The organism is Marinobacter sp. NP-4(2019) (genome assembly GCF_003994855.1).
In the GTDB taxonomy this organism is placed as follows: Bacteria; Pseudomonadota; Gammaproteobacteria; order Pseudomonadales; family Oleiphilaceae; genus Marinobacter.
Genome location: NZ_CP034142.1, coordinates 2,825,057 through 2,881,420, shown reverse-complemented (window position 1 = coordinate 2,881,420; position 56,364 = coordinate 2,825,057). Strand labels below are relative to the sequence as shown.

Genomic DNA, 56,364 nt, shown 5'->3' with positions numbered 1-56,364 from the left:
CTCCCGCGTTGTTCCAGATCTGGGGCCCTGATGTCTGAGCCGTTACTACAGGCTGTCAATCTGCAGTGTGAGCGCGACGACCGGATGCTGTTCCGGGATCTCTCTTTTTCCATACTGCCCGGTACTCTGACCCGTGTCGAGGGGCCCAACGGTTCCGGTAAGACCACATTGCTCAGAATCCTGGCCGGCCTGAACGACGCCTGGTCCGGCGACCTGTTGTGGGCAGGGCGGCCCCGCTCGCACCAGCGCGAAGAGTTCGTGCGCAATATGCTGTACATCGGCCATCGACCCGGTATCAAACCCCTGCTGACTCCGATGGAGAATCTGCGTGCCCTGATGGCGGGCAGGAAAGCAGTGAGCAACGATCTGCTGGGGCAGGCCCTGGCCGGCACGGGACTGGCCGGCTTTGAGGACGTTCCCTGTCGCCGTCTGTCGGCGGGCCAGCAACGCCGGGTGGCGTTGGCACGTCTACTGATTGCCGATGAACCCTTGTGGATTCTTGATGAAGTGTTCACGGCAATCGACATTGATGGCGTGGCAGCGCTGGAATCCCTGTTGGTTCAGCGGGCCCGGGATGGCGGCGCCATCGTCGTAACGACACACCATGATCTGCAGTTACCATCGATGCAGCGCATTACCCTGGGAGCCGGCGATGACCTCTGATACCAGGGCCGGGTGGCGTCCTGTCACCGAAACCGTCGGCAGCGTTGGTGCCATGAAAGCCGTTTTCCTGAGGGATCTTAAGGCAGCATTTCGGCAACGGCAGGACCTGCTCAACCCCCTGCTGTTCTTTATCATGGTGGTGACTCTGTTCCCCCTTGGTGTTAGCCCGGAAGTGTCATTTCTGCAACAGGCCGGTAGCGGTATCCTGTGGGTAGCGGCGTTGTTATCCGTGTTGTTGTCTCTGGATCACCTGTTCCGCCATGACTACGATGACGGCACTCTTGAACAATTGGTGCTACAGCCCCAGCCGTTATTCCTGCTGGTACTGGCCAAAGTTGCCGCGCACTGGGTGCTGACCGGCCTGCCGCTGGTTCTGCTGGCACCGCTTTTGGGCGTAATGGTGCATCTGGAGGGGAACTCTATAGCGGTTTTGTGTCTAACGCTGCTGATTGGAACGCCTGTGCTCAGTTTGATCGGAGCCATTGGGGCGGCATTGACTCTTGGGCTGAGATCGGCAGGTGTGCTCTTGTCGCTGTTGATTATTCCACTGTACATTCCGGTGCTTATCTTTGGCACCGGTACGGTAGCGGCTGCGGGGGAGGGTGCCCCGGTGAGTGGTTATGTGGCGTTAATGGGCGCATTCCTGGTGCTGGCGGTAACACTGGCGCCGTTTGCGTCAGCGGCAGCACTGAGAATCAGCCTGTCAAACGCTTAACAACGTAAAAGCAAAGGTAAAAGGTAGCAACCTGATGTGGCAATTCTTTCATAAGCTGGGGTCGCCGAAATGGTTCTTCGGCATTGCCAACCGGCTGATGCCCTGGCTGTTGTGGAGCGGGGTGGCTCTGCTGGGCGCCGGATTGGTCTGGGGGCTGGCGTTTGCTCCACAGGATTACCTTCAGGGCAACAGTTACCGGATCATCTTCATCCATGTGCCGTCGGCGTTCCTGGCCCAGTCTGTGTACATCATGATGGCGGTAGCGGCAGTGGTGACCCTGGTGTGGCGCATGAAGCTGGCGGATGTGTTCGTCAAATCGGTGGCGCCGGTGGGGGCGGTGTTAACCTTCCTGGCGCTGTTCACCGGTGCGGTGTGGGGTAAACCCACCTGGGGCACCTGGTGGATCTGGGATGCCCGCCTGACATCCATGCTGATTCTGCTGTTCCTGTACTTTGGTGTGATTGCCCTGGGCGCGGCGATTTCCGACGAAAAGTCTTCGGCACGGGCGGTCGCCGTGCTGGTGCTGGTCGGGGTGGTGAATATACCCATTATCAAATACTCCGTGGAATGGTGGAATACGCTGCACCAGCCCGCGACGTTCAAGCTCACGGAAAAGCCCTCGATGCCCGCGGAAATGTGGGTGCCCTTACTGTTGTCAGTGTTGGGTCTTTACCTGATCTTTGGCTGGTTTGCATGCCTGCGCATGCAGACGGAAATCCTGATTCGTGAACGCCGTACCCGCTGGGTAAAAGAGCTGGTACTGGCAACAAGGAGCTGACGACATGGCATTTGATTCACTGGCCGCATTTATTGCCATGGAAGGGCATGGCCCTTATGTCTGGACCTGTTACGGGGTGTTTGTCCTGCTCCTGGGCGGGCTGATGGTCTGGTCATTTCGCCAGCGCCGTCAGGTAATTGCCGCGCAACGACGGGAACTGAGCCGGGCAACGGTCAGCGGGATGGCCGCGGGCCAGAGTGCGCAGGCCGCCAGCTTTACCCGTGTGAAAGTTTCTCAAGACTGAATGGCAGAAAAACGATGCACCCGACCCGAAAAAAACGACTGACGATAGTACTCTTTTTGCTGGCAGGGATTGCCGTTGCCGTGGGGCTGACAACCTATGCCTTGCGCCAGAACATCAACCTGTTTTACGACCCCAGTCAGATTGCTGCGGGTGACGCCCCCCTGGACGTGAGAATACGGGCCGGGGGCATGGTGGAAGAAGGTTCGGTGCAGCGGGATCCGGAAAGCCTGAAGGTGGAGTTCCGGGTGACCGACTTCAACTCGTCAGTGTTGGTTGAATACACCGGGATCCTGCCGGACCTGTTTGCCGAAGGGCAGGGCGTGGTTGCCATGGGGCGGCTGAATGAGAGTGGGCGGTTCGTGGCGGACCAGGTGCTGGCCAAGCACGATGAGAATTACATGCCGCCTGAGGTGGCAGAAGCCCTTGAGAAGGCGTCTGCCGGCAAACATAAAGCCGGTGACAGCAGTGGCGCTGAACCAGCCTACTGACACGATGACACATTTTTGAAGTTTGGAGAGGTCTGATGTACCCGGAACTCGGACAGTTTGCACTGATACTGGCGCTGCTGCTTGCAGTGCTCCTTTCCGTAGTCCCGCTGGTGGGCTCGGTTACCGGTCGTGATACCTTACAGGCATACGCCCGCCCATTGTCCGCCGGACTGTTCGTGTTCATCGCCATTGCGTTCGGGATTCTCACCCATGCCTTTGTGACCGATGACTTTTCCGTGGCCTATGTCGCCAATAACAGTAACAGCATGTTGCCCTGGTACTACAAATTCAGTGCTGTGTGGGGTGGGCATGAGGGCTCGTTGCTTTTGTGGATCCTGATGCTGGCGGGGTGGACCCTGGCAGTTGCCATCTTCAGCCGCCGGCTGCCGTCGATAATGATCGCCCAGGTATTGTCGGTTATGGGTATCGTCTGTGTCGGTTTCCTGCTCTTCATTATCGTGACCTCGAATCCGTTTGAGCGAATGCTGCCAAACGTGCCAGCGGACGGGGCTGACCTGAACCCGTTGTTGCAGGATTTTGGTCTGATTGTCCACCCGCCCATGCTGTACATGGGGTATGTGGGTTTCTCAGTGGCGTTCGCCTTTGCTATCGCCGCGCTGATCAACGGTCGCCTGGATGCTGCATGGGCCCGCTGGTCACGTCCGTGGACCACCGTGGCCTGGGCGTTCCTGTCGTTGGGCATTGCCCTGGGGAGCTGGTGGGCGTATTACGAACTTGGCTGGGGCGGCTGGTGGTTCTGGGACCCGGTTGAAAACGCCTCCCTGCTGCCCTGGTTGTCCGGTACCGCGCTGATGCATTCGTTGGCGGTCACCGAAAAGCGGGGCGTGTTCAAGAGCTGGACGGTATTGCTGGCCATCGTTACCTTTTCTCTCAGCCTGCTGGGTACCTTCCTGGTCCGCTCGGGCGTTCTGACATCAGTCCACGCCTTCGCTTCCGATCCGGAGCGGGGGACCTTCCTGCTGGCATTATTGGCTATCACCATTGTTTCCAGCCTGGCTCTGTACGCATTCCGTGCCCCGGTGGTGCATGTGCGAGCCCGCTATGGCTCCCTGTCCCGTGAGATCTTCCTGCTGCTTAACAATGTGTTGCTGGTCGCCGCGACGTTGCTGGTCATGGTGGGCACGCTGTACCCGTTGGTACTGGACTATCTCGATATGGGGCGTCTGTCCATCGGCGAGCCGTTCTTTAATCTGACCTTCAGCCCGCTGGCCCTGGCCGCCGGTTTGTTGCTGGGTGCCGGGATCTTCTCACGCTGGAAGAAAACCGATGGTGGCTGGCTCGGGCGCAAGTTGTTATGGCCACTGACTATCAGCGTTGTGGCGACAGCGGCGGTGATGGTGACCTACGGCGGATTCAAACCCTGGGCGTTTGCCGGCTGTTTTGTCGCTATCTGGGTGACGGTCGCCACGCTCTGGGATCTATGGGACAAGTCGTCGTCCAAAAAGGGGCGGCTGCAGGGTCTGAAGCGTCAATCCCGCAGTTATTACGGCATGGTGCTTGGACACCTCGGGTTGGCGATCACCATGGCCGGCGCCACCGTGGTTTCGAACTACGGTATCGAACGGGACGTGCGAATGACGCCGGGAGACACCGCGATGGTGGGAGATTATCAGATTCGGTTCACGGATATTGGCGAGCGTCGTGGGCAGAACTTTACCGCCCAGTATGGATCGTTTGACGTCTCGCTTGATGGGGACCACGTGGCCACCTTGCATCCGGAAAAACGCCAGTATCAGGTACAGCGGAACGTGATGACCGAGGCGGCCATAGATGCTGGGCTGTTCCGGGATGTATTTGTTGCGATTGGCGAACGTATCACCGACGACGCCTGGGCTATCCGCATACAGTACAAACCGCTGGTACGCTGGTTGTGGCTGGGGGCATTGTTCATGGCAGCCGGTGGCTTCCTCGCCATTGCCGATCGCCGCTACCGTATTCGGGAACGGGCGTCTGACAGACAGGGTGTAGAATCGGGCCGGCGTGGCGATGTAGCAGAGGCGATGTCATGAGGCGTGTTTTTCTGTTTGTTCCGTTAATTCTGGTCGTCGTTCTCGGTATCGTGTTGTTTGCAGGGATCGGGAAGGACCCGACTCACCTGGAGTCGGCGCTCATCGGGAAAACGGTACCGACGTTTACTCTGGATGACCTGGAGCGACCCGGGACGAAGCTGGATGCCGGGGTATTCCGGGGGCAGGTGTCGCTGTTGAATGTCTGGGGTACCTGGTGCCCGGCCTGTCGGGATGAGCACGAAGACCTGATGTGGCTGGCACAGGAGCAGGGTGTCCGCATTATCGGCCTGAACTATAAGGACAATCGCGAGGATGCCCTGGTATGGCTGGAGCGTCTTGGCAATCCCTACGAACGGACCATCTATGACCCGAAAGGCACCCTGGGATTCGACCTGGGGGTATACGGGGCCCCGGAAACCTATGTCATTGATACCGACGGCGTGGTTCGTTACCGGCATGTGGGTGTGGTCAATGAGAAGGTCTGGAAGGAGGATCTGGCACCCCTGGTCAATCAGTATCGGGAGGACGCGTCATGAGGCCGCTGATTGCCCTGATAGTGCTCGCCGCGCTGCTCCCGCTCCAGGTGAGCGCTGATGAAGCCAACGTTGAGGGCTTTGATTCACTGCAGGAAGAGCAGCGGTACCGGGATCTCACTGCGGAACTGCGTTGCCCGAAGTGCCAGAACCAGAACATTGCCGACTCCAACGCGCCCATTGCCAAGGATATGCGCGACAGGGTGTACCAGATGATGCAGGATGGCGCCAGCAATGAAGAAATTGTCGGGGACCTGGTAGGCCGCTTTGGCGAGTTTGTCCGCTACAAGCCCGAGGTGGATCGTCGTACCCTACTGCTATGGGCAACGCCGGCGATCGCAGTGGGTATAGGTTTGCTGGCCGTTGCCAGTATTATTGTCCGGTCCCGTTGCCGCAATGGCCAGAAGACAGTCCTGACCCCTGAAGAGCAGGCCCGGGTCGACCGGCTGCTGGCCGACAAAGAGCGGGAATAGACTCGCCTGAACTGATCCTCCAACTCCCCATGGAAACACCACGATCTTCTTATGACTAACCTTTTCTGGATTATCGCCGCCGCGCTTATCATTCTGGCTCTGGCGTTTATCATTTGGCCCCTGTTCTTCCACCGGTCGGAAAAGCAACAGCAGACTGACCTGAGAAACCAGAATCTGATGGCCTACCGGTCACGGATGGCGGAGCTGGAGAACGAGTATCAGGCCGGTATCCTTGATCAGGAAAACTACCAGCAGCTCAGGGATGAACTGGCCGGTAGCATGCTGGATGATGTGCCCGACGCCAGTCAGCAGGAGGGCGGACCCGCCACCGGAGTGCGCGGTCGCAAAAGCTCCATGGCCATTGCCATTGTCAGTATTGCCCTGATCCCGGCTGCTGCGGTCTTCCTGTACCAGCAGTGGGGGGCGATGGACGATCTTGAACAATACCTTGCGATGCAGGAAATGATTGCCTCGGATGGAGACCGAGTGCAGCAAATGAACCAGCTGACCGCCCAGCTAAGGGAGCGCCTGGAAGCCAATCCGGATAACGCCGACGGTTGGGCCATGCTGGGGCGCAGTTATATGCGTCTGGAACGATATGAAGACGCGGCCTGGGCGTTTGAACGACTGGCGGAACAGGTCGGGGATGATGACCGGGCCGAAGCCACGGCGTGGGGCTTGTCCGCACAGGCTCTGTTCTTTAATAGTCAGGGTGCACTCGACGCCGGGGTAACACGGGCGATTGAGAAAGCGCGGGCACTGAACCCTGACGAAGTGAACGCCCTGGGTCTGTTGGGTATATCTGCGTTCAGCCAGCAGAATTACGAGGATGCGATTGGCTACTGGGAACGTATTGTTGAAGCGGCGCCGGATCATCCCCAGATAGGTTCTATCCGTCAGGGTATCAGTGAGGCTTATCAGCGTCTGGGGCGGGAGGCGCCGAAGGATCAGCGGGCGCCTGTCTCCGGACCGGGTGTGACGGTCCGGATCGAATTGTCGGAGGCTTTTGCGGGCGAGGTACCCGGGGACACAACCCTGTTTGTATTTGCCCGTAAAGCCGGTAGTCAGGGGGCTGCGCCCCTCGCGGTTGCGCGGTTGAGTGCCGGCGACCTGCCAGCGGAAATACGGCTCGATGACCGTAACGCCATGTCACCGGACAACCGGCTGTCAGATGCCTCGGAGGTGTTGCTGGTGGCGCGGCTGTCCCGGTCGGGTAATGCCATGCCCCAGGCGGGTGACTGGCAGGGTGAACTGAACGATCCGGTTACCGTGAGTGACGACCAGAGCGTGGCGGCTACCCTGGTCATTGACCACCAGCTGCGTAATTGAAATAGGCTCCAAGCGGGGCCTTTCGTGTCACTGGCTCTGGCTGGCCAGTCCCTCCGGGTACAGGGGAGGCAGGCTATCCTCAGTCCGGTGCCGGGTATCCTTTCCCCTCAGATTCCTCAGGACTGCGACCAGAGGTTTGCCATCCCAGTCTCCGGTATGGTCGTGTTTGCCAAATAAATGTCTCTGTAAGGCCTCCAGCTCACGGTTCAGGGCATCATCCGCGGCGTAGCGGCAAACGTCGGCAACGCTGTCGAAACGCTGGCTGTGGAAATATCGCGCGGCCCACCTCGGTAGTAACTCCAGGGTTCGTGGGTCACCTTCCTCGGCGGCCTGGCACAATTCCCGGAACAGCGCCCTTTCACCGGTATCCCGGGCCTGTGGTCCAGGAGGTGAAGCCGGGTGTTTCCTGCCGTACCACCAGGCAATGGCTGTCGCCAGCCAACCCATGGCCAGTATCAGGCTGACAACCGGCCAGAACCAGGAGGTTGATGTCTGCCCGGTATTTTCATCGGTTTCGACAGGAGTCGTTTCCATGTCTTTTTCCGGCGCACCGGTGTTTTGTCCGGAGGTGGTCGTCAGGTCTGGCGATGCGCTTACTGACAGGGTTCTCGCCGGTATCACGGCGATCTTCTCTTCATCCGCATCGGTATCCCACCAGGGAATCCGTATCTCCGGTAACACCAGATTACCTGGCTCAACGGGCACCAGTGCCGTGGTCTGTGTCAGGCTCGACGTAATTCCGTCCCTGTCACTGGTTGCTGAACGTTCGGGGTGCTCCGGATAGGTACGAATACCGGGAACGGTCTGATCCGGGAACGGTGGCAGGGCTTCCGCCGGCAATCCCTGGGCAGTCAGTGACAAGGTTCGGGTCAGGTTCTGCCCGGTGGACAGGTTCTGGTTGTCCGGCAGTCCGGCCTCGGAAAGCTGCAGGTCACTGGCAGGCAGCCAGGTGTCACCGGTGAAGCTGTCAGGAATGCCCTTGACCGGGATGTCGAACAGCTGCTCGCTGTCGCGGAGGAATTTCAGTTGTCCTTCCGGGGTCCGGGCACGGCCTTCGAAGTGAATGGCGTTCAGGCGGAATTCACCCGGCTGCTGAGGGTAAATGGCGTAGCGTCTCTCGACCACCCGAAAGCGCACACCGTTGCGGTAACGGCTGTATTCCCTTTGCTTGCCAAGATTTTCGATGATGGCGTCGGGGTGTTCGGGTTCCGACAACTCCCCACGAATCAGGTTGCCGCTGAAGAACAGCTTGATGGTCAGAACCAACTGCTCCTGGACATAGACTTCGTCCTTGTCGGTGGACAACTCGATAAAGCTGTCCCGGGATTCGGGGTCCTGGTCCGGAGAGGTGCCGGCCACGACGTTAATGGTGATCGGCTCGGAGCTGGCGTCCTGGAAAGTGAGAGAGGGGATGGTCAGTTCGCCGGTTTTTCTGGGAGCCAGTTGATAGGTCCAGGTGATTTCACCGACCATGTCGTTGTTGATGGTGCGGATGCTGTAACGCTGGTTACGGCCGACGATTTCGAAATCGTCCTCGACTTTTCCAATATCCGGTGAGGGCAGGTTGGAGATATCCAGGTCGAACAGGTTGCCGAGGTTGATGTCGATTTTCATGCTGCCCCGGACGGTGAGTGTCAGCACTTCACCTTCGTAGAGTCTGGTACGGTCGGGCTCTACCGTCAGCTCGCTTTCGGCGTGCGCTGGCCACGCCAGGGTGAATAGCATGGTGATCAGAATAAAGGGGATTGCGAGCCGCTTTACCATGGCGTGTCGCCCTCATCGGGTTGTGTATCTCGTTGCTGGTACTGCTGCAGGAACTTGCGTCTCAGCAGGCCTCCGGGGTCATCCGGGATTCGTCTCAACCATTGTTCCTGCCCCTGGGTGAGCGGCTGTTCCGAAACCTCTGCCGGTGCCTCTCGCTTTTGTTCGGCAGCCTCGCTGGAACCGTCAGCCTGGTTGTTGCCCTGTTGTTGCTGGTCTTGTTGCGTGGATGACTCCTGGTCCTTATTGCCGCTCTGCTCGCCCTGTTGGCGCTGCTGGTTCTCTTCCTGCTCGCCGGATTGTTCACCCGGTTGATTGTCCTGGCTTTGTTCGCCGGAGCCACCATCGGATTCCGGTTGTTGCTGTTGATCCTGTTGCTCACTGTTTTGCTGATCGGAATCGTTGCCTTCCCCGGAATCACTTTGCTGCTGTTGCTGCTCCAGCAATCGCTGAACGATGTCGCGGTTGAAGCGGGCATCTTCCAGGTCTGGTTGAGCCGAAAGAGCCTGATCATACGCGTCGATCGCCTCCTTCAGTTTACCCGCCCTTGCCAGCGCATTGCCCCGGTTATAGTGGGCGCGGGGGCTGTCGCCAATAGCGAAAGAACTGGCGGCCGCTTCATAGTCTCCGGCACGGTATTGGGCACTGCCGCGCCATTGCGGATCCCGCAGTTGCTGGGCCGCGGTTTCGGCATCCCTGGCGATCATCTCGGGTGCCCGCTGGTCTTCCCGTAACCAGAGTTCGGACCATTCCAGAGCCATTGCCGGCCGGGGTGTGAGGGGCAGTAACGTCAGCAGGACCAGGGCAAGCGCTCCCCGGCGCCACCCAATGAGAATCAGAGGGAGCGCGAGCCAGAGCAGCCAGTAGCCGTCGTCCTGCCAACGATCCACCGTCAGGTCCCGTTCGCTTTCCTGCCAGTCATCAGCGTCTTCGGCAAGCAACCCGAGGTTGTTGATATCGGTATCGTCGATGGTCAGATGCTGACTCCTGCCGCCATTGCTCTGGGCCAGTTGCTGTAGCGCCGAGGGGCTTGCCCTGGCGATGACGATTTCCCCGTTATCGCGGATGAAGCCCCGTTTTGGCAGCGGAATCGGGCCACCCTCCGCGGTACCGACGACCAGGGTATTCAGCGCGAATCGGCTGCCCCTGAGTGCCTGAGTGATGCGATCCTGATAGCGATCACTGACATCATCTGTAATCAGCAGCATCCGGCCCTTGCCAGGGGCACCGTGCTCCAGCAGTTCCAGGCCCCGCACGACTCCAAGATCGGCACGATTACCTGTCGCCGGCATGATCACCGGGTCCAGCACCTCCAGCATACCGGTAATGGTATTGCGGTCATCGGTCAGGGGGCTGACCGCATGGGCGTCGGCGGCATAAACCACCAGTCCGGTCAGGCTGCCTTCCCGTTGCCTGAGGATATCGCGAATTTTACGTTTGGCCAGGGTCAGGCGATCCGGCTCCACATCGGTCGCCAGCATGGACAGCGACAGATCCAGAATAATCACCAGGCTGTCGTTTTGTTGTTGCAGTGGTGTGGGCGCCTGGCGCCAGGCCGGGCCGGCCAGGGCGATGGAGAGAATCAGCACGGCCATCGTCGCAGGCAACAGTGGCGAGCGGGGTTGGGCACCCGATTGCCCAAACCGGCTGATGACGGGGCGGAGCAGGGGCTCCGGAATGATGCGGGCCCAGCCGCTGTCGCTTTGACGTGCCTTGCGGTAGATCAGGGGCATCATCGGGATCACGAGCAACAGTAGCAGCCACAGTGGGCGGAGGAAATGAAAATCACCCATGGCGCTTCCTCCGTGCAATGCTTGGGAAATTCAATAGCTTGATCAGTTGTAGCAACAACCACAGTAGCACCGCGAGCGCGGCCGGCCAGACAAACAGATCGGTGACCGGGCGATAGTGTTTGCCCTCAAGCTCAATGGGTTCCAGTTGATCAATGTTTTCATAGATCAGCTCCAGCTCCGGCAGACTGCGGGCGCGGAAGTATTTGCCTCCGGTCTGCTCCGCCATCCGCTGCAGCAGGGCTTCGTCCAGATCCCGCGAGGGATTGACCTGTCGGGAGCCGAGCAAACCGCGCTGGACCATGGTTTCAGCCCCGATTCCGATGGTGTAGATACGCACGCCGGTGGCCTTGGCAATTTCGGTGGCCTTGTCGGGAGTAATTTCACCCGCGGTATTGGCGCCATCGGTCAACAGGATCACCACGCGTTGTTCCTGTGGACGATCCCTCAGGCGTTTGACGGCCAGGCCGATGGCATCACCAATGGCGGTGGCGCGACCAGCCATGCCAATACCGGATTCGTGCAGCAGGGTTCTCACCGTCGCCAGATCAAAGGTCAGGGGAGCCTGGATGTAGGGTTCGGTGCCAAACAGCAAGAGTCCCAGTCGATCCCCTTCGCGCCGCAGGATAAAGTCGTCTACAACCCGTTTCACCGCCTGCAGACGATTGATGCCGCGCCCCTGGAGGATCATGTCCTGTTCATCCATGCTGGGGGATATATCCACGGCCAGCAGCAGATCCCGACCGCTGACCGGTAGCTGGACCGGATCGCCGACATGCTGAGGTCTTGCCGCTGCAACGACCAGCAATAGCCACATCGCCAGCAGCATCACAACCTGCCACCAGGGCAGGCGGTTACCGTCGCGGCTGACGCCCGGAAGATCGGACAACCAGTGGCCGACAGGGAGGACCGGTGCTTCAACGGCTTGCCCGGTACGTTTTCCCAGCCGCACCAGCAACGGTACAAGGATAAGTACCAGTACCCAGGGGTACGCGAGGCTCAGCATTTCTGCCCCTCCAGCCAGGTACGGGCGAACGCCAGCGCCTGCTCCGGGTCGGCATCTGCTTCTGGCCGCCAACTGCTCCTGATCATGGCTTCAACTATGGGGCGTGACACCGACTGCTCATCCGGGCTGGTTTGCAGCAGGAAGTCTACCCATCGTGAACCACTCATCGCCTCGGGACGTTCCCCGGGGTAGCGTTCCCGGGCGCACTGTTTCAGTAAGGCATTGAGCTGGGCAAACCATTGCGGTTCCTGCGAGACATGCCGGGCCAACTGATTCATTTCCCGACGGGCGATCCTGAGCCAGCGGTTTTTCCGCCGCTTGCCACGGATGAGCAGGGCAACGACGATCAACAGCGCGACAATCAGCACGAGGAGGATCCACCATCCCGGGGCCGGCGGCCAGAAGCCCCCGGGTTCCGGCAAATGAATGTCCCTGAGCTGGCTTAAGGGGTCCTGATCCATCATCCGATTCGTCCTCGTGGCCCCAGTTGGGACTGGAGGATTACTGCCGGCTCGTCATCGGTCATCACGGTAGCCGGGACAATACCGGAGGTACGAAAGCAATCAGCCAGCTCGGTCTCGTGGCGTTCCACTTTCTGGTGCCAGGCTTGCTGGAATCGAGGGTTGCCGGCGTCGAACCACACCGGGCCATCCTCGCCGGCAACGGCAAAGCGCCCGCTCTCCGGCAGATGAAGTTCCAGAGGATCCGCGATTCGCAGCGCACTGACGGAGTTATGTCTGGCAAGGGTGCCGAGCAGGCGCGAGGTGTCCGCACTGATGGAGAGAAAATCACTGAGCACGAAGATTCGGCTGCCGGTGTGGGCGACCCGCCGCGCTTCCCGCAGAGCGGTATCGAGGTTGGCCGTTAACGACGAAACCTGAAGATCCCGGGGGCTGGTTGCTCCCGGCGTTTTTTGCAGCTTCGCCAGGGTGTCGAGCAATTGAAGCACGGATTTCTTACGGCGGGCGGGGCGTTGCACGGTCAGTGCCCGGCCATTGAATACGATCCCGCCCACCTGATCACCTGACCAAAGTGCCAGCCACGACAGAATGCCGGCAAGTTGTGCGCTACGCACCTGCTTGTAGGCGCCGGTACTGGCAAAGAACAGACTGGGGCCGAGGTCGCACAACAGCAGTACCGGGCGCTCCCGCTCTTCCTCATAGAGCTTGGTGTGCGGAGATTGGCGCCGGGCGGTGACTCGCCAGTCGATACTGCGAATATCGTCGCCTGGCTGGTATTGCCGTACTTCAGCAAAGGCCATGCCCCGGCCCCGCCTGGGTGACCGCTGCAGTCCGGCCTGCTTGCTCCGCACGGGACGTGCAGCCGGCAGCTTGAGGGCCCGGGCATCGGCCTGGAGACGGATCAGGCCGGGGAGGTCGATATGTGTGGCGTCTTGCGCTCGCATCATTGGGTATGGTCAGGCAATAACAGGAACATGATCAATCAGTCTTTGAATCACGGCGTCGGCAGTCATGCCTTCGGCTTCCGCCTCGAAGGTCAGCAAAATCCGGTGGCGGAGTACATCGAATACAATATTGCGGACATCATCGGGGCTGACATAGTCGCGGCCTTCCAGCCAGGCCAGGGCGCGGGCACAGCGATCCAGGGCGATCGTGCCCCGTGGGCTGGCGCCGAAAGCGGTCCAGCGCGCAAGTTCCGGGTCCAGCTTCTGTGGGTCGCGGGTGGCAAGGACCAGGGCGAGCAAATACTGTTCTACGGGGTCCGCCATGTAGATATCCGCTATATCCCGGCGTGCCTGGAATACCTGATCCGCACTCAGGCGGATGGCGGCGGCCGGCTGACCCTGACGGTAATCGTTGCGCGCCAGGTGGAGGATGGCTTTTTCGGCTTCGGCGGACGGATAGTCAATCACCACGTGCATCAGGAAACGGTCAAGTTGGGCTTCCGGGAGCGGGTAGGTGCCTTCCTGTTCAATGGGGTTCTGGGTGGCCATCACCATGAACAGCGGATCGAGGGGGAAGGTGCGCATACCCACACTGACCTGCCGTTCGCCCATGGCTTCCAGCAGGGCGGATTGTACTTTGGCCGGTGCCCGGTTGATTTCATCGGCAAGTACCAGGTTATGGAAGATCGGGCCATGCTGGAACTCAAACTGGCCGGTCTCGGCGCGATAGATCTCGCTGCCGGTAACGTCCGAGGGCAACAGGTCTGGAGTAAACTGGATACGATGGAAGTCTCCTTCCAGGTGCTCTGCCAGGGCCTTGATTGCCGTGGTCTTGGCAAGACCGGGGGCGCCTTCGACCAACAGGTGTCCGTCTGCCAGCAAGGCAATCAGTAGCCGGTCCACCAGTTTTTCCTGGCCAATAATCCTTTTCGCTAACTGAGACCGAAGTTCCCCGAACGTATGCTGTAGTGACATGGGCAGTACTTGTTCCTGTGTGGAGGCTCTTTACTTAAGTATTTGCCGCAGTTTTCGCATCTGGTCGGCAAAAATCAAGGGCTTGACTATGCTTATGTGACGATACCCTGATTACGTTTATTTCACACTAAACTGAGGTCGACTATGAATGCGCTGACGGTTGCCAGCAAGGATCAGTTTTTTGAGCAGCTGGCCGATGCTTTCCTGCAAAAAATCGCAAAGACGGAAGCAAAGAAAATCAGTGAGTTTGCCAGGCAGCATTACGCTCATATTCCCCTTGAAGAGCTTGTGAGTCGACGATTCTCGGATACCTACGGCGCGATATTGGCAGCCTGGCAGTTCCTGCAGAAGCGCAGTGCGGACGAGACACCGGTTGCGGTCTTCAACCCGGATCTGGAGAGTGATGGCTGGCAGTCGACCCATACCGTCATATTCATTCTGCATCCGAACATGCCATTTCTCATTGATTCCCTCCGCATCGCGATCAATCAGCGGGAAATAGGCACCCATTCCATCCAGCATTCCGTCCTGCGGGTGGATCGTGACGAGAATGGCAAGCTCAAGAAACTGCATTCTACCAAGAAGTCGAGTGCTGGTTCGGAGTACGAGGCATTTATCGTTCTGGAAATTGATCGACACAGTGATCCGTCTGATCTCCGGGATCTGGAAAACGTCTTTCAGACGATTCTCCATGAAGTGAGGATTGCGGTTGAAGATTTCCCGGTGGTGACGGGTAAGGTGAATGAGCTCATTACCGAACTGGATGTTACCACCGCCGGCATCAGTGACGAGGACAAGGAAGAAGCCCAGGCATTTCTCAACTGGCTGGTATCGGACCGGTTTACCTTCCTCGGGTACGATGAATACGATTTCGTCAGGGACAAAAGCGGCATGGTGGTCCGGCGTGTGGAGAATTCCGAGTTGGGGATTCTGAGGGTCAACAATGAGCGCCCGGACAAGGTCCGTCTGAACGAGCTGCCTCAGCGTACCCGCCACGAAATGACCCGTACAGACGACGTTTTTATTTTCGCCAAGTCGGCGCAACGGTCGCGGGTGCATCGCCCTGCCTACCCGGATTATATCGCTGTCAAAAAATTCAACAGCAAGGGTGAAGTGGTGGGAGAGCGCCGCTTCCTGGGTCTGTATACCTCCCGTGCCTACAACGAACCCCCGGAAGACATCCCGCTGCTGCGAAGAAAATTCCATTCGGTGATGAAAAAGTCCGGTTTTCTGCGGGATGATTATGCCGGCAAGGAGCTTGAGCAGATCCTGACTCTCTACCCGCGGGATGAACTGTTCCAGATTGAGCCTCAGGAATTGCTCCGCGTTGCCAAGAATATTCTCTATATCCAGGAGCGGCGGCGTATTGAACTATTCATGCGGGAGGATGTTTATGGCCAGTTTGTGACCTGTCTGGCGTTCTTCCCGAGGGATATCTACAACACCGAGTTGCGCCTGAAGGTAGAGCAGGTGTTGTTGGACCGCCTGGAAGCTGAAGACATTGAGTTTGTGACACACTTTTCCGAGTCGGTGCTGGCACGGGTGCAGTTCACCATCCGTGTGCCCCAGGTTGAGAATCGTCAGCTTCCTATTGCCGAAATCCGTGAGAAGGTGATTGAACTGGCACAGTCATGGCGCGACGGCCTGGCGGAAGCACTCAACGAGGTCTACGGCGAAGAACAGGGCAATGAATTTTACCGGTTGTACTCCGGAGGGTTCCCGCCGAGTTACACCGACATGTTTTCACCCCGGCGGGCTGCGATAGATCTGGAGCATATTTCCGATGCTGCGGATGGCAAACTCACCATGAGTTTCTACCGGGCCCTGGAGGAGGAGGAGAATACCCTCCATTTCAAGCTGTTCCACGCAAACGAGCCGTTGCCCCTGTCAGATGTCATGCCGATATTCGACAACCTTGGCTTTCGGGTGATTGGGGAGCATCCCTTCGAGGTGAATGACCGGCACGGTAAGGTCGTCTGGATTCACGACTTCACCCTGCAGGCCTATAGTGGCGATGTGGTGGACATCCATCGGATTCGCCCGATCTTCGAGGATCTGTTCCGACGGGTCTGGTACGGCGATGCGGAAAACGATGCCTTTAACCGGTTGCTGTTAGCCTCTTACATGAGCTGGCGGCAGATTGCGCTGTTGCGGACCTATGCCCGCTATATGCGGCAGATCCGTATCTCCAACAGTCAGACTTTTATCTCCAATTCCCTGGTCAATCATGTCGATCTGGCTCAGTCGTTATTGGAGTTCTTTGAGGTTCGTTTCAACCCGGATCGCTATCAGAGCGAGGGGAAAAGCAATGCGGCCCAGCAAAAGCTGGAGATCGAGTTCAATGCCGGCCTGGATGCCGTTGAAAATCTGAGTGAAGACCGGGTGTTGAGGTTGTATCTGGAGCTGATGCAGGCAACCCTGCGCACCAACTATTTCCAGTTCGACGGCGAAGGCAGGAACAAGTCCTACATCAGCGTCAAGTTTGATCCCACCCAGATCCCCGACATGCCGCTGCCGATGCCGATGTTTGAAATATTTGTTTATTCCCCTCGGGTGGAAGGTGTGCACTTGCGCGGTGGCAAGGTAGCTCGCGGCGGCTTGCGCTGGTCGGACCGGTTCGAGGACTACCGCACGGAAATCCTGGGGCTGGTGAAAGCGCAGCAGGTCAAAAATGCGGTGATTGTGCCCGTGGGGGCGAAGGGGGGCTTCGTTGCCAAGCGTCTGCCGGATCCGTCTGACAGGGAAGCGTTTCAGGCAGAAGGCGTTGATGCCTACAAGACCTTTATCCGTGGTTTGTTGGATATCACCGATAACCTGCTGGACGGGGAGATCCATGCACCGGAACGGGTCATCCGACATGATGACGACGACCACTATCTGGTAGTGGCGGCGGACAAGGGGACGGCCACGTTCTCGGACATCGCCAACGAGTTGTCTGCCGAGTACGGCTTCTGGATGGGGGATGCCTTTGCCTCCGGTGGCAGTAATGGATATGACCACAAAAAAATGGGGATTACTGCCCGTGGTGCCTGGGTGTCCGTTGAGCGCCATTTCCGCGAAATGGGCATTAACCCGGCGCTGGACGAATTTACCGCCATTGGTATCGGCGATATGGGGGGGGATGTATTCGGTAACGGGTTATTGTGCTCCGAGAAAACCCGTTTGGTGGCGGCGTTCAATCACGTCCATATCTTTATCGATCCAACCCCGGATGCTGCAAAGAGCTATCAGGAACGCAAGCGGCTGTTCGCGTTACCCCGTTCTGCCTGGACGGACTACGACAGCAAGCTGATTTCCAAGGGGGGCGGTGTGTTCAGTCGCAGTGCCAAGTCGATTCCGGTGAGCCCGGAAATGAAAAAACTGCTTGGTATCAAGTCGGACCGCGTACCGCCCAACATGCTGATCACCCATATTCTCAAGGCACAGGTAGACCTGTTGTGGATTGGCGGTATTGGCACCTATGTGAAAGGGAAAAATGAAACCCATGGTGATGTAGGGGATAAGGCCAACGACGGGTTGCGAATTAACGGTACCGAACTGCGCTGCAAAGTGGTAGGTGAGGGCGGCAACCTGGGGATGACCCAGCTTGGTCGTATTGAGTTTGCCCTTAACGGCGGGCGCCTGAATACGGATTTCATCGACAACTCCGGTGGTGTCGATTGCTCCGACCACGAAGTCAACATGAAAATTCTGCTCAATCAGGCGGTGGCCATGGGCGATCTCACGTCCAAGCAACGCAACATCATGCTGGAAGACATGACCGACGACGTGGCCGCTCTGGTGTTGAAGAATAACTACCGACAGACCCAAGCCATCAGTATCGCCAGTGAGGAAGCCAGTACCCGGATGGAAGAGTACCGTCGGTTACTGAACACCCTGGAAAGCGAGGGCAAGCTCAATCGTGCCCTTGAGTTTCTCCCGGACGATGAAACACTGTCCGAGCGCAAACTCGACAAGAAGGGGCTGACCCGACCAGAGTTGTCGGTGTTGATTTCGTACGTCAAGGGGGATCTGAAGCAGACGCTGATTGACAGCACCCTGCCGGACGAGCCACTACTGGCGGGCGAGATGTACAAGGTGTTCCCCCAGGCGATGACCCGCAAGTTCTCAAAGGAGTTGAGTGAGCATCAGCTGCGGCGGGAAATCATTGCCACCCAGATCGCCAACGACATGGTCAACCACATGGGCATCACGTTTGTGGAACGTCTGTCGCAATCAACCGGTGCCGACCCTGCGTCCATTGCCCTGGCATGGATCATCGCGCGGGACGTGTTCCGGTTGGATACCTGGTGGGACAAGATAGAATCCCTGGATTTCCACATTCCCGCATCGTTGCAGATGGAATTGATGAATGACCTGATGCGTCTGATTCGCCGGGCGGTGCGTTGGTTACTGCGAAACCGCCGTGCCGAACTCAGTATCCAGAGTCATATGGAGCGGTTTGCCGACGGTGTCTGGAAGATCACATCCGACCTGCCGGACTACCTGGGAGAACAAGCCAGGGCTAACTGGGACAAGCGCTTCAATCAGCTGAAGGAAGCCGGGTTGCCCAAAGAGCTGGCATCGGTACTGTCCGGCACCAGCTATCTGTATTCGTCCCTGGGTATTATTGAGGGCCGGGAAGCGACAGGTATGCCGCTGAAAACCGTTGCCAACCTATATTATGATCTGGGCGAAAAACTGGACCTGAGCTGGTTTGCCAATGCGATTGCGGCCCTGGTTCCGGTGTCTCACTGGCAGGCTCTGGCCCGGGAGAGTTTCCGGGAAGACCTGGACTGGCAGCAACGCGCGTTGACGACCGGGGTGCTCAAACTGGCTGGCAAGCCGGAGGAGGTGCCAGGTTGTGTCGACCGCTGGATGGCTCGTCACGACGCTATGATCAGTCGCTGGAAAACCATGCTGACGGAGCTCAAAGGGGTTCGTGAACCGGAATACGCCATGTTTTCGGTGGCCTTGCGGGAATTGCTGGATCTGGCGCAGGCGACCATGCACAGTGCTCACGAGGAGGATGAAGTGGTGACCGCTTGAATGTGGCGCCCGGGGTTACGGTTCGTGACGGTTGCCAGAAAAGCGAGCCTGAAAACTGTCAATTTGTGTCAAAAAATCGTGACGAGGGTCACTTGTTGACCCTCGTTGTCATCACAGATAGCCTGCTGCGGTTTCGGTACACTTGTACCGTAGTCAGTCAGGAGGTGAGCAATGCGAATTTTGGTGCAAAAAGCTCTGGATGCATTGAATCAGCGCAAAAGCGCTGAGGGCTCTGTGGAACATGATCGCAGGAGCGACCAATCCCGTCAGCCCACGCAACGGGAGGACTGGGGGATGTCTCCGGAAGATGCCCTGCGGGTTGGTACCGTCGCCCGGTACAAGTAGAGGCAACCCTTTTTGCCTATCCCCGGCCCCGGAGTCAGTGGACCGAGACTCCGGGCCAGATTCCGGTTAGAGTATCCCGCCTGTATACCAGCTCGGGATGTCCCAAACCAATGTCTGCATTACCCAATGCCCATGAGGCCCTGCTTAGAAATCGCGACCTGATCAAGGGTCGCCTGGCCCTGATCGGTCTCTCCGACGCCACTCTGTTATCCCGGTTACCCAGCGGTGGAATAGCGATGACAGAACATGCCGGCGTGTTTTCACGGATGCCGGCAATAAAAGACTGGCAGCCTGCGTTTGGCTATGACGACGATGCACTGAAAGCCGCGTGCGCCGACACCCTGGTGGTTTTCCTGCCCAAGGCCCGTGCAGAGTTGACGTTCCGGCTGGAGTTGGCGCGCTGGCTTGCTGCCGATGGCGCAAGGTTGTTGCTGATTGGAGAGAAGCGCGAAGGAATTGCGGGGGCGGTCAAGCAGTTAAAGCTGGTGGCGCCGGAAGCCGCCAAAGTGGATAGCGCCCGCCACTGCCAGGTATGGCTCGCGGAAGCATTTGTGCCGGTGACTACCTTTGATCTTGAAGCCTGGATGCAATGGCACCCTGTCGAGTGTGCGGGAGTGCGAATAGATGTGGCCGGCTTGCCCGGTATCTTCAGCGATGGTCAACTGGATGACGGTACGGCGATGTTGCTGCAAAGTCTTGCTGAGCAGCCCCTTCCCCGTGGATATGCGCTGGATTTTGCTTGCGGTGCCGGTGTCATTGGCAGTTGGATGCAGTGCTGGCAGCGGGAGCAAGGCATCGAGCCTTCTCCAGTTGATGCCGTGGACGTGCAGTCCCAGGCGGTGATCTGCGCCAAGGCGACCTACACCCGTGCCCAGGCCCTGGGGGACGTGATGGCATCCGATGGCTTGGCGGGTGTCACCCGGAAATATCGTGCCATTGTGACCAACCCGCCATTTCACACCGGAGTGCGGACAGATACCTCAATGACTGAGCGATTCCTGCAGCAGGTCGCGGTTCATTTGCAGCCCGGAGGTGAGTTGCGGCTGGTTGCCAACAGCTTCCTGCCCTACGAGGCGCTGATGACCAAATGCATTGGTCCGGTTACAAGGCTGCAGTGCGACAAGCGTTTTACCGTGTATTCCGCGAAACGTCGATAACCGCCGGAACTGTTATCCAGACAAAAAAAAGCCCCTGGGGTGAGGGGCAAAAAGGTTGTGTCCAAAAGAAAGGGAGACAACCTGAAATCATTCTTTCCCGGAAGTGTCTTCCTGATTGCGGGCATTGCGGCCGGGTGCCAGCTCGCGTACCTGCTCAATCAGGCGACGGGCTTCCGATTCGGCACGGCTGCGGGCTTCAGTCAGCTTGGGTTTGACCTCGGCCTCGTAAGTTTTGCCCGCCTTGTCAGTGAAGTAGGCGGTCATCATGTTGGCGTCCCACCACAGCTTTTTACGCAGGTCGTAGGTGGCAACGTCCAGGCGCAGTGTGAGTTCACGGAACGTCGGGTTCTTGCTGCGAATCTGGCTGACCACTTCAGACAGGCTGCGTGGCTCCGAGACGTCTGCACCCATGTTGGCCAGAACCTTTTTCAGTTCGGCAGAGGCCTTGTCGAGCTGGGGGCGAAGCTGGTCTTCAAAGCGCTTGCCTGCAGCCTGAACGGACTCAAAGCGGTTCTTGATGGAATCGCGGATCATATCGGGTCTCTCATCTGGATCGGTTTCAATTCAACTTGGAAGCCACTTTAGGGTTAATTTCTAGAGTAATCAGCCTAGAATGGTCGCCGATGTTCAACCTGCCTGATTTGGTGCCTGAAATGACAAGTGACACCCTGAAAACGCCTGAAGACACGCTGACTCTCAAGCGTCCCGGTAACACTGATCGCACCCTGAGAGCCTGGGATGCCGCCGATGAGTTGTTGCTGGAGCAGGCCTTTATCCGCGTACCAGAAAGCGCAGGCAAGAAAGTGCTGGTGGTGGATGACCAGTTCGGTGCGCTGACCCTGGGGCTCCGTCGATTCGACCCGGTATCGCTGGCAGACAGTGCCACTCTGTCAGAAGCCCTGATACAGAATGGTCGCGCCAACGGGGCGGACAATGTGGCTGCCCCCAAGAGCTGGCTCGCGCCGCCTCAGGGGCCTTTTGATGTCATTGTCATGCGGATTCCCCGACAGTTGGACTACCTGTGCTGGCTGCTGCGCTGGTCAAACGATGTGCTGGTGCCGGATGGTGTCCTGATTGCCGGCGGTATGATCAAACACCTGCCGGACCGGAGTGTTGAGGTGTTCAATGATCTGGTCCGGACGAAGCAGGTCTGTCCTGCCCGCAAAAAGGCCCGGGTGGTGGTGTGTCAACGAGGTGATCACGGTCTGGAAGGCTGGCAGGGGCAGTGGAAGGGCTACCCTCTGGATGGTGGCCACAGTGTCAACGCTCTTCCCGCTGTATTTGCGCGGGAGCGCCTGGATATCGGGACCCGGCTGTTACTGCCGGAGGTTCGTCGGGTGGCTGCCACACTGGCATCTGGAGCAAGAGTGCTGGACCTGGCCTGCGGTAACGGTGTGCTGGGGCTGGAGGCATTGGGTGCCCAGCCAGCACTCAACATGGTGTTCAGTGATGTGTCCAGTCAGGCGATCGTCAGCGCGAAGCGCAATGTCGAGACGACGGCGTCAGCCGCTGACGCCCATTTCTGTCATGGGGATGGCGTTCCGGAGGATACGGGAAAGTTCGATCTTATCCTGCTTAACCCACCATTCCATGAGGGTGGCGTGGTGGGTGACCACATAGCGCTACGTTTGTTCCGACAGGCTGCCCGGCACCTGGAAAACAGCGGGCAGCTGCTGATGGTTGGCAACCGGCATCTCGGTTACCACCGCAGCCTGAAGCGGTACTTTCCAGTGGTTACCCAGTTGCAGGCCGATCCAAAGTTCGTGGTGTTCTCGGCCCGCCTTCAGCCCCTTGGGGCAGGGCGGTCATAACCCAGCCTGCCGAGGGTATCCACAATGGTTTGGGTCTGGCTATCGATTTCAATATTGACCACATCGCCTTCCCGGATCTCACCAAAGGTGGTGGCTCTGAGGGTTTCCGGTATCAGGTGGACGTTAAAACGGTTGCCGGTCACCTCGCCAATGGTCAGGCTGGCGCCGTTGATGGCGATATAACCCTTGGGAAAAATGTACTTTGCCCACGCCTCCGGCACTTCAAACTCAATAGTGACGTTGTTCTCAGGCCGCTTAATGGAGGTCACGGTCGCGGTGGTATGGACATGTCCTGAAAGCAGGTGGCCGCCGATTTCATCGCCGATGCGTGCTGCCCGTTCAAAGTTCACCCGGTCGCCCTGGTTCAGCTTCCCTAGTGTGGTCAATTTCAGGGTTTCCTGCATGGCATCGAAATACAGGCAGTCACCCTCTTGGCGGGTGACGGTGAGACAGGCTCCGTTAATTGAGACGGAAGCACCGATGGCGACGCCTTCGGTCCGGTCTGCCGGGAGCTGGATGGCGTAGGTATTCAGGCCAGGAGCCGTGGACACTTCCTGAATGGTGGCAACGCCTTGAACAATGCCTGTGAACATGGACTACCCTCATAGTGGGGTCGGCCAATCCTGGCCGACGAAATACCGCCAAAGCATAGCGACCTGATCTCATGATGCCAAGGGGTTAAAGTTCCCGGCAAACAGTCGATACACAAGTAAAGGATTATCCTACGTGGCCTGCCTGGCGGGCTGCCGGCTCACGGTATCTTTGGTAGAGAGCTCATGGCTGACAACAGACAAACAACGCAGGCAGAAGGGAAGCTGGCTCCGGGTGAGCCTGTTCTGCGGCAAGGGCGCGCGGCGGACCCTGTCCCTGCGGCCGGATCCTCAAGTGTTCCCTCCCGGTCGACAGGGGCCTCCGGCAGTGTCGGAAAGAAGGCCTCCGAAGCCGACAGTGAAAGCGGGCCCACGCCCGAAATGGACAGCCGGGTAGCCAGCGCCGAGGAGCCTCCGGTGGAAGATAGCCCCGACAATGGCAGCCGGGAGGCAGAGAGTCCAGCGGCTATTGAGCAGGCGATGGCAGAGTCCCTTCAGCGTAAGTTGCGGTTGATGTTGAAGCAGTGCGACCGTGTTCTGTTAATGGACTTTGATATCCTGGCAATGTCGCGCTGGCCGGATAATTACTCCCTTGCCACGGCCAGGCGCAGTCGGGACCTGTGGTTATTCAGTGCCCTGGTAGCCGCGCTGGTTTTTCTCAGCGGTCTCACGGGCTTTATCCCCGCCTGGGTTGCCGGTGGCGGCTTCGGTGCATTTGTGATCATTCTGATGCTGGGGGTGCCTGCCATTCGCCGCATCTATACGTCCCGCCCTTCCTATCTTGATCTTATTGTCACGCGGCAGCGGTTGCTTCGGGATGCCCGTAAACATATTGAACACCTGGAAGGTAAAGAAGGTCTGGTATGGCAGTGTGCCCGTATGGCGGAATTCAATCCGGCCTTGCGTGCCTCGCGTTTTAGTGAACTGCTGGCCTTGTCGGAGCACCGGACTCTGGCCCGGAATATGACACGCCGTGAATACGTTCGCTTGTATCTGATCTATCTGCTGGAGGCGGAAAAAGCGTACGATCGGGTTCAAAAAGCATTTTTCGAGGGTAATCAGCAGGCCATTGATCGGGGTTGGGCCTCCGTGGCGGCTTCTCCCGGGCAGAGAGCTTGACATGATAGTGTCTCAAACGTATGTTTCAAACAGACGTTTGCTAGAGGCACTGATAAAAATATGGCTCAGTCTGATACCGTTGACCGCATCCTGGATGCAGCTGAGGAACTGTTTGCGGACCGGGGGTTCTCCGAAACTTCGCTGCGGATGATTACCAGTAAGGCTAAAGTAAATCTTGCCGCTGTCAATTATCATTTCGGCTCAAAGAACGCTTTGATCCACGCAGTGTTTGCCCGGTTCCTGACCCCGTTTTCCGCCACCCTGGAAACCGCGTTTGACGAGCTGGAGGAGCGCTGTGACGGGAAGCCGCCGACTCTGAATCAGACCCTGTGGGCGTTGACGGAAAGTGCGGTGCGCATGCCTCAGCGCACCGACAAAGGTATTTCCATCTTCATGCGATTGCTCGGTCTCGCCTACACCCAGTCTCAGGGGCATCTGCGCAAGTTCCTGGAGCAGGAGTATAGTGAGCCTTTCAGCCGATTTATGAGGCTGTTGAAGGAGGCCACACCGCAATTGTCGGCGGTGGACCGTTACTGGCGGATCCAGTTCATGCTCGGGGCCACCGCATTCACCATGTCCAGCAGCGACGCGTTACGGGATATCCTGGAAAACAAACTGGGCGTGGAAACCTCAGTGCAGGAAATTGCCGCGCGACTGGTGCCATTCCTAGCGGCTGGCATGCAGGCGGAGGATACCATGCTGGTGCCTTCATCGGGTCAGGCACCGGTTGCCTGAGCTGTCCCCTCTCGGTTAGGCTTCCGCACTGGCATTGTCAGTCGGGAGCTTAACTGTATGAACTCGCCAGAGGGGACATTCCCCCACCTCCATATCAGTATCGGTTCCCAGTCACTGACACTGGTGGCTGCTGACGGGGCCCCCCTGTTTCGATCCCCGGTATCTACCGCCCTGAACGGTCCCGGAGAGCAAAATGGCAGCGGCTGCACACCGCGGGGCAGGCATTATGTTCGCGCCATGGTGGGCAAGGGGCAACCGGAAGGTACCGTGTTCGTCGCCCGACGACCAACCGGTGAAGTCTACACCCCGGAACTCGCGGCCCGCTATCCTGAGCGGGACTGGATTCTCTCCAGAATACTCTGGTTGTGTGGTTGTGAATCGGGTATAAACCGTGGCCCGGGGGTCGATAGTTTTCGACGCTTCATATACATTCACGGCACACCGGACACCGAGCCCATGGGGGAGCCCAGATCCCATGGCTGTATCCGTATGCGTAATGCCGATGTGATCAGACTGTATGATCTGGTTACCCCGGGAACAGCCGTTATTGTCGAAGAATCCTGAACGTCGCGCCTGGTTGCGGCGCTGCTGGCATTGATTTTTTACGATTGAGGACGTCCATGATCAGGGAGCTGCATACCACCATTGATGGTTGGATTGAGAATTGGGAGTTGCTTTCCGAAGGCTGGCGGGTCGGTATCGTTGTTTTCGCTCTGGTGTTCGGAACCGCTGCCGTGGCCTATGTTGCCAGCCATGTTGTGGCCGCACTGGAAAGGCGTTTCAGTAAAACCAGGAACCTGTGGGACGACGCTTTTCTCCATGCGGCCCGTAAGCCGGTGGTGGCCTTTGTCTGGATTCAGGGTGTCTACTGGGCTGCGGAAGTTGCCTACCGCTACTCCGAAGCCGAGATTTTCTCGGCCAACGAACACCTGCTCAGGATCGGTTTTGTCTGGGTGCTGGTTTGGGCCATTCTTCGTTTCGTGAAGGAAGGTGAGAGCATTCTTACCTCCCCAATGAAAATGAAGAAACCGATGGATTACACCACGGTCAACGCCATCAGCAAGCTGGCCCGTGCGGTGGTGATCATTACAGCGGTCCTGATTGTCATGCAGTCCCTGGGCTACAGTCTTTCCGGTGTGCTGGCGTTCGGTGGTGTGGGTGGCATTGCCGTCGGCTTCGCCGCCAAAGACCTGCTGGCCAACTTCTTTGGTGGCGTGATCATTCATCTGGACAGGCCGTTCAAGGTTGGCGACTGGGTACGTTCGCCGGATCGCAACATTGAGGGTACGGTAGAGCACATCGGTTGGAGGTTGACCACCGTCCGGACATTCGATAAACGCCCTCTGTATGTGCCGAACGCAGCCTTCACCACGATTGCGGTGGAAAACCCCTCCCGCATGAGCCATCGCCGAATCTCGGAAACCATCGGGATCCGTTACGCAGATGTTCGTGAGATGGCGGTGATTGTCTCTGAGATCCGCACCATGCTGGAAAATCACGATGAAATTGCGAGCAATGAAACCCTGATCGTGAATTTCCTGGCGTTCAATTCATCCTCCCTCGATATCATGGTTTACACCTTCACCAAAACCACCGAGTGGGTGAAGTTCCATGAGGTGAAACAGGATGTATTGCTGAAGATCAGTCAAATCATCGAGAGTCACGGTGCCGAGGTCGCGTTCCCGACGCGCACCTTGCACGTGGCCGATAGCCTGCGGCTGGAAAGTGCGAACGCGAAAGGTCCGGATGATGAGGAGCTCGGTCCCATCGAGAATGAGGATCAGGGTTCCGACAAGTCGCGCCCGGCCCAGCGCACTCATTCAGGTTCGTCTGCGGAGGCGACCGGCGGAGGGGAAGGATCGTCATGAATCAGACAAATACAATGGCACCGGTTGGCATCATTGGTGGGACCGGGCTGACAACTCTGTCAGGCCTTGAAATTGCCGGAAAACGTGAAATGGATACGCCATGGGGGGCTCCCTCTGCGGAGCTGGTAGAAGGGCGCCTGGGCAATCAGCCGGTAATCTTCCTGTCCCGTCACGGTAATCCCCACCGTATTCCGCCCCATCAGGTTAATTACCGGGCGAATCTCTGGGCCCTGCATCAGGCCGGCGTTAAAACCGTGGTTGGCGTCAACGCTGTAGGCGGTATCCATGAGGCCATGGGACCTGCCCATATCGTCATCCCCGATCAGGTTATTGATTATACCTGGGGGCGGGGAAGCACGTTTTTTGAGGGCGACCTTGAAGAAGTGACCCACATAGATTTCACCTACCCTTATGCGGAAAAAGCCAGAGCCGTGATGATTGAGGCAGCGAATTCGCTGGGCCTGCCTTTCTCGGATTTCGGCGTCTATGGGGCAACCCAGGGCCCCCGTCTGGAAACGGCTGCGGAGATTGTCCGCCTGGAGCGGGATGGCTGTGATCTGGTGGGCATGACGGGCATGCCGGAAGCCGCCCTGGCAGCAGAACTCAAGCTGAACTACGTGTGCCTGGGGCTGGTGGTTAACTGGGCGGCCGGGAAATCCGATCACATCATCACGATGGAAGAGATTGAGGCCGCCATTGCGCAGGGCATGTCCGGAGTGAAGCGGATTCTCGAGGAATCCATGGACGGGCTGGGGGCGCTTTAGCCCTCTACCGGCCTGAAGAACACAAGCACGCCGATGGTGGGGGAGTCGAGATAGTGGACTTCCTCACTGCGCATCCGCCGGGTTTCCCGAATCCAGGTAACAAGTTCGGCCCTGGCGTTTGTGCTGGCAGGTTGCAACTCGTTGCCCGTGGCGTCGCCCTGGACAGGGTAAGCGGGTGAGCCGCCCGGACTCCAGTGGTTGAGGTGTACGCCCACGTGGAGGTAGCGCTTGCGGTCGATCGTGATGTGGCCCTCGACCTCACGGTGGCCGGCGTCTGCCAGCCAGTCCCCGACAGCAACCTGCATTGGCTCACCTTCGAAGTTCGGTGGGAACGACTGGTACCAGCCGGCAGTCATCAGCACGCGGTAACGCCCGCTGTTTTCAAGGCGTTGCGCCACAGAACGTAACCTCAGGTCAGTCTCTGGCGCCAGCCTGAGAGAGGTCGCCAGGCTGCCATCCCCGCGAAACACCTTCATCTGTTTGGCCAGATTGTCGACGGGCTCAGGCATCCGGCTGGCCATGTGTTCCTCAACGTTCTGGGGATCAACGAGGCGTTCAATGATGACAATTTCGGCCCGGTAGAGGTTGTCACCACTCTCCTGGGCGCTGGCAAACAGTGGGGCCATCGCCAGCAGGGCTGCGGTGAAGGTGATCAATGCCTTTCCGGGCAGGGCATAACCGGGCGTTCGCAAGGGCTGTACTCCACAATATCAATGGCTGTCGTATGGCGGGCAGTGCCTGTGTTTCAGGAGGCCAACTGCCCGAGCATGTCGGAAATGCCGTCGAGTTTACCACTGGTTGAGTCATCCTTCAGCCGGAACCGGAAACTGTTGGCCCCTTCGAGCCGGTACTGGTCCGGAGCGGATTGCACTTTCTTAACCAGTACGAGAGGATCAACCGGTGTCGAGGCACCGAATTCCAGCCGGGCCCATTCCTTGCCAGCATCGATTTTCACGATACCGAGGGCTTCAGCCTTGAGCCTCAGCTCGGTCTGACGAATCAGGTTTCTGGCCGGATCCGGTAATAATCCGAAGCGATCAATCATCTCAACCTGAAGTTCTTTTAATTCGTCTTTTTTGCTGACACTGGCAATTCGCTTGTACAGCATCAGACGGTTGTGCACATCCGGCAGGTAATCATCCGGGATCAGCGCGGGAATGCGCAGATTCATCTCGGTGCCGTGGCTCATGGGGAGTTCGGCGTTGGGGGTGCGTCCTTCGCGGATGGCCGTCACTGCCTCATCCAGCAGTTGCATGTACAGACTGAAGCCGATGGTTTCGATCTGGCCACTTTGTTCCTCGCCCAACAGCTCGCCGGCACCCCGGATTTCCAGGTCGTGGGTGGCCAGCATGAACCCGGCACCCAGATCCTGGGCCTCGGATATCGCTTCCAGGCGCTTTTTCGCGTCGGTGGTGATCGATCGGGGGGGTGGTGTCAGCAGGTAGGCGTAGGCCTGGTGATGTGACCGGCCGACCCGGCCCCGCAACTGGTGCAACTGGGCCAGACCGAACTTGTCCGCTCGTTCGATGATGATGGTGTTGGCGCTGGGGATGTCGATGCCGGTTTCCACGATGGTGGTACACACCAGCACGTTGAAACGCTTGTGGTAGAAATCCGACATGATCTGTTCCAGTTCCCGTTCCCGCATCTGGCCATGGGCCACGCCCACCCGCGCTTCCGGAATCAGTGTTCTCAAGTCTTCGGCGGTTTTCTGGATGGTGGCCACATCGTTATGGAGAAAGTACACCTGACCACCCCGCAGGATTTCCCGCAGGATGGCTTCCTTGACCATGGCATCGTCGCGCTGGCGCACGAAGGTTTTCACCGACAGTCGCCGCGCCGGCGGCGTGGCAATGATGGACAGGTCCCGCAGGTGGCCCATGGCCATGTTCAGGGTGCGGGGAATCGGCGTGGCGGTGAGCGTCAGCATATCCACCTCGGCCCGCAGTGCCTTGAGTTTTTCCTTCTGCTGAACCCCGAAGCGGTGTTCCTCGTCGATGATCACCAACCCCAGGTTCTTGAATTTCAGGCCACCCTGAAGCAGTTTGTGGGTGCCGATCACGATGTCCGCCTTGCCGGTTTCGATCGCCTCCATGGCCTTGCTGGTCTGGGCGCCGCTACGAAAACGGCTGAGCAGTTCGACGTTGACCGCCGTATCGGAAAAGCGATCGCGAAAGGACTCGTAATGCTGCTGTGCCAGCAGGGTGGTGGGCACCAGTACGGCTACCTGCTTGCCAGAGAAGGTTGCCATAAAGGCCGCGCGCATGGCGACTTCGGTTTTGCCGAAGCCAACGTCACCACAGACCAGCCGGTCCATGGGGCGTTCACTGATCATGTCCTCGAAGACGGACTCGATGGCCACCTGCTGGTCCGGTGTTTCCTCAAACGGGAAACCGGCGGCGAAGGCGCGATAGGCTTCCTTCGGATCTTCGAAGGAGAACCCCTTGCGGGCCTCGCGGCGGGCGTAAACGTCCAGCAACTCGGCGGCGGTATCGCGGATTTTCTCAAGGGCCTTCTGCTTGGCACTGCTCCAGCGTTCGGTGCCGAGTTTGTGCAGCGGCGCGTGTTCGGTGTCCGACCCGGTGTAGCGGGAAATCAGGTGGAGGCTGGAAACGGGGACGTACAGTTTCGAGCCTCCGGCGTATTCAAGCATCAGGAATTCGCTGGCGTCTCCGTCAACCGTGATGGTTTCCAGGCCCTGGTAGCGACCGACACCGTGGTCAATATGAACCACGGGCGCGCCGATGCGAAGCTCGGACAGGTCGCGATAGCCGGAATCGTCCACTTCCGTCGGCTTTTCCCGGCGACGGCGCTGCAATACCCGCTCGCCGAACAAGGCGGTTTCGGTGACCAGTGCCAGGTGCTCGTCTGGCAGTACCAGCCCCAGCTCCATGGGAGCAATGGTGATGCCCAGGGTGCAGTCCCGGTCCTCAAGGAACGCCTGCCAGCTGTCCAGGGTGGTCGGTTTCACATGGTGATCGGCGAGGTTGTCGATCAGGGCCTCCCGACGCCCGGAGGATTCGGCGCACAGCAGGACCCGCCCGCCAAATGTCTGGATGAACTGTTTCAGGCGAGCGGCAGGGTCCGCCGCGCGACCGTCCATGGCGACATCGGGCAGCTCATCGGTCCGGCAGTTTTCAGCGCCGGCGGTGCTTGCGGTGTTAACGGTAAAGGTAACGCGGGGAAAGCGCTTGAGCTGTCCGAACAGTTCGTCCTGCTGCAGGAACAGTTCGGCTGGCGGCAGAATGGGGCGCAAACGGTCGTGACGCCGGTCTTCGTATCGCGCCCGGGTCTCAGCGTCGAAGTGGGCGACGGAATCGTTCAGCCCGTCGGCGGTGAAAACGTGAGTGCCATCGGGCAGGTAGTCGAACAGTGTCGCTGTTTCATCGAAGAACAATGGCAGGTAGTACTCGATGCCCGGAGGTGTAATGCCGTGGCTGACATCCTGGTAAATCGGAGCGTCCTTGTCGGCGTTGGGGAAGTGCTCGAACCAGCGGTTGCGAAAGCCGGAGCGGGCTTCCTTGTTCCACGGGAATTCGTTGGCCGGCAGCAGTTCGATCTTGTCGATGCGATCGATGGAGCGCTGGGTCTCCGGGTCAAAGGTCCGCAGGGTTTCGATTTCGTCATCGAAAAGGTCGATCCGGTACGGTTGTGTCGCGCCCATCGGGAAAATATCCAGAATGGCGCCGCGAACGGCGTATTCACCGTGTTCGTAGACATTTTCGGCGTGGCGGTAGCCGGCGGATTCCAGTTGCAGGCGCCAGTCGTCAATGTCCAGTGTTTGTCCCACCTCAAGCAGCAAGGTGTTGCCCTGCAGGTAATGAGCCGGGGGCAGGCGGTGCATCAGGGTGCGTGCCGGGACAACCAGCACGCCATGCCGGGTGGAGGGTAACCGGTGCAGGGTACGGATTCGACGGGACGTAATATCCTGGTGCGGCGAAAACAGGTCGTAGGGGAGCGTCTCCCAGTCCGGCAACGATAGCAGTTCAAGCCCGGTTCTGGTGACAGTGGTGCCGTCCTCTTCCGCTGGCAGGCCGAGGTAGAAGCGCATGGCCTGTTCCAGGCGAATGGCTTCATCGGTGCTGCGGGTAATGACCAGGGTCAGGCCCTTGTGTCGGTTTGCGCTCTCACAGATGGCCAGCGCATCGCTGCTGCCGTGCAATTGGCCCCATGTGCGATGATCGGCGGCCTTTTCCGGAAAATCCGGTGCCACCAGGGCAGGGCGGGAGCGTAGTGAGGATGCACCGTCAGTCATGGGCGTTTGTCTTCTCCTGCAGTGTGAAGTCCGGGGCGGCGAGGCGCGTATTCTACCGGTCGCAAGGGTGACTGTCATGGTGGAGGTGCCGGCAGTATTTGCGGTCTGGCATTTTAAATTGGATAATATGCGCCCAACTTTTCCAAGTGCCAATTGCAGAGGTTCAAGCGTGAGTCACGATCAGATTAACCAGCACCTGTCTAACTGGACCGAGAGAGAATCCACAGCGGAAGCCATGATCCCGCTGATCGGCCGCCTTTACCGCAAGAATAATGTGGTCACTTCCGTATACGGCCGCGCCATTATCAATCAGTCAGTTATCGGTATTATTCGTGCTCACCGCTTCGTTCGCCAGGTGGAAGACAGCGAGCTCTCTGTTCACGATACGCTGCCGATTCTCAAGGCCATGGACAGCATGGACCTGGGGCGTGCTCATGTGGACATTGGCAAGCTGGCGGTTAAATTCAAATCCGAGGGCGGGTCTCTGGAAGATTTCCTGAACCGCGAGATTGGCCCGATTGTCGGTCAGTATGCTGCCCAGTCCGAGGAAGACGCCGGGAATGGCACTAAGGATGTGGTCCTGTATGGTTTCGGTCGCATCGGCCGACTGCTGGCCCGTATCCTGATCGAGAAAGCCGGTGGCGGTAACAACCTGCGCCTGCGGGCGATTGTGGTTCGTCAGGGTGGTGCCGAGAACGATCTGGAGAAGCGTGCCAGCCTGCTGCGTCGCGACTCCGTGCACGGTCCCTTCGATGGCACCATTACTGTCGACGAAAAAGAGTCGGCCCTGATTGCCAACGGCAACTACATCAAGGTGATCTATTCGGATGGTCCGGACAAGGTGGACTACACCCAGTACGGCATCAATAATGCCATCGTCGTGGACAACACCGGCAAGTGGCGTGATGAAGAGGGGCTGGGCCTGCACCTGAAATCCAAGGGCGTGAGCCGTGTCATTCTGACCGCTCCGGGCAAGGGTGACATCAAGAACATCGTGTATGGCATTAACAACGATTGGATTACCGACGAGGACAAGATCCTGTCGGCGGCGTCCTGTACCACCAACGCCATTACTCCGGTTCTGAAGGCGATCAATGATGAGTTTGGTATCGAGGATGGCCACGTTGAAACTGTCCACTCCTACACCAATGACCAGAACCTGATTGATAACTACCACAAGGGTAGCCGTCGTGGTCGCAGTGCGGCGCTGAACATGGTGATCACCGAAACCGGTGCCGCCAAGGCGGTTGCCAAGGCATTGCCAGAGCTGAAAGGCAAGCTGAGTGGGAACGCCATCCGTGTTCCGACGCCGAACGTCTCCATGGCGATCCTGAACCTCAATCTGAAGACCGATGTGAGTGTAGACAGTGTTAACGACTATCTGCGCGAGATGGCACTGCATTCCGAGCTGCAGAAGCAGATTGATTTTGTGAATTCTCCCGAGGTCGTGTCCACTGATTTCGTGGGGTCGCGCCACGCCGGCATTGTCGATGCCCAGGCGACCATTGCCGGTGGCAAGCGCGTGATTCTGTACGTGTGGTACGACAACGAGTTCGGCTACAGTGCTCAGGTGATCCGCTGCGTCAACCAGATGGCGGGAGTGACTTACCCGATTTTCCCGAAGCGTGCCCGCGATTGATACGTTGGTCGTAGAGGGATGGCGGTTGCGGGGTGTCTGACGCTCCCACCGTCATGGTAAAACGCTAAGAAACCCCGCCAGCTTTTGCTGCCGGGGTTTCTTTTTGGCCCGAATTCCACCATGGTCGTGTTACGTACGGGCACAAACTCCGCCGGCTTTCTGGTGGAAATAGGATTACTTAATCTCTATAATTGGCGCGATTTTGGGTACGTCTGGCACCCGTTTCTCATCTTTCCCTTTTGTCGAAAGCGAGGTGAATCTCAGCCTCCAAGCTTTCGCTGCGTCGGTGCAGCCATCCTGGTGCATCCCGAAGAGGGAATCTGGGCCATAGGGACCGACGTTGCAAATCCATCGAATAGTTTCTGATGATTGGATGAGGCTAATGATTAAGATCAAAAAAGGCCTGGATCTTCCCATCAGCGGCGCTCCTGAACAGACCATTACTGACGGCAAACCCGTTCGCCATGTGGCGTTGATCGGTTTTGACTACAACGGCATGAAGCCGACGATGGCTGTGAAAGAGGGAGACCGTGTCAAGCGCGGTACGCTGCTGTTCACGGACAAGAAGACCGAAGGCGTTCGTTATACCTCCCCGGCTGCCGGTGTGGTAAAAGAAATCAACCGTGGTGAGCGTCGTGTTTTCCAGTCGATTGTCATCGAGATCGATGGCGACGATGCCGAAACCTTTGCCCGCTACAATGAGGCGGATCTGGCTGGCCTTGAGCGCCAGCAGGTAGTCGATAACCTGGTCGAGTCCGGTTTGTGGACGACGCTGAAGACGCGTCCTTACAGCAAGGTACCGGCCATCGACACGGCTCCCCACTCCATCTTTGTGTCCGTGATGGACACCAACCCGCTGGCCGCTGACCCCACTGTGATCATTCGCGAAAACGGTGCGGCGTTTGAAAAGGGTCTGAAAATCCTGAGCAAGCTGACCACTGGCAAGGTGTTTGTCTGCGGTAAGCCTGGCTCGGATGTACCCGTTCCAAAGTCCGACGGCGTGGAAGTACACCAGTTCGATGGTGTTCACCCGGCCGGCAATGTGGGTACGCACATCCATTACCTGGATCCGATCGCGGGCCACAAGGTGGTCTGGTCAATCGGCTACCAGGATGTCATCGACATTGCCAAGCTGTTCGGGACCGGTGAGCTGCCTGTGGAGCGGGTGGTTGCGGTTGGTGGCCCCAAGGCCCTGAAGCCGCGTCTGATCCGCACCCGCGTGGGTGCCAGCCTGAACGAATTGCTGAAAGACGAAGTAGCCACCGACTGCGATGTTCGCATGATCTCCGGTTCTGTGTTTGGCGGTCGTCGTGGTGATGGTCCCTGTGCCTACCTCGGTCGCTTCGCCAACCAGATATCTGTTCTGGAAGAAGGCTATAAGCGTGAGTTCATGGGCTGGTTGTCTCCGGGCCCGAACAAGTTCTCCGTGCTGAACATCTACCTGTCCAAGCTGGCCGGCAGCAAGTTGTTCAACTTCACCACCACCACCAACGGCAGTGAACGCGCCATGGTGCCGGTGGGCACGTATGAAGAGGTCATGCCCCTGGATATCCTGCCGACTCAGTTGCTGCGTTCTCTGATTGTTGGTGATACAGAAATGGCACAGAAGCTGGGTGTACTGGAACTGGACGAAGAAGATCTGGCGCTGTGTACCTTTGTGTGCCCGGGTAAATACGAATACGGTCCGATTCTCCGCGAGAACCTGACCCGAATCGAGATCGAGGGCTAATACGATGGCAATCCGACAGTTTCTCGATGGTATCGAGCACCACTTTGAAAAAGGTGGCAAGTACGAGCGCTGGTACGCGCTGTATGAAGCCGTGGACACCATTTTCTATACTCCCGGCAAGGTGACTTCCACCACGGCGCACGTGCGTGATGGCGTTGATCTGAAGCGCATCATGATCACCGTGTGGTTATGTACCTTCCCGGCCATGTTCTTCGGTATGTGGAACATCGGCTTCCAGGCCAACAGCTTCCTCGCTGAAAATCCGGATGCCCTGATGGGTGACGGTGGCCTGCGTAGTGCGTTTATCAGCGCGCTGGCGGGTAACGATGCCGCCAGTATCTGGGATAATTTCGTCTATGGTATGGCGTACTTCCTGCCCATTTACTTCGTGACTTTCGTTGTGGGTGGCTTCTGGGAAGTGCTGTTTGCCACTGTTCGCCGTCACGAAGTCAACGAAGGTTTCTTCGTGACCTCGGTGCTGTTTGCTCTGATCTGCCCGCCGGATCTGCCACTCTGGCAGGTGGCTCTGGGTATCACCTTCGGTGTAGTGATCGGCAAGGAAGTGTTTGGCGGTACCGGCAAGAACTTCCTCAACCCGGCGCTCACCGGTCGTGCCTTCCTGTACTTCGCATACCCGGCGCAGATCTCCGGGGATACTGTGTGGACGGCGGTCGATGGCTTCAGCGGTGCGACGGCACTGAGCTGGGCGGCCAGCGGTGGTCTGGAAGCACTTGAGGCGCAGATTGGCTGGATGTCCGCGTTCATGGGCACGATTCAGGGCTCCGTGGGTGAAACCTCCACGCTGGCCATTCTGATCGGTGGTCTCATCCTGCTGGTGATGAAAATTGCGTCTTACCGCATCGTCGGCGGCGTGATGATTGGCATGATCGCTATGACCCTGCTGTTGAACATTATTGGTTCCGACACCAACCCGATGTTCGATGTGCCGGCACACTGGCACCTGGTTATGGGCGGTTTTGCCTTTGGCATGATGTTCATGGCAACCGATCCGGTGTCCGCCGCCATGACCAACACCGGTCGCTGGTGTTTCGGTATTCTGGTGGGCGTGATGACGGTGCTGATTCGTGTCGTTAACCCGGCGTTCCCGGAAGGCATCATGCTGGCCATCCTGTTCGCCAACCTTTTTGCACCGTTGATGGATCACTACGTGGTCCAGGCCAACATCAAACGGAGGCTCGCTCGTGGCTAAAGCTAAAGAAACCGTCTCCAGAACCCTGATTGTTGCCCTGGTACTGAGTATTGTCTTCTCGGTTGTGGTTTCCACTGCCGCGGTGTCTCTCAGACCGGCACAGATCAAGAACCAGAATCTGGATATCAAAACCAACATCCTGGCGGCTGCCGGCATGTTGAAGGAAGGTGCGAGTGCTGACGAGATCGAGGAGGTATTCTCCCGGTTTGACGTGCGCTTGCTGGACCTGGACAGTGGTGAGTACGTTGAGCCATCCGAGGTCGGTGTAGAGGATCCGATGAAGTACGATATGTACAAAGCGGCCTCTGATCCTGCCATGTCCACCAACATTCCGTCATCGGAAGACAAGGCGGGAATCAAGCGCCGTCCGAACGTGGCCAAGATTTTCACGCTCTCTGAAAACGGCGAACTGGTGCGTGTGGTTCTGCCAGTTCACGGGTACGGCCTGTGGTCCACTCTGTATGGCTTTGTCTCGCTGGAAGGCGACGCCAATACCATCGAAGGTCTTGGTTTCTACGCTCACGCTGAAACCCCGGGCCTTGGTGGCGAGGTAGACAACCCTCGCTGGAAGCGTCAGTGGGTTGGTAAGGAAGTCTACGGCGATCAGATGGAAGAACCTCAGATCCGTCTGGTCAAGGGTGGTGTAAGTGCCGATGCTGCTGACAAGGAGCATAAGGTCGACGCGCTCTCCGGTGCGACCCTGACAAGCCGCGGTGTGGAACAGCTGGTTAATTACTGGATGGGTGACCGTGGCTATGCACCGTTCCTGAAAAAACTTCGTGAAGGGGAGGTCTGATCATGGCAGACGCTTCAGCCAAACAGGTTCTCTTCGAGCCAATTTTCAGTAATAACCCGATCGCGCTGCAGATTCTCGGGATCTGTTCCGCGCTGGCTGTCACGACCAGCATGAGTGTAACGCTGGTTATGTGTATGGCGGTAATCTCGGTAACAGCCTGTTCCAACCTGGCGGTTTCCCTGGTGCGTACCCAGATTCCGGGCAGCATCCGGATCATCGTTCAGATGACCATCATTGCCTCACTGGTTATCGTGGTTGACCAGATCCTCAAGGCCTTTGCCTACGAGATCTCCAAGCAGCTTTCGGTATTCGTTGGTCTGATCATCACCAACTGTATCGTGATGGGGCGCGCGGAAGGTTTCGCCATGAAGAACGGCCCCTGGCTGAGCTTCCTGGACGGCGTTGGTAACGGTCTGGGCTACTCAGTGCTGCTGATTTTCGTTGCGTTCTTCCGCGAACTGCTGGGTGCGGGGTCACTGTTTGGTGTTTCCCTGATGCCAGTAGTGAACGAGGGCGGCTGGTACGTGCCAAACGGTCTGTTGCTGCTGCCGCCAAGTGCGTTCTTCATTATCGGTCTGGCGATCTGGGGCCTGCGTACCTGGAAACCGGAACAGGTGGAAGAGCCTGACTACAAGATGTCTCGCCACACCGCCAAGGAGGCCTTCTGATGGAACATTATATCAGCTTGATTCTGAAGGCCGTTTTCGTTGAGAACATGGCGCTGGCCTTCTTCCTGGGGATGTGTACCTTCCTGGCGATCTCCAAGAAGATTGAGGCGGCTGTTGGTCTCGGCATCGCCGTGGTAGTCGTGCTCACCGTGACCGTGCCGGTGAACAACCTGCTGTATAACAGCATTCTCCGCGAAGGCGCGCTTGAGTGGGCCGGTCTCCCCAATGTTGACCTCAGCTTCCTCGGGTTGTTGACCTACATCGGTGTTATCGCCGCTATCGTGCAGATCATGGAAATGGTTCTGGACAAATACATACCCGCGCTTTACGCCGCGTTGGGTGTGTTCCTGCCGCTGATTACGGTGAACTGCGCGATCCTCGGTGCATCGCTGTTCATGGTTGAGCGGGATTACACCTTTGGTGAGAGTGTGGTGTACGGCTTCGGTGCCGGTTTGGGCTGGGCGCTGGCCATTGTGGCCCTGGCCGGTATCCGAGAGAAACTGAAATACAGCGACGTGCCGAACGGTCTGCGTGGCCTGGGTATCACCTTCATTACTGTTGGTCTGATGTCCCTGGGCTTCATGTCGTTCTCAGGTATTTCACTGTAATCAACCCGGTGATTCGGTTTAACGAAAAGGCGAGACCATGAGTACAGAAATTATTCTCGGCGTGGTCATGTTCACCGTTATCGTACTGGCGCTGGTCGCGATTATCCTCGCGGCCCGTTCCAAGCTGGTAAGCACCGGTGATGTGACCATCGAAATCAATGACGACCCGGAACACACCCTGACCACGGAAGCGGGTGGCAAACTTCTGGGCACGTTGGCAAACAACGGCATTTTCCTGTCATCGGCCTGCGGCGGTGGCGGTACTTGTGCCCAGTGTAAATGTAAAGTTCTGGAAGGTGGCGGCGCCATGCTGCCAACTGAAAAGACTCACTTTACCAACCGTGAAGAGAAAGAAGGCTGGCGCCTGTCCTGCCAGGTTCCTGTCAAGCAGGACATGAAGGTCGAAGTGCCGGAGGAATTCTTCGGCGTCAAGAAGTGGGAATGCGAGGTTATCTCCAACCACAACGTGGCGACTTTCATCAAGGAGCTGGTGTTGAAGCTGCCTGAAGGTGAGGAAGTGGACTTCCGTGCCGGTGGTTACGTCCAGCTGGAGTGCCCTCCCTACGAGATCGATTTCAAGGATTTCGATATCGAGGAAGAGTTCCACGAAGACTGGGACAAGCACAACATCTGGCGCTACAAGGCGGTTAACAAGGAAGAGACCATCCGCGCCTACTCCATGGCGAACTATCCGGAAGAGAAGGGTGTACTGAAGTTCAACATCCGTATCGCCACGCCACCTCCGGGCACGGATTACCCGCCGGGCATCATGTCGAGCTACGTGTTCAACCTGAAACCGGGTGACAAGGTAACCGTTATGGGACCATTCGGTGAGTTCTTCGCCAAGAAGACCGATGCCGAAATGGTATTCATCGGTGGTGGCGCCGGCATGGCTCCGATGCGCTCCCATATCTTTGATCAGCTCAAGCGCCTGAACTCCAAGCGCAAGATCAGCTTCTGGTACGGTGCGCGAAGCGTCCGCGAGATGTTCTACGTGGAAGACTTTGACATGCTGGCGGAAGAGAATGACAACTTCGAGTGGCACGTGGCACTGTCCGATGCGCTGCCTGAAGACAACTGGGAAGGCCCCACTGGGTTCATCCACAATGTGTTGTACGACAACTATCTGAAGGACCATCCGGCGCCGGAAGATTGTGAATACTACATGTGTGGGCCCCCCATCATGAACGCGTCCGTGATCAAGATGCTGAAGGATCTTGGTGTTGAGGACGAGAACATCATGCTGGATGACTTCGGAGGGTAAAATACTCGCATGACATCCTGCATGTTTCGGCCCGTCAGGGTGGCAATGGTCAGCGTCTTCTGGGCGCTGGCTGTTGCCGCCCTGGCGGGTTGTTCGTTTGAGCCTGAGGAAAAAGTCTGGGAAATTGCCGGCCCGGTATTCGGTACCCAGTACCATATCAATGTCGTATTGACGGACAATGAGTCCCACCTTGAGAATCTGGGTTCCGGTATAGAGCAAGTTCTGGAAGACGTGGACGCTTCCATGTCGACCTGGCGTGAGGATTCGGAGCTTTCCCGCCTCAACCGTCGGGAGGATCAATCGGCATGGATTGAACTCTCGGAGCCTCTCTATGAAGTACTTGCCACGGCGGCCCGGGTTTCCGAGCTGACCGACGGCGCTTTCGATGTCACTATTGGTCCGGTGGTAAACCTCTGGGGGTTCGGCCCCGAGGCCCGGCCGGATGAGGTCCCCGATGAAAATGAACTCCAGGCAAAACTGGAGGCAACCGGATACGAAAACATCGAACTCAGATCCGATCCGCCTGCGCTGAGAGCCCGGAAACCGCAATATATTGACTTGTCGGCGATTGCCAAGGGCTATGCGGTGGACGCTGTCGCCCGCTATCTTGATAATGCCGGTGTGGAAGCGTATCTCGTGGAAATTGGCGGTGAGGTCCGAGTCAACGGTCGCAAGCCCAATGGCGATGCCTGGCGGCTGGCGATAGAGGAGCCGGTGTCGGAACGCCGCCAAATCAATCGCGTAGTGGCGCTGGATAGCCAGGCTATGGCAACCTCCGGGGATTATCGTAACTATTACGAATCGGACGGTCGCCGTTATTCACATACAATTGACCCTGAGACTGGTAAACCGATCCGGCACAATCTGGCTTCGGTGACCGTGATCGCCGACAACTGCATGCTGGCGGATGCGCTGGCGACCGGTTTCAATGTCATGGGGTATGAGCGGGCGCAGGCTCTGGCGACCCGTGAAAACATAGCGGCTTATTTCATTGTACGAAGTGATAACGGGTTTGAGGTTCATTACACGCCTGCTTTCACTGCGTACGTTACAGACTAGGGGAGGACTTATGGGTACCTTTCTGTTGGTTTTACTGATTGTTTCCGTCCTGGTGGCGGCCATGTCGATCGGTGTTATTTTCGGTCGCAAGCCGATCAGTGGCACCTGTGGCGGTATTGGCGCCCTGGGTATCAGCAAGTCCTGTGATATTTGTGGCGGTAACACACAGAAGTGTGAAGAAGAAAACGAGCGGCTGGCCAACGAAGGTAAGTCTGCTGAAGCGTTGAGCTACGATGCCACCAGGGTTGGGGATCGTTAACTTCGTTTCTATAACTATAAACTCAGTTGTACGGCGTACATAAGGAGTCACTGCACGCATGGCAGAACATCATTACGACGTCGTCGTTATCGGCGCTGGTCCTTCCGGTGAAGGCGCAGCGATGAATGCGACGAAACACGGCAAACGTGTCGCGATCATCGAAGACAAACCCACCGTTGGTGGTAACTGCACCCACTGGGGGACCATTCCTTCCAAGGCGCTGCGCCATTCCGTCAAGCAGATCATTACCTTCAATACCAACCAGATGTTTCGGGACATTGGTGAACCCCGCTGGTTCTCGTTTCCGCGGGTACTTCAGAATGCCCAGAAGGTAATTGATAAGCAGGTAAAGCTGAGAACGCAGTTTTATGCCCGCAACCGGGTGGACCTGATCAACGGTCGCGCGTCCTTCCTGGACGAGCACCGAATCGAGGTCCGGGGCAGCAAATCTGTCGAGACACTGCACTTCAAGCAGGCAATTATTGCCACCGGTTCCAGACCCTACCTGCCGCCGGATGTGAATTTTCGCCATCACAGAATCTACAACTCGGATACCATTCTGAACCTGTCCCACACCCCGCGTACCCTGATCATCTATGGTGCCGGCGTAATCGGTTCGGAATATGCTTCCATCTTTGCCGGCCTGGGTGTGAAGGTCGATCTGATTAATCCCGGCAGTCGTCTGCTGACGTTTCTGGATGACGAGATTTCAGACGCCCTGAGTTACCACTTACGCAATAACGGCGTACTGGTTCGTCACAACGAGGAGTACGAGTCGGTCGATGGTGATGATCATGGGGTGGTGTTGTCGCTGAAATCCGGCAAGAAAATCCGTGCGGATGCGTTTCTCTGGTGCAACGGCCGCAGTGGTAACACGGAGAAACTTGGCCTGGACAACGTGGGTCTGGTGCCCAATGGCCGTGGCCAACTGGCCGTGGACGAGCACTACCGTACCGAAGTGGATAGCATTTACGCCGCCGGTGATGTAATTGGCTGGCCAAGCCTGGCGAGTGCCGCCTACGATCAGGGGCGTTCCGCGTCGTCCGATATCCTGCACGATGAGTACTTCCGCTTTGTGTCGGATGTGCCGACCGGGATCTACACCATTCCCGAGATCAGTTCGGTGGGCAAGACCGAGCGGGAGCTGACCGCAGCCAAAGTACCATACGAAGTCGGTCAGGCGTTCTTCAAGGATTTGGCCCGCGCCCAGATCACCCGCGAAGCCGTGGGTATGCTGAAGATCCTGTTCCACCGGGAGACCCGCCAGATCCTGGGTATTCACTGTTTTGGTGACCAGGCGGCGGAGATCGTTCACATCGGGCAGGCGATCATGAACCAGGAAGGGGAAGCCAATTCCCTGAATTACTTCATCAATACCACCTTTAACTACCCGACCATGGCGGAAGCCTATCGGGTAGCGGCGCTGAACGGGCTGAACCGGATCTTTTAATCCGTGGAAACCGCAGTGTCCCCGGTCACGCCCTCGAGTGTTTCGCCGTGGGGGAGGCTGAGGACCGAGTTCGCGCGGTTATCGAAATACATGCGGGTGCTGGTGGGATAGTCGGAGATAATGCTGTTGACGCCAATCTTCTCCAGTTCCAGCATGTCGTGAATGCGGTTTACGGTCCACGCCGACACATGCATGCCGCGGCGATGGGCGTCGTCCACCAGGGTTTTTGAGCAGATTTTCCAGTTCACGCACAGGAACTGGCAATGAAGCCGTGACGCCACATTGACCGGCCGGGGAAATTTTCGCTCGGCGACCAGGCCAAGACGGATGTTTTTGTCACGTCGCTGAATCTGTTGCAGAAACCACACATCCGATGAGGTCACGGCGACCCGGGTATGCAGGTTCCGGCGCTGAATGATTTCGGTCAGGCGGTTGCAGAGGACATTCAACCGCTGACGGTTATCCTTCTTGACCTCCAGTTGCAGATGTTCAAGATCAGCAAACTCATCCAATAGCGATTCCAGCCTGGGTATACCGGTTTTGGTGGACCAGGGCGTCACACTCCCTCGGGCATCCATTTCCGCCAGTTCGTCGGCGGTGTAATTGGCAACAGCGCCTTTCTGCCCTGTGGTGCGATCCACCGTCAGGTCGTGGATGATCACCGGCTTGCCGTCTTTCGACAACACCAGATCCAGTTCGAAGTGGCGAATGCCGTGACGGTAGGCGTGAGTAAATCCGGCCAGTGTGTTCTCCGGGGCTTCTCCCTTGGCCCCACGGTGTCCGTAGACAATCATTCTGTTGCTGATTCCTTTAGGCGTTGATAAATGGCCTGGCGTTTTTTCCAGGTGTCGTGACACAAACGGATGTCTTCCAGGTATGCCGATAATTCGTCCATCAGCAGCGCCTGTGGACCATCCACCAGGGCTTTCTCCGGTTTCGGGTGGAAATCCACCAGCACCATGTTGGCGCCGGCAATCACACCCTGAGCAGTGGCATGCATGACATCGAGAATGCCGTCCGGAGATTTTTCGCGGCTACCCACCGAGTGGGACGGGTCCACGCACACGGGCATACGCGTCAGGCGTTTCACCGCCGGCACATGGGCGAAATCCACCATGTTGCGGTGGGGCTGGCCGGCCTCGGTTTTCATGCCTCGCAGACAGAAGATGACGTTGGCGTTGCCCTCGCTGGCCAGGTATTCCGCAGCATTCAGGGATTCGTTCAGAGTAATGCCGAAACCACGCTTGAGTAGCACCGGATAGGTGCTCTGGCGACCAATGGCCTTCAGCAACTCGAAGTTCTGGGTGTTACGGGTGCCCACCTGCAACATCACGCCGGTGGGGCGGCCCAACTGCTCGAGGCAGGTGTCGATTTCCTCAATATGGCTTTCGTGGGTGATCTCCATGGCGATCACCTTGATGCCATGTTTGCCCGCCTTTTCGAACACCCAGGGCAAGCAGCCCTTGCCATGTCCCTGGAAAGAGTAGGGGTTGGTGCGGGGCTTGTACGCGCCCATGCGGGTGCAGACCTGGCCATTGTCTTCCAGTGCCTGCATCATCATTTCCACGTGCTCGGGTACGTCGACTGCGCACAACCCGGCGAAGATATTCAGGTTGGACTGGCTGAACTCCACACCGTTGTAGGTGAAGCCGCTCTGGCGTTTGTCGTCCCGGTGGCGGCCCAGAATACGGTAGTCATCGGAGATGCGGATCGCCCGCTCCACCGCCGGCAGGGCTTCAATCTCCTCCTTGTCGAGGGACTTGGTGTCGCCCAGCAGGTAGATTTCCGTCAGCCGTTGGCTGGCGCCCTGAACCTCGTGTACCCGAATTGACACGCCCGGCAGGTTCTCCAGGTAATGCATGGTTTGCCGGTAGGCGTCGCTGTCCAGTGGCGTATCAGGGTGGAGAATGGCTAGCATGTTGGCTCCTTTAACAGTCAGTCCGCGCCTTCCGCACGATGGCGAGCCTGCACGTATTCGCGGTGATTAAGATGCAGCAAATCGGCCATCCGGCGAATCAGGTGTTCCTCGTATTTGTCGATCCGGCCATCGGCAAACGCCACCCGCCAGATACTTTCCAACAGGACCTGTTTGGCGTCCTGGTCCAGTTGCTCGTTGATCTGACCAGTAAATTCGTACAGCGATGTCGCATCATCCGCTTGGTTGAGGGCATCCTGGAGGATCTCCTCGGCTTCCTCCGGGGTGACCTCGTGGGCATTCACGGCGCAATCCACAATGGTTTGCAGCTCCCGTTCATCCTCGTTGTTATCGATCCGCGAGAGCTGGACCATCAGTGCTGTCGCGGCCACCGCCAGCGAATGCCGGTCCGGCGCCTCCCGCGCTTCCTCTGCGGGGGCGAATAACTGCTTCAGACGTTCGATCATGACCTGCAGGGTTCTCCTGTAAATAGACGACCATTAACGCTCGACTGTTACGCCGCTTTCGCCAGTTGCCGCACCCGGCCTTCCAGCTCGATCTGATCCGCGGCAAAGCGACGAATGCCCTCTGCCAGCTTCTCTGTGGCCATGGCGTCTTCGTTGGATTCCCAACGGAACAGCCGTTCGTCTATGGCGCCGAAGCCGTCGGAACTGCTGGCGGTAGCCGCAGACAACCGGCGCTTCAGTGGCGCAGTATCATCTTTCAGTTCCTGCAACAGGGCAGGGCTGATGGTCAGGCGGTCACAGCCGGCCAGCATCTCGATCTCACCAAGGTTGCGGAAGCTGGCGCCCATCACCACTGTCTTGAAGCCATTGGCCTTGTAGTAATTATAGATGCGCGACACGGACTGAACTCCCGGATCTTCCGCTGCCGGGAAGCTGTCCCGGTCGCTGTTGGCCAGGTGCCAGTCCAGGATGCGACCCACGAACGGTGAAATCAGGAAAGCACCGGCATCTGCGCAGGCGGCCGCTTGTACAAATGAGAACAGCAGGGTCAGGTTGCAGTGGATGCCTTCTTTTTCCAGTTGCTCCGCCGCACGAATGCCTTCCCAGGTGGAGGCAATCTTGATCAGAACGCGGCTGGTATCCACGCCCTGCTGCCGGTACAGATCAATCAGCCGGCGGGCGCGGGCCAGGGTGGCATCCGTATCGAACGACAGGCGTGCGTCCACCTCGGTGGAAACCACGCCGGGAATCAGTTCCAGAATCTCGCGCCCGGCCAGTACGGCCAGGGCGTCGGTGGCATAGCCCAGTTGCTCGGCGTCAGACCCGCCCTGCCGGCTGGCCATGGCAACGGCCTTGTCCAGCATCGGGCGATAGGCGTCCGAGGCGGCGGCTTTCAGCAGCAGGGAAGGATTGGTGGTGGCATCCTCGGGGCGCCACTGGGCGATGGCACCCAGATCCCCGGTATCGGCAACCACCGTGGTCATGGATTTCAGTTGTTCGAGCTTGCTGGTCATTCGTTGTCCTGTCGTTGTGTCTCAGTTGTTTTCCCTACAATAACGGGCTGCTCTGACAGGAACAAGACAACAAAACGTATAGCACCGATTAAGCGGGGGCTATCGCGGGTTCCGCGGGCTCCCGAACCCTGGCCAGGGCCTCTTCGATGACCTCCAGCCCGGCCCCGGGTTTATGGGCATTCTCGCTGATGTAGCGGCGGAATTGTCGGCCTCCGGGCTGGCCGTGGAACAGGCCCAGCAGGTGACGTGACATGTGTGTAAGAAACACGCCCCGTTCCAGTTCACTCTGGATAAATGGCAGCATGGCACGCAGGGCCTCATGGCGGCTTTGTACCGGTGTTGCCTGGCCAAAGAACTCCGGGTCGACACCCGCCAGTAGCCACGGGTTGTGGTAGGCCTCACGGCCCAACATCACGCCATCCGTGTGTGCCAGATGCTGGCGGCACTCGTCAAAAGTCTTGATGCCGCCGTTGATGATGATCTCCAGCTCCGGGTATTTCGCCTTCAGGCGGTATACCCAGTCGTATTTCAGCGGCGGAATATCCCGGTTCTCCTTGGGGCTCAGGCCCTCAAGTATGGCGATACGGGCATGGACGATAAACGTGCGGCAACCGGCGGCTGCGACTTTCTCGACAAACTCGCACAGATCGTCCCAGGACTCGCGCCCGTCAATACCAATGCGATGCTTGACCGTCACCGGCAGGTCGGTGGCGTCAATCATCGCCCTCACACCCTCGGCCACCTTGTCCGGATGTCCCATCAGGCAGGCGCCGATCATGTTGTTCTGCACCCGGTCACTGGGGCAGCCCACGTTCAGGTTCACCTCATCAAATCCGTACTGCTCCGCCAGCTTCGCGCAATGGGCCAGTTCCCCGGCATCACTGCCGCCGAGCTGCAGCGCCAGCGGGTACTCCGCCTCGTCATGGCGCAGAAAGCGGGCGGTATCGCCGTGAATCAACGCACCGGTGGTGACCATTTCCGTGTAGAGCAGGGTGTGGCGGCTGAGTTGGCGCGCCAGGTAACGGTAGTGGGTGGTGGTCCAGTCCATCATCGGGGCCACGCAGAAGCGGCGGGATGGCTCCTGCAGGGAGCTTCCGGCCTTGTTCGCTGAATCTGCTGACTGTGCGGTTGATCTTTCTGAATTCATTGAGCGTCCACTTCGGCATACTGTTGCATGGCGCGTAGTCTATCAGGAATAGGTGGGGGATTCTGTAAGGCTTTGGCGAAAGATTGTGCGGCCCGGCCAGTGCTCTTTTTCCTGTTGGTTTGCCGCCATTCACTCGGAACCACCCCCATCCAACCCTTGAACGCCCGGGTAAAGTTCGCAGGGTCGGCAAAACCCAGCATCTCACTGATGCTCTGAATCTCCATCTCAGAATTTGCCAATAGCTGGCAACTGTCCCGCCGCCGAACATCATCCAGTAACTGCTTATAGCTCAACCCCCGCTCCTGCAGCCGCCTGCGCAAAGTCCTTGGTGTCAGGCACAGATTGGCGGCCTGTTGCTCCGGTGTGGGGTAGCCATTCTGGCCCTGCACCAAATGGGCGCGGACCTGACGGGCAATGTCGTTATTGGTCTCTGTGAGTGCGCTTTCCCGTTCACATTGTGCCAGTGCCTGGGTCAGCCCTTCCGGGTTGGCGGTTGGTAAGGGTTGGTCCAGCCAGGTTCTGTCACCGCCCAGAACCACGCCGGCGCGGGGCATATTGAACAGCACTCTGGGCACCTTCTGTTGTCGATTCCGATAGCCTCGTGGTTCTGGCCCGCATAACCAGATTTCCCGCTCATTGGGCAGCATCGGCAGCACAAACTCCATACCCCGGATCATGCTGGTCAATATGGAGCTGAACATCATTTCCCGCAGGGGAACCGGGAGGGGCACTTCCGGTTCGATTTCAAAGAACAGGTCGCTTTCCGACTCCCGTACTGTCATCAGTACGCCGCGCCCGCGTAAGTGCCAGAACCGCTCCAGAATCGAAATAGCCTCACGTGGGGTAGGGGCGCACATCAGCGCGTATCCCAGGTTGCCGTGGGCGGTCAGTGGTAACCGCAGGCCGGTATCGAACCCCAGCGCGGTGTCGCCAATCGCGGCGTGAACTGCTTCGAACAGCTGCAGGGTTTGCAGGTAGGAGATCCGCCCTGCCGGGTTGTCCAGAATCTCAGCCGACACTCCTGCACGCTGCAAAATCCCGCTTCGGCTTGCGCCAAGTTCGACTGCCGACGCTACAAACATGCGGGGATAGGTCACCGGCTGGTTGGGTTGTCGGGTCCAGCCAGGCATGTCGGACAGCGTGATTGTATGTGGAGATCCGTCGAACATTGGCCACCAATGACAAGTGCATTGTCCGCCAAACATCTCACGGAGGTAGCCTTCTGACCAGTACTCTGTGGGCCAGATTACAAGAAATCCCGGAAACCGGAGACTGCCCATGACTTCCATTGCGAACATCAAGGCTATTCGTTCCTCAAAACGTAAGCCGACGAAACCACCCCTGAGTATGGTTCCGGAGGTGCGTCGGCCTGATATCGATCTGGCGGAGGACGTGCCCAAATACTGGTGGGACAACGATCCGGTCAAAACGCTGCTGCTGGCGGCGCTGTCTTCGTCGTTTCCGCCGGGCGAAACCTTCTTCATTGATACCGTGCGCCATTATCGGGACCGCATTACCGATCCGGAACTGAAGAAAGCGGTGCGTGGGTTCATTGGTCAGGAGGCGCATCACTCACGGGAGCACAAGCTGCTGAATGGCTTCCTGGAAGAGCGGGGCATTGGTCTTGGCCGGCTGGAGGCGGAAATCCAGGCGTTTATGGACTGGATGCGCAAGAATTTCAGCCCTGAACGGCAGTTGGCCCATACCGTGGCAGTAGAGCATTTTACGGCGCTGATGGCCGAGGAATTCCTGCTGAAGTATGACGCGCTGGAGGAAATGGACCCGCGCATGGCGAAAATCTGGGCCTGGCATGCCATTGAGGAGTCTGAGCACAAGGCTGTTGCGTTTGACGTCTACAAGGCAGTGGGTGGCCGCGAGAGCGTGCGGCTGCAGGAAATGCTGGTGGTGAGTGTGATTTTCCCGGTGTTTACCAGTATCCACCTGGTGCAGTTGATGAAGGAAGACGGCCAGTTGGGCAATCTGAAATCCTGGGCCGGCGCCCTGAACTATATGTGGGGCAAGCCCGGGGTGTTTCGGAAACTACTGCCATCCTATCTCAAGTTCTATAGCCCGAATTTCCATCCGTGGAATCACGATGCCCGCGCGCTGGTTGAGAAAGCCAAGGCAAAATGGCTCGGAGAGCCAGGCTGACTGGCGGGCTCAAACCCTCCCAACATTGACCTCAGACAAGGCCCGGAGTCGATCTGCTTGGTATGCTGGTTGCGTAGACGCGCCCAGGCGGGGAGGGCTTCACCATGCCGGAACATAACGCGGGCTCCGATACGCTCAGCCCGTTTCCCTGGAACCGGAATTTTGAGACCGGAATTGAGGAAATTGACCAGCAGCACAAGGTACTGGTCGATATTCTGAATCGGCTGGCCCGGCATTTTGTCTCTGGTGTCGCCAGGGTGGATTGCGAACACATTCTTGATGAGCTGCTTGATTACGCGGCGTTTCATTTCAAATCCGAAGAAGCTATCTGGCACGAAGGCCTGGGTACCGGGGACGCGGTCCGGAATCATCACGACAGCCACCAACTCTTTTTTGCACAGATTCAGATTTTCAGGGGCAGTAAGGCCCGTGAAGAGCAGGTGCTTGCGGACATTTTCGACTATCTTGCCAGATGGCTGGCTTTCCATATTCTTGAGTCTGATCGTCGAATGGCGTTAACGGTGCTGGAGCTGAAGCGCGGCAGTACCCTGGCTGAGGCGAGGCGTGTGGTGGATGATCAGTTGAGTGGCCAGATGTCGAGCACTGTATCGGCACTGTTGGAAAAGTACGCGGCCATGTCGGCTCGAGTTGCGCGGTCAATCCGGGAGGCTCGCCGCGACAGGCCCTGACCGAACGCAATAACTCCAAGGAAATCCTGTGAAAGAATGCATTTTTATCACCGGCGCCGCTGCCGGCATCGGTCGTGAGACCGCGCTCCTGTTTGCTTCCAAGGGGTGGTTTGTCGGCGCGGCCGACCGGGACGAGGCGGCACTGACAAAGCTGCGGGACGAGCTGGGTGAAGATCGCTGCAGCACCCATGTGATGGATGTGGTGGATGAGGCATCGGTGAAGCAGGGGCTGGCGGAATTCGCCGAGCGCACTGGTGGGCAGTTGCGGTTGCTGCACAACAATGCCGGTATTCTGAAGGTGGGGCGGTTTGAGGAGATTCCCCTCTCAGCCCATCGGGCGATTGTTGAGGTCAATGTGATCGGACTGATGACGGTGTTGCATGCAGCGTTTCCGTACCTGAAGGCGACGCCCGACGCCCAGGTGGTGAATATGAGTTCGGCGTCCGCCGCCTACGGAATTCCCGACTTTGCGTCCTACTCGGCTAGCAAACATGCGGTACGGGCCATGACGGAGGCGCTGGATATTGAGTGGGAGCCCCATGGTATCCGTGTGTGCGACCTGATGCCGCCGTTCGTGAACACCGGCATGGTGCAGCAGAACGAGGAGCGCTCGCGGCTGTTCGAGCGCCTTGGCGTGAATCTGACACCGGATGTGGTGGCCGCCCAGGTGTGGGCGCAGGTAGAGCGGCCGCGTCTGCACCGGCCGATCTCCATGCAGTTCAAGGCCTTGTGGCCCATTGCCAAATCCGCGCCGGCGGCGGTCACCCGCAGTGTGTTGCGGAAGCTCTGGCGCGATTAGAATACGCTGGATCAAGACGCTAGCCTGCTAACTTTGTTATCCTTTCGGGCCTTGTGTGAGTGGGGTTCGGGAGAGAGTCGACATGCCGGTGATGGTTCAGGCACTGGTGCCTGTGTTTGCGCTTATCGTTATGGGGCACCTGTTTCGGCGCTGGAACTTCCCCGGTGAAGGCTTCTGGATGCAGGCGGAGCGCTTCACCTATTACGTACTGTTCCCCGCCATGCTGGTCTACAAACTGGGTCAGGCCCGTTTGCCCGCCTCCGCCTACGGCGAGATCCTGCTGCTGATTGTCGCCATGCTGCTGGTGATGACGCTGGTGCTGGCATTGTTGCAATTCATCTGGCGCTGGCCAGGGCCGATATTTTCTTCCGTTTACCAGGGCGGTATCCGTTTCAATTCCTACGTGGGCCTGGCGGCGGCCGGCATGCTGCTGGGCGACGACGGGCTGTCGCTGATTGCCATAGCGGTGGCGGTCAAGGTGCCGCTGCTCAACCTGCTTTGCATCCTGATGTTTTCGATGGCGGCGGGACAGGGGCCACTGCGGTTGCGGCCGGTGCTGAAGGCGATCGTGACCAACCCGCTGATTGTCGGGTCGGTGATCGGGGTGATCTGGAGTTATTTCCAGATCGGGTTCCATCCATTGATTGCCGGTATCCTGATGCCGTTGAGCGATCTGGCGCTGCCCATGGGGTTGATGACGGTGGGGGCAGGTTTGCAGTTGAAGGCCTTGCGGGGCGCGTCGACGCCTTTCCTGGTGTCGTCGGTGGCCAAGCTGGTGGCATTTCCGCTGATTACCGCCGGCCTGGCGCTGTTGCTGGGGCTGGACGGCATGTTGGTGCAGGTGGCGGTGTTGCTGGCAGCTCTGCCAACGGCTACCTCGTCTTACATACTGGCACGCCAGCTCGGTGGTGACGCGCCTCTGATGGCCGGGATCATCAGTGGCCAGACATTGCTGGCCATGATCACCATTCCACTGTTACTGGGCGTTCTCTGGTAGGCAGGCCAGCGCGTTGTCGGCGATACCCTGAAGGAAGTTCACGTAGCCGTCCCGGTCGGATTCAATGTCCGTAGCCAGCGGGTCCCAGGTGCTGAAGGTGATATCCAGCCCCTCGGTGATGGAACGCCACCACTGACGGTTGAACTGGGGTTCGGTCAGCAGGCAGGGCTGGTTGGCCTTGCGCAGTTTGTCCTGCACCTCGGCAATGTGCCGGGCGCCCGGGGACAATTCCGGGTTCAGGGTGAGAATGCCGTCCAATGTCAGGTTGAAGTGCCCGGCATAGCGCGTGAAGGCATCGTGATAGGCGAACAGGCTGATGTTGGCCAGTGGCTCAAGGCGGTGTTGAATGTCTTCTTCAGCCTCCAGAAGCGTCTTCTCGAATCGCGCCAGGTTGGCGTCCAGGGCCTGGGTGTCGGCGCCTTCCAGTTGTGACAGCGCTTTGTGGATGTCTTTTGCCATCTCCAGGGCCAGTACCGGATCCAGCCAGATGTGAGGGTCTTCGCCTGCGCCATGATCGTGGCCATGATCATCGTGACCATGATCATCGTGACCATGATCGTCATCGTCGTGGTGATCTTCCTCATGCTCATCATGGTGCGCGTCGGTGTCGTCGGCTCGGGGTACGTCATCACCATGCATCAGCGAAACGGTGCGTTCCCTGAACTCCTCACCGCCGAGCAGGCGGGACAGGAACGTTTCCATTTCCGGACCGACCCAGAAGATGACGTCGGAATTTTCCAGCGCCCGGCGCTGTGAGGGGCGCATGGTGTAGTTGTGAGGGCTGGAGCCAGCGGGGACCAGGCTGGTGACGTTGGCATCGTCGGGCGCGACGGCTTTGACCAGGAGTTCCAGCGGTTTGATCGAGGTAACAATATTGGTGCCGGCCATTGCGGAAAGCGGGCTCAATAGCGCGGTTAATCCCAGCATGGCGATGCTGGTTTGTGATTTGTTGGGCATGATGGTGCGTGCTCTGAAACAGGATTGAAACGTTATAATATAACAAAGTGTTGCGCGATTAAAGACGGGTCGCGCCGCCATCATGCGAAATTCGTTCTGGGCCGTTATAATGCGTGGCTTTCCAGTCGGCCACTTAATCTATCAGGATCGTTACATGACCGTACGTACCCGAATTGCCCCGTCACCCACCGGTGATCCACACGTTGGTACCGCCTTCGTGGCCCTGTTCAACCTGTGCTTTGCCCGTCAGCATGGCGGCCAGTTCATTCTGCGTATTGAAGACACCGACCAGGCCCGCAGCACCGAGGAGTCCGAGCAGGACATCCTGCGCGCGCTACGTTGGCTGGGTCTGGAATGGGACGAGGGGCCGGATGTCGGCGGTCCTCATGGGCCGTATCGCCAGTCCGAGCGCAAAGATTCCTACCGCCAGTACGCGCTGGATCTGGTCACCGCCGGCCACGCCTTTTACTGTTTCCGTACCCCGGAGGAACTGGAGGCCATCCGCGAAGAGCGCAAGGCCCAGGGCCTGAATCCCGGCATCAAGGGCGACCTGGAGCTACCCGAGGAAGAAGTGAAGCGTCGCCTGGACGCCGGCGAGCCCTATGTGATCCGTATGAAAGTGCCGGATGAGGGCGTGTGCGAGATCCGCGACATGCTGCGCGGCACCATCGAGATTGACTGGTCCCAGGTGGATTGTCAGATCCTGCTGAAATCCGACGGCATGCCCACCTACCACCTGGCCAACGTGGTGGACGATCACCTGATGGGCATTACCCATGTGTTGCGTGGCGAAGAGTGGATCAATTCCGCACCCAAGCACAAACTGTTGTACCAGTATTTCGGCTGGGACATGCCCGAGCTGTGCCACCTGCCGCTGCTGCGAAACCCGGACAAGAGCAAGTTGTCCAAGCGCAAGAACCCCACCAGCATCAACTTCTATGAGCGCATGGGCTTCCTGCCGGAGGCGGTCACCAACTACCTCGGTCGCATGGGCTGGTCGATGCCCGATGAGCGGGAAAAGTTCACCCTGAACGAGATGATCGAGAACTTCGACATCCAGCGGGTATCCCTGGGCGGTCCGGTGTTCGATGTGGAAAAACTGCGCTGGCTGAACGGCCTGTGGCTGCGTGAAGACCTGAGCGACGATCAGTTTGTCGAGAAGATGCGCAACTGGTGGTTCAACGAAGACGCCCTGCGCGCGTTGATCCCACACATCAAGGGAAGGGCAGAGGTGTTCTCCGATGTGGCCCCGATGGCGGCGTTCATGTTCTCCGGCATGCTCAACCTCAAACCGGAGGATTTTGCCCACAACAAACTGGAGGAGGCCCAGATCAAGCGGGTGCTCCAGTTCACCCTGTGGAAGCTGGAAGCCCAGCGCCACTGGAGCAAGGACAACATCTTCGCTGACATCAAAACCCTGGCCAAGGCCATGGACCTGAAGATGGGGGACTTTATGTTCTCCATCTTCGTGGCCATCGCTGGTACCCCCAATTCCTGGTCGGTGATGGATTCCATGGCACTGCTCGGACCGGACATGACCCGTTCACGGTTGCGTCACGCTCTTGAGGTTTTGGGTGGCTTCTCCAAGAAAGAAACCAAGCGAGTGGAAAAAGAATACGCCGCATTGCTTGCGGAATAACCGCTTTGGTGAAGAAGTGAACGGAATGGACAGGGATGTTCAGAAAACTGAAAAAATTGAAGAAAAGAGGTTGACGCCCATAGGGCGGATCCTTAATATACGCAGCCGTTGAGGGGCCATAGCTCAGCTGGGAGAGCGCAACACTGGCAGTGTTGAGGTCAGCGGTTCGATCCCGCTTGGCTCCACCAATTTCTAGTCCCCTTCGTCTAGTGGCCTAGGACTCCGCCCTTTCACGGCGGCAACAGGGGTTCGAACCCCCTAGGGGACGCCAATACGGCTTAACGGTTTAGTCCACCGGAAAGCCATCAAAAAAACCGCCTTCGGGCGGTTTTTTTGTGTCTGAAGAAAGTTGAAAAGCAGTCTCCGAAGCTGGAGCGTGCGGCGGGAAGAAACCTCCCAAAACTGTGTGTTGCCAGGGATGGCAACACCAAGCCCCCATGGACGGGTTCACGGCGTGTTTTGGGAGGTTTCTTCCCGCCGTGCGCAGACTGGGGCTAAAGAGCTTAGCGAGATGCAATGGCCCCCTTGCCAACCCCCTCATAAGCCTTAACCCGAATAGCGTCCGCCGGAAACTCCATCTTGAGCTGATCCGCCATATGCGCCGCAATCAGCTCGACCGTGGTGTCCGTCGCCATCATATACACCCGGCGCTCCGGCAGTGTCAGCGCGAATTCACCCTGGTTGGCCTCATACTCGAAGGTCACATAGGCCACACCCTTCTCGTCCACCCAGCGCCGGCTCACATCTTCCTCAGAGCCAACGTAGATGTCACGCCACAACGTCGCCCAGCGCTTTTCCAGCTCATAATCCCGATGGCCATTACGGTCAATGCGAATAGGAGAGCGATGCCCATGGGCAATGCGCTGACAATTGCCCAAATGCTTCTTCAGGCCGTGGACATAATGGTAGTAGGCGCCTTCGATCACTTCCTCGCGCAGGTGGACATCGACATTGGTGACGTTACCCGGCAATACCGCCATTAACTCCCGCTCCAGCAACGCAGCCACGGCTGACGGTACCACCCGATCGGCGGAAAGCCAGGCCACTGCTTCATCCGGGGACCGGTGCACAATCCGGGAACCATCCGTCAGCGTCCAGGTAAATGTGTCAGGCTCTTCCTCGCTCCAGGCCAGGCCTTCATAGCCACGGGGAACGACCAGGCGGTGATCCACCCGTTCGTCGATGACCCGTTTGATGGTGCGCTTCACATTGCTGAAGTCGAACACCATGCCCTGTTCATCCAGCTCACCGCCAAGGACCACATCGGCAATCCAGCTTTCCCCTACCAGACCGCGATTCGGGTCGAGGTAAGCGAAATCAATAACGGTGAGATTGTCCACAAACAGGTGATTCATCGGGAAGTCCGAACAGGGTGAGGTTGATTGATGTGAGAATTCTAGCAAAAATCCCCGGAAGCTAGCAGTCTGATGATGTGGCAGACCGCAATTCGACTTGGCGTGAGGAGGCAACACCATAAAGAATTCAAAAAACGGCTTCCATGAGCAATTCCCCGCACTGGTTCTGGCGGCCGGCGCATCCCGTCGTATGGGTCGCCCAAAAGTGTTGCTGGAAACGGGTGGATATACCTTGCTGGATCGGGCGATTGTTCAGGCCAGGCAGCTCAGTGCATCCGTGACGGTGGCAACCGGTGCCTCGTACCCCCTGGTCCGGTTTCGTGGCCGCGTGCAGCCGTCCCGGTGGTTGCCGGTCGATAGCTGGATGGAAGGGATGTCTGCTTCCCTGCGAGCGGGACTTGTGAGCCTGGGGCCCGAAGCACGGGGTGTCTTCGTATTGTTGGCGGATCAGCCGCTACTGGACGCCAATGCGCTGGTTGCAATGAGTGCGGCGGCGAGGTGCGTGCCGGATCAGGCGGTTGCCGCGGATTATGGTAATCGCCCTGGCGTACCGGCCTATCTGCCGCGCTGGCTCTGGCCACAGGTGATGGCGCTGGACGGGGACCGGGGCGCGTCAGCGGTTCTCCAGTGGGCCGGCGCAACCCGGGTGGGTATCACCGGGGTGTTTGATGACGTCGATTCTCCGGGAGAC

The 56,364-nt window shown here is 58.1% G+C and carries 52 protein-coding genes and 2 tRNA genes (1 of these 54 running past the window's edge); 36 read left to right on the top strand and 18 right to left on the bottom strand.

The annotated features are described in order from the left end of the window. Positions 1–30: 30 nt before the first annotated feature. The 9 genes from ccmA to ccmI are packed head-to-tail and all read left to right on the top strand — an operon-like array spanning position 31 to position 7,253. Positions 31–663: a cytochrome c biogenesis heme-transporting ATPase CcmA gene (gene ccmA / locus EHN06_RS13105; RefSeq protein ID WP_127332995.1), complete on the top strand. Its 633-nt coding sequence runs from the start codon at positions 31–33 to the stop codon at positions 661–663. Beyond that, positions 653–1,378: a heme exporter protein CcmB gene (ccmB, locus tag EHN06_RS13100; protein WP_127332994.1), complete on the top strand. Its 726-nt coding sequence runs from the start codon at positions 653–655 to the stop codon at positions 1,376–1,378. The genes ccmA and ccmB overlap by 11 nt, the downstream gene beginning before the upstream one ends. Before the next feature lie 34 nt (positions 1,379–1,412). Further along, the gene (ccmC, locus tag EHN06_RS13095) at positions 1,413–2,156 is read left to right on the top strand and encodes a heme ABC transporter permease CcmC (protein ID WP_127332993.1); all 744 of its coding nucleotides are present in this window, start codon (positions 1,413–1,415) and stop codon (positions 2,154–2,156) included. 4 nt (positions 2,157–2,160) lie between these two features. Then, positions 2,161–2,400: a heme exporter protein CcmD gene (gene ccmD / locus EHN06_RS13090; RefSeq protein ID WP_127332992.1), complete on the top strand. Its 240-nt coding sequence runs from the start codon at positions 2,161–2,163 to the stop codon at positions 2,398–2,400. 14 nt (positions 2,401–2,414) lie between these two features. Further along, a complete protein-coding gene (gene ccmE, locus EHN06_RS13085; RefSeq protein WP_127332991.1) occupies positions 2,415–2,888 on the top strand; it encodes a cytochrome c maturation protein CcmE in 474 nt (157 codons plus the stop codon). Between the two features lie 35 nt (positions 2,889–2,923). After that, a complete protein-coding gene (locus EHN06_RS13080) occupies positions 2,924–4,918 on the top strand; it encodes a heme lyase CcmF/NrfE family subunit (RefSeq protein ID WP_127332990.1) in 1,995 nt (664 codons plus the stop codon). Then, on the top strand, positions 4,915–5,454 hold the full coding sequence (locus EHN06_RS13075) for a DsbE family thiol:disulfide interchange protein (protein ID WP_127332989.1): 540 nt from the start codon (positions 4,915–4,917) through the stop codon (positions 5,452–5,454). The genes EHN06_RS13080 and EHN06_RS13075 overlap by 4 nt, the downstream gene beginning before the upstream one ends. Next, positions 5,451–5,924 carry a cytochrome c-type biogenesis protein gene (locus EHN06_RS13070; RefSeq protein ID WP_127332988.1) on the top strand — a complete coding sequence of 158 codons (474 nt, stop codon included), beginning with the start codon at positions 5,451–5,453 and terminating at the stop codon, positions 5,922–5,924. Before EHN06_RS13075 ends, EHN06_RS13070 begins: the two co-directional genes overlap by 4 nt. 51 nt (positions 5,925–5,975) lie before the next feature. Next, a complete protein-coding gene (gene ccmI, locus EHN06_RS13065) occupies positions 5,976–7,253 on the top strand; it encodes a c-type cytochrome biogenesis protein CcmI (protein ID WP_127332987.1) in 1,278 nt (425 codons plus the stop codon). A gap of 27 nt (positions 7,254–7,280) precedes the next feature. Here the strand turns inward: ccmI and EHN06_RS13060 are convergent, their stop codons facing one another. The 6 genes from EHN06_RS13060 to EHN06_RS13035 are packed head-to-tail and all read right to left on the bottom strand — an operon-like array spanning position 7,281 to position 14,190. Next, positions 7,281–9,017: a BatD family protein gene (locus EHN06_RS13060; RefSeq protein ID WP_127332986.1), complete on the bottom strand. Its 1,737-nt coding sequence runs from the start codon at positions 9,015–9,017 to the stop codon at positions 7,281–7,283. Further along, entirely contained in the window at positions 9,011–10,807 is a 1,797-nt protein-coding gene (locus EHN06_RS13055) for a VWA domain-containing protein (RefSeq protein ID WP_127332985.1), read from the bottom strand. The genes EHN06_RS13060 and EHN06_RS13055 overlap by 7 nt, the downstream gene beginning before the upstream one ends. Next, positions 10,800–11,810, bottom strand: coding sequence for a vWA domain-containing protein (locus EHN06_RS13050; protein WP_127332984.1), 1,011 nt, complete (start codon positions 11,808–11,810; stop codon positions 10,800–10,802). Before EHN06_RS13050 ends, EHN06_RS13055 begins: the two co-directional genes overlap by 8 nt. Next, positions 11,804–12,274 carry a DUF4381 domain-containing protein gene (locus EHN06_RS13045; RefSeq protein ID WP_127332983.1) on the bottom strand — a complete coding sequence of 157 codons (471 nt, stop codon included), beginning with the start codon at positions 12,272–12,274 and terminating at the stop codon, positions 11,804–11,806. The genes EHN06_RS13050 and EHN06_RS13045 overlap by 7 nt, the downstream gene beginning before the upstream one ends. Then, positions 12,271–13,218, bottom strand: coding sequence for a DUF58 domain-containing protein (locus EHN06_RS13040; RefSeq protein WP_127332982.1), 948 nt, complete (start codon positions 13,216–13,218; stop codon positions 12,271–12,273). Before EHN06_RS13040 ends, EHN06_RS13045 begins: the two co-directional genes overlap by 4 nt. Positions 13,219–13,227: 9 nt before the next feature. After that, entirely contained in the window at positions 13,228–14,190 is a 963-nt protein-coding gene (locus EHN06_RS13035) for an AAA family ATPase (protein WP_127332981.1), read from the bottom strand. A gap of 144 nt (positions 14,191–14,334) precedes the next feature. Here EHN06_RS13035 and EHN06_RS13030 point away from each other — a divergent pair, with 144 nt between their 5' ends. From EHN06_RS13030 to EHN06_RS13025, 3 genes are all read left to right on the top strand, one after another. Then, entirely contained in the window at positions 14,335–19,218 is a 4,884-nt protein-coding gene (locus EHN06_RS13030) for an NAD-glutamate dehydrogenase (RefSeq protein WP_127332980.1), read from the top strand. A gap of 171 nt (positions 19,219–19,389) precedes the next feature. Then, positions 19,390–19,563 (top strand): hypothetical protein, encoded by a 174-nt coding sequence (locus EHN06_RS21180; protein ID WP_164735613.1) that lies wholly within the window; start codon positions 19,390–19,392, stop codon positions 19,561–19,563. A 110-nt stretch (positions 19,564–19,673) separates the two neighbouring features. Further along, entirely contained in the window at positions 19,674–20,720 is a 1,047-nt protein-coding gene (locus EHN06_RS13025; protein ID WP_127332979.1) for a methyltransferase, read from the top strand. 87 nt (positions 20,721–20,807) lie between these two features. Here EHN06_RS13025 and EHN06_RS13020 read toward each other — a convergent pair whose 3' ends face one another. Beyond that, positions 20,808–21,254 carry a hypothetical protein gene (locus tag EHN06_RS13020; protein ID WP_127332978.1) on the bottom strand — a complete coding sequence of 149 codons (447 nt, stop codon included), beginning with the start codon at positions 21,252–21,254 and terminating at the stop codon, positions 20,808–20,810. A 119-nt stretch (positions 21,255–21,373) separates the two neighbouring features. On the opposite strand from EHN06_RS13020, the gene EHN06_RS13015 reads away from it, so the two are divergent. Further along, entirely contained in the window at positions 21,374–22,531 is a 1,158-nt protein-coding gene (locus tag EHN06_RS13015; protein ID WP_127332977.1) for a class I SAM-dependent methyltransferase, read from the top strand. Here EHN06_RS13015 and EHN06_RS13010 read toward each other — a convergent pair. Beyond that, positions 22,504–23,124: a riboflavin synthase subunit alpha gene (locus EHN06_RS13010; protein ID WP_127332976.1), complete on the bottom strand. Its 621-nt coding sequence runs from the start codon at positions 23,122–23,124 to the stop codon at positions 22,504–22,506. The two genes, EHN06_RS13015 and EHN06_RS13010, sit on opposite strands and share 28 nt — an antisense overlap. Before the next feature lie 183 nt (positions 23,125–23,307). Between EHN06_RS13010 and EHN06_RS13005 the strand changes: the two genes are divergently transcribed. The 5 genes from EHN06_RS13005 to EHN06_RS12985 are packed head-to-tail and all read left to right on the top strand — an operon-like array spanning position 23,308 to position 27,607. Then, on the top strand, positions 23,308–24,240 hold the full coding sequence (locus EHN06_RS13005) for a hypothetical protein (RefSeq protein WP_127332975.1): 933 nt from the start codon (positions 23,308–23,310) through the stop codon (positions 24,238–24,240). A 60-nt stretch (positions 24,241–24,300) separates the two neighbouring features. Beyond that, entirely contained in the window at positions 24,301–24,975 is a 675-nt protein-coding gene (locus EHN06_RS13000) for a TetR/AcrR family transcriptional regulator (protein ID WP_127332974.1), read from the top strand. A 57-nt stretch (positions 24,976–25,032) separates the two neighbouring features. Next, entirely contained in the window at positions 25,033–25,539 is a 507-nt protein-coding gene (locus EHN06_RS12995; protein ID WP_127332973.1) for a L,D-transpeptidase, read from the top strand. A 56-nt stretch (positions 25,540–25,595) separates the two neighbouring features. After that, positions 25,596–26,843, top strand: coding sequence for a mechanosensitive ion channel family protein (locus EHN06_RS12990; protein WP_127332972.1), 1,248 nt, complete (start codon positions 25,596–25,598; stop codon positions 26,841–26,843). Next, positions 26,840–27,607 (top strand): S-methyl-5'-thioinosine phosphorylase, encoded by a 768-nt coding sequence (locus EHN06_RS12985; protein WP_127332971.1) that lies wholly within the window; start codon positions 26,840–26,842, stop codon positions 27,605–27,607. Before EHN06_RS12990 ends, EHN06_RS12985 begins: the two co-directional genes overlap by 4 nt. Here the strand turns inward: EHN06_RS12985 and EHN06_RS12980 are convergent. Next, positions 27,604–28,299, bottom strand: a complete 696-nt coding sequence (locus EHN06_RS12980; protein ID WP_228257304.1) for a CsiV family protein — start codon at positions 28,297–28,299, stop codon at positions 27,604–27,606. The genes EHN06_RS12985 and EHN06_RS12980 overlap by 4 nt on opposite strands. A 53-nt stretch (positions 28,300–28,352) precedes the next feature. After that, entirely contained in the window at positions 28,353–31,862 is a 3,510-nt protein-coding gene (gene mfd / locus EHN06_RS12975; protein WP_127332970.1) for a transcription-repair coupling factor, read from the bottom strand. A gap of 127 nt (positions 31,863–31,989) precedes the next feature. On the opposite strand from mfd, the gene EHN06_RS12970 reads away from it, so the two are divergent. The 10 genes from EHN06_RS12970 to sthA all read left to right on the top strand — a co-directional run bounded on the left by EHN06_RS12970 (position 31,990) and on the right by sthA (position 42,544). After that, positions 31,990–33,501, top strand: a complete 1,512-nt coding sequence (locus EHN06_RS12970; protein WP_228257303.1) for a glyceraldehyde-3-phosphate dehydrogenase — start codon at positions 31,990–31,992, stop codon at positions 33,499–33,501. 382 nt (positions 33,502–33,883) lie between these two features. Beyond that, positions 33,884–35,230 carry a Na(+)-translocating NADH-quinone reductase subunit A gene (locus EHN06_RS12965; RefSeq protein WP_127332968.1) on the top strand — a complete coding sequence of 449 codons (1,347 nt, stop codon included), beginning with the start codon at positions 33,884–33,886 and terminating at the stop codon, positions 35,228–35,230. A gap of 4 nt (positions 35,231–35,234) precedes the next feature. Further along, positions 35,235–36,440, top strand: a complete 1,206-nt coding sequence (locus EHN06_RS12960; protein WP_127332967.1) for an NADH:ubiquinone reductase (Na(+)-transporting) subunit B — start codon at positions 35,235–35,237, stop codon at positions 36,438–36,440. Next, on the top strand, positions 36,433–37,236 hold the full coding sequence (locus EHN06_RS12955; RefSeq protein ID WP_127332966.1) for a Na(+)-translocating NADH-quinone reductase subunit C: 804 nt from the start codon (positions 36,433–36,435) through the stop codon (positions 37,234–37,236). The genes EHN06_RS12960 and EHN06_RS12955 overlap by 8 nt, the downstream gene beginning before the upstream one ends. Before the next feature lie 2 nt (positions 37,237–37,238). Next, complete coding sequence (locus EHN06_RS12950; RefSeq protein ID WP_127332965.1) at positions 37,239–37,904, top strand: NADH:ubiquinone reductase (Na(+)-transporting) subunit D; 666 nt, start codon at positions 37,239–37,241, stop codon at positions 37,902–37,904. After that, positions 37,904–38,512: an NADH:ubiquinone reductase (Na(+)-transporting) subunit E gene (gene nqrE / locus EHN06_RS12945; protein ID WP_127332964.1), complete on the top strand. Its 609-nt coding sequence runs from the start codon at positions 37,904–37,906 to the stop codon at positions 38,510–38,512. Before EHN06_RS12950 ends, nqrE begins: the two co-directional genes overlap by 1 nt. Positions 38,513–38,549: 37 nt before the next feature. Next, the gene (gene nqrF, locus EHN06_RS12940; protein ID WP_127332963.1) at positions 38,550–39,776 is read left to right on the top strand and encodes an NADH:ubiquinone reductase (Na(+)-transporting) subunit F; all 1,227 of its coding nucleotides are present in this window, start codon (positions 38,550–38,552) and stop codon (positions 39,774–39,776) included. A gap of 9 nt (positions 39,777–39,785) precedes the next feature. Beyond that, positions 39,786–40,835: an FAD:protein FMN transferase gene (locus EHN06_RS12935; protein ID WP_127332962.1), complete on the top strand. Its 1,050-nt coding sequence runs from the start codon at positions 39,786–39,788 to the stop codon at positions 40,833–40,835. A 10-nt stretch (positions 40,836–40,845) separates the two neighbouring features. Next, the gene (gene nqrM, locus EHN06_RS12930; RefSeq protein WP_127332961.1) at positions 40,846–41,094 is read left to right on the top strand and encodes a (Na+)-NQR maturation NqrM; all 249 of its coding nucleotides are present in this window, start codon (positions 40,846–40,848) and stop codon (positions 41,092–41,094) included. Between the two features lie 58 nt (positions 41,095–41,152). After that, a complete protein-coding gene (gene sthA, locus EHN06_RS12925; protein WP_127332960.1) occupies positions 41,153–42,544 on the top strand; it encodes a Si-specific NAD(P)(+) transhydrogenase in 1,392 nt (463 codons plus the stop codon). Here the strand turns inward: sthA and EHN06_RS12920 are convergent. The 6 genes from EHN06_RS12920 to EHN06_RS12895 all read right to left on the bottom strand — a co-directional run bounded on the left by EHN06_RS12920 (position 42,541) and on the right by EHN06_RS12895 (position 48,216). Continuing rightward, positions 42,541–43,338, bottom strand: a complete 798-nt coding sequence (locus EHN06_RS12920; RefSeq protein WP_127332959.1) for a glycerophosphodiester phosphodiesterase — start codon at positions 43,336–43,338, stop codon at positions 42,541–42,543. The two genes, sthA and EHN06_RS12920, sit on opposite strands and share 4 nt — an antisense overlap. Beyond that, on the bottom strand, positions 43,335–44,462 hold the full coding sequence (locus EHN06_RS12915) for a 3-deoxy-7-phosphoheptulonate synthase (protein ID WP_127332958.1): 1,128 nt from the start codon (positions 44,460–44,462) through the stop codon (positions 43,335–43,337). Before EHN06_RS12915 ends, EHN06_RS12920 begins: the two co-directional genes overlap by 4 nt. 17 nt (positions 44,463–44,479) lie before the next feature. Then, complete coding sequence (locus tag EHN06_RS12910; RefSeq protein ID WP_127332957.1) at positions 44,480–44,926, bottom strand: TerB family tellurite resistance protein; 447 nt, start codon at positions 44,924–44,926, stop codon at positions 44,480–44,482. Positions 44,927–44,973: 47 nt separating this feature from the next. Further along, the gene (tal, locus tag EHN06_RS12905; protein WP_127332956.1) at positions 44,974–45,939 is read right to left on the bottom strand and encodes a transaldolase; all 966 of its coding nucleotides are present in this window, start codon (positions 45,937–45,939) and stop codon (positions 44,974–44,976) included. 88 nt (positions 45,940–46,027) lie between these two features. Further along, positions 46,028–47,086, bottom strand: coding sequence for a tRNA dihydrouridine(20/20a) synthase DusA (gene dusA / locus EHN06_RS12900; protein WP_228257302.1), 1,059 nt, complete (start codon positions 47,084–47,086; stop codon positions 46,028–46,030). Then, positions 47,083–48,216, bottom strand: a complete 1,134-nt coding sequence (locus EHN06_RS12895) for an AraC family transcriptional regulator (protein WP_206075660.1) — start codon at positions 48,214–48,216, stop codon at positions 47,083–47,085. The genes dusA and EHN06_RS12895 overlap by 4 nt, the downstream gene beginning before the upstream one ends. A 148-nt stretch (positions 48,217–48,364) precedes the next feature. On the opposite strand from EHN06_RS12895, the gene EHN06_RS12890 reads away from it, so the two are divergent. The 4 genes from EHN06_RS12890 (at position 48,365) to EHN06_RS12875 (ending at position 51,722) form a co-directional block, all read left to right on the top strand. Next, a complete protein-coding gene (locus tag EHN06_RS12890; RefSeq protein WP_127332955.1) occupies positions 48,365–49,237 on the top strand; it encodes a metal-dependent hydrolase in 873 nt (290 codons plus the stop codon). Between the two features lie 104 nt (positions 49,238–49,341). Then, positions 49,342–49,926, top strand: coding sequence for a bacteriohemerythrin (locus EHN06_RS12885; protein WP_127332954.1), 585 nt, complete (start codon positions 49,342–49,344; stop codon positions 49,924–49,926). A 28-nt stretch (positions 49,927–49,954) separates the two neighbouring features. Next, complete coding sequence (locus EHN06_RS12880; protein WP_127332953.1) at positions 49,955–50,725, top strand: SDR family oxidoreductase; 771 nt, start codon at positions 49,955–49,957, stop codon at positions 50,723–50,725. 82 nt (positions 50,726–50,807) lie between these two features. Continuing rightward, positions 50,808–51,722 (top strand): AEC family transporter, encoded by a 915-nt coding sequence (locus EHN06_RS12875; protein ID WP_127332952.1) that lies wholly within the window; start codon positions 50,808–50,810, stop codon positions 51,720–51,722. Here EHN06_RS12875 and EHN06_RS12870 read toward each other — a convergent pair. Then, entirely contained in the window at positions 51,702–52,679 is a 978-nt protein-coding gene (locus EHN06_RS12870; RefSeq protein ID WP_127332951.1) for a zinc ABC transporter substrate-binding protein, read from the bottom strand. The two genes, EHN06_RS12875 and EHN06_RS12870, sit on opposite strands and share 21 nt — an antisense overlap. A gap of 154 nt (positions 52,680–52,833) precedes the next feature. On the opposite strand from EHN06_RS12870, the gene gltX reads away from it, so the two are divergent. The 3 genes from gltX to EHN06_RS12855 all read left to right on the top strand — a co-directional run bounded on the left by gltX (position 52,834) and on the right by EHN06_RS12855 (position 54,589). Further along, on the top strand, positions 52,834–54,318 hold the full coding sequence (gltX, locus tag EHN06_RS12865) for a glutamate--tRNA ligase (protein ID WP_127332950.1): 1,485 nt from the start codon (positions 52,834–52,836) through the stop codon (positions 54,316–54,318). A gap of 112 nt (positions 54,319–54,430) precedes the next feature. After that, a tRNA-Ala gene (locus EHN06_RS12860) sits at positions 54,431–54,506 on the top strand. A gap of 7 nt (positions 54,507–54,513) precedes the next feature. After that, a tRNA-Glu gene (locus EHN06_RS12855) sits at positions 54,514–54,589 on the top strand. 232 nt (positions 54,590–54,821) lie between these two features. Here the strand turns inward: EHN06_RS12855 and EHN06_RS12850 are convergent. Further along, on the bottom strand, positions 54,822–55,673 hold the full coding sequence (locus EHN06_RS12850) for a 6-carboxytetrahydropterin synthase (protein ID WP_127332949.1): 852 nt from the start codon (positions 55,671–55,673) through the stop codon (positions 54,822–54,824). 190 nt (positions 55,674–55,863) lie between these two features. On the opposite strand from EHN06_RS12850, the gene EHN06_RS12845 reads away from it, so the two are divergent. Then, positions 55,864–56,364: the 5' portion of a nucleotidyltransferase family protein gene (locus EHN06_RS12845; protein ID WP_127332948.1), read on the top strand. 63 nt of this gene lie beyond the right edge of the window; the window shows 501 of its 564 coding nt (coding positions 1–501); it begins with the start codon at positions 55,864–55,866; its stop codon lies off the right edge, out of view.

What these genes read in the sequence shown, in the direction of transcription:
- dusA (WP_228257302.1), bottom strand. Translation starts at nt 47,086, where the DNA reads ATGAATTCAGAAAGATCAACCGCACAGTCAGCAGATTCAGCGAACAAG.
- EHN06_RS12870 (WP_127332951.1), bottom strand. Translation starts at nt 52,679, where the DNA reads ATGCCCAACAAATCACAAACCAGCATCGCCATGCTGGGATTAACCGCG.
- ccmC (WP_127332993.1), top strand. Translation starts at nt 1,413, where the DNA reads ATGTGGCAATTCTTTCATAAGCTGGGGTCGCCGAAATGGTTCTTCGGC.
- ccmA (WP_127332995.1), top strand. Translation starts at nt 31, where the DNA reads ATGTCTGAGCCGTTACTACAGGCTGTCAATCTGCAGTGTGAGCGCGAC.
- EHN06_RS13025 (WP_127332979.1), top strand. Translation starts at nt 19,674, where the DNA reads ATGTCTGCATTACCCAATGCCCATGAGGCCCTGCTTAGAAATCGCGAC.
- mfd (WP_127332970.1), bottom strand. Translation starts at nt 31,862, where the DNA reads ATGACTGACGGTGCATCCTCACTACGCTCCCGCCCTGCCCTGGTGGCA.
- EHN06_RS13005 (WP_127332975.1), top strand. Translation starts at nt 23,308, where the DNA reads ATGGCTGACAACAGACAAACAACGCAGGCAGAAGGGAAGCTGGCTCCG.
- EHN06_RS12885 (WP_127332954.1), top strand. Translation starts at nt 49,342, where the DNA reads ATGCCGGAACATAACGCGGGCTCCGATACGCTCAGCCCGTTTCCCTGG.
- ccmD (WP_127332992.1), top strand. Translation starts at nt 2,161, where the DNA reads ATGGCATTTGATTCACTGGCCGCATTTATTGCCATGGAAGGGCATGGC.
- EHN06_RS12960 (WP_127332967.1), top strand. Translation starts at nt 35,235, where the DNA reads ATGGCAATCCGACAGTTTCTCGATGGTATCGAGCACCACTTTGAAAAA.
- gltX (WP_127332950.1), top strand. Translation starts at nt 52,834, where the DNA reads ATGACCGTACGTACCCGAATTGCCCCGTCACCCACCGGTGATCCACAC.
- EHN06_RS12910 (WP_127332957.1), bottom strand. Translation starts at nt 44,926, where the DNA reads ATGATCGAACGTCTGAAGCAGTTATTCGCCCCCGCAGAGGAAGCGCGG.
- nqrF (WP_127332963.1), top strand. Translation starts at nt 38,550, where the DNA reads ATGAGTACAGAAATTATTCTCGGCGTGGTCATGTTCACCGTTATCGTA.
- EHN06_RS12950 (WP_127332965.1), top strand. Translation starts at nt 37,239, where the DNA reads ATGGCAGACGCTTCAGCCAAACAGGTTCTCTTCGAGCCAATTTTCAGT.
- EHN06_RS12890 (WP_127332955.1), top strand. Translation starts at nt 48,365, where the DNA reads ATGACTTCCATTGCGAACATCAAGGCTATTCGTTCCTCAAAACGTAAG.
- EHN06_RS13070 (WP_127332988.1), top strand. Translation starts at nt 5,451, where the DNA reads ATGAGGCCGCTGATTGCCCTGATAGTGCTCGCCGCGCTGCTCCCGCTC.
- EHN06_RS12990 (WP_127332972.1), top strand. Translation starts at nt 25,596, where the DNA reads ATGATCAGGGAGCTGCATACCACCATTGATGGTTGGATTGAGAATTGG.
- EHN06_RS12970 (WP_228257303.1), top strand. Translation starts at nt 31,990, where the DNA reads ATGCGCCCAACTTTTCCAAGTGCCAATTGCAGAGGTTCAAGCGTGAGT.
- EHN06_RS13040 (WP_127332982.1), bottom strand. Translation starts at nt 13,218, where the DNA reads ATGATGCGAGCGCAAGACGCCACACATATCGACCTCCCCGGCCTGATC.
- tal (WP_127332956.1), bottom strand. Translation starts at nt 45,939, where the DNA reads ATGACCAGCAAGCTCGAACAACTGAAATCCATGACCACGGTGGTTGCC.
- EHN06_RS13075 (WP_127332989.1), top strand. Translation starts at nt 4,915, where the DNA reads ATGAGGCGTGTTTTTCTGTTTGTTCCGTTAATTCTGGTCGTCGTTCTC.
- EHN06_RS12875 (WP_127332952.1), top strand. Translation starts at nt 50,808, where the DNA reads ATGCCGGTGATGGTTCAGGCACTGGTGCCTGTGTTTGCGCTTATCGTT.
- EHN06_RS12850 (WP_127332949.1), bottom strand. Translation starts at nt 55,673, where the DNA reads ATGAATCACCTGTTTGTGGACAATCTCACCGTTATTGATTTCGCTTAC.
- EHN06_RS13030 (WP_127332980.1), top strand. Translation starts at nt 14,335, where the DNA reads ATGAATGCGCTGACGGTTGCCAGCAAGGATCAGTTTTTTGAGCAGCTG.
- EHN06_RS13015 (WP_127332977.1), top strand. Translation starts at nt 21,374, where the DNA reads ATGACAAGTGACACCCTGAAAACGCCTGAAGACACGCTGACTCTCAAG.
- sthA (WP_127332960.1), top strand. Translation starts at nt 41,153, where the DNA reads ATGGCAGAACATCATTACGACGTCGTCGTTATCGGCGCTGGTCCTTCC.
- EHN06_RS13020 (WP_127332978.1), bottom strand. Translation starts at nt 21,254, where the DNA reads ATGATCCGCGATTCCATCAAGAACCGCTTTGAGTCCGTTCAGGCTGCA.
- EHN06_RS12965 (WP_127332968.1), top strand. Translation starts at nt 33,884, where the DNA reads ATGATTAAGATCAAAAAAGGCCTGGATCTTCCCATCAGCGGCGCTCCT.
- EHN06_RS13050 (WP_127332984.1), bottom strand. Translation starts at nt 11,810, where the DNA reads ATGCTGAGCCTCGCGTACCCCTGGGTACTGGTACTTATCCTTGTACCG.
- EHN06_RS12935 (WP_127332962.1), top strand. Translation starts at nt 39,786, where the DNA reads ATGACATCCTGCATGTTTCGGCCCGTCAGGGTGGCAATGGTCAGCGTC.
- EHN06_RS13010 (WP_127332976.1), bottom strand. Translation starts at nt 23,124, where the DNA reads ATGTTCACAGGCATTGTTCAAGGCGTTGCCACCATTCAGGAAGTGTCC.
- EHN06_RS13035 (WP_127332981.1), bottom strand. Translation starts at nt 14,190, where the DNA reads ATGTCACTACAGCATACGTTCGGGGAACTTCGGTCTCAGTTAGCGAAA.
- nqrM (WP_127332961.1), top strand. Translation starts at nt 40,846, where the DNA reads ATGGGTACCTTTCTGTTGGTTTTACTGATTGTTTCCGTCCTGGTGGCG.
- nqrE (WP_127332964.1), top strand. Translation starts at nt 37,904, where the DNA reads ATGGAACATTATATCAGCTTGATTCTGAAGGCCGTTTTCGTTGAGAAC.
- ccmE (WP_127332991.1), top strand. Translation starts at nt 2,415, where the DNA reads ATGCACCCGACCCGAAAAAAACGACTGACGATAGTACTCTTTTTGCTG.
- EHN06_RS12995 (WP_127332973.1), top strand. Translation starts at nt 25,033, where the DNA reads ATGAACTCGCCAGAGGGGACATTCCCCCACCTCCATATCAGTATCGGT.
- EHN06_RS13080 (WP_127332990.1), top strand. Translation starts at nt 2,924, where the DNA reads ATGTACCCGGAACTCGGACAGTTTGCACTGATACTGGCGCTGCTGCTT.
- EHN06_RS13055 (WP_127332985.1), bottom strand. Translation starts at nt 10,807, where the DNA reads ATGGGTGATTTTCATTTCCTCCGCCCACTGTGGCTGCTACTGTTGCTC.
- EHN06_RS13060 (WP_127332986.1), bottom strand. Translation starts at nt 9,017, where the DNA reads ATGGTAAAGCGGCTCGCAATCCCCTTTATTCTGATCACCATGCTATTC.
- EHN06_RS12895 (WP_206075660.1), bottom strand. Translation starts at nt 48,216, where the DNA reads ATGCCTGGCTGGACCCGACAACCCAACCAGCCGGTGACCTATCCCCGC.
- ccmI (WP_127332987.1), top strand. Translation starts at nt 5,976, where the DNA reads ATGACTAACCTTTTCTGGATTATCGCCGCCGCGCTTATCATTCTGGCT.
- ccmB (WP_127332994.1), top strand. Translation starts at nt 653, where the DNA reads ATGACCTCTGATACCAGGGCCGGGTGGCGTCCTGTCACCGAAACCGTC.
- EHN06_RS12915 (WP_127332958.1), bottom strand. Translation starts at nt 44,462, where the DNA reads ATGCTAGCCATTCTCCACCCTGATACGCCACTGGACAGCGACGCCTAC.
- EHN06_RS13045 (WP_127332983.1), bottom strand. Translation starts at nt 12,274, where the DNA reads ATGATGGATCAGGACCCCTTAAGCCAGCTCAGGGACATTCATTTGCCG.
- EHN06_RS12920 (WP_127332959.1), bottom strand. Translation starts at nt 43,338, where the DNA reads ATGATTGTCTACGGACACCGTGGGGCCAAGGGAGAAGCCCCGGAGAAC.
- EHN06_RS13000 (WP_127332974.1), top strand. Translation starts at nt 24,301, where the DNA reads ATGGCTCAGTCTGATACCGTTGACCGCATCCTGGATGCAGCTGAGGAA.
- EHN06_RS21180 (WP_164735613.1), top strand. Translation starts at nt 19,390, where the DNA reads ATGCGAATTTTGGTGCAAAAAGCTCTGGATGCATTGAATCAGCGCAAA.
- EHN06_RS12985 (WP_127332971.1), top strand. Translation starts at nt 26,840, where the DNA reads ATGAATCAGACAAATACAATGGCACCGGTTGGCATCATTGGTGGGACC.